Raw genomic sequence first — 57,671 nt, 5'->3', positions numbered from 1 at the left:
ATTGATTTTTCGTCTTTTAAATCATCCAGAAATATATCACGTCTTATTGCTGGAATACGATACTCACGAGCAATGGCCATAGCTTTACTTTGGGCAATCGTACGACTATCCAAAAAGAACAAAGGATAATTTAATAAACTTTCCATTACTTTCCGCATACCTTCCACATTAGTCGTCATCTTACTACCCATATGATTATTTACACCAATGGCATAAGGGACTTTTAAAATAGCTTCGGAAATAATTCTTTGTATTTCTTCTTGGCTCATATCAGGTGTTAACGTATCTTTTTCAAGATATTGTTTACTTATTGGTGCCATAGGCAGGTGTATCATAACATCATTGCCTTGCTCATGTGCATAAAAAGCTATTTTTTCAGCATTCGGTGAATTAGGTAAAATAGAAACCGTAATCTCTGTTGATAATAAAATAATTTGCTCTTCAATAGATTTTCGATATCCAAAATCATCAATTACAATTGCCAATTTACCAGCCTGAGCTGAAGGTAAACACAGTAATATCAAACAAAAAATAGTGGAAATTAAAGAAGATATTCTAATCATTTTATTTCTTTAGCCATACACTTGGATCAAGTGCCTTACCATCACGACGAACTTCAAAATATAGAGCAGCACTACCTTGCCCACCACTTGTTCCAACTAAGGCTATCTCTTGTCCGGATTCAATTTTATCACCTACATTAACCAATACACGCTGATTATAACCATATAATGTCATATCACCCTTACCATGCTCTAATGCGACAATAAATCCATATCCTTGTAACCAATTCGCTAAAATAACCCTTCCATCAGCAATTGCCCTTACTTTGCTTCCTTCCATTGCCTTGATCACTAATCCTTTCCATTTGAGTTCCCCTTGTTGCGGTTCACCAAATCGGTGTAATAATGTCCCAGTTACTGGCCAATTAAAACGATGATTGGGTTTACCAATACCGCTCACTCTAGCCATTAATGATCTTTCATCTTTAGTTGGATTGTAATTGTAATCTTGCTGTTTGGCTCGAATTTTTGCAGCTTGTTTTGCTTCATCTTCGGCAATTCTTTTATTTTCAGCTTCAGCTTTGGTTATTTGAGCTTGTAATTTCGCTTCATTTTCTCTTAGTACAGCAAGTTTTAGTTGATTAAGTTGCATAGACTTATCTAATTCTAAAATCGTTTCATGGCGATCTTTTTGATTCGTGATTAACGCATCACGTTTCAATTTTTGTTTATTTTTTAGGTCGTTTTGCTGTTTTTGCTTTTCTTCTAATGAAGATTTTTTTTGATTTAATTCATCATGAATCTGTTTAAGCTCATTCATCCGATCCTGACGTTCTTGGTTAATATAACCATAATAAGTAATAATTCTTTCATTACGTTGACTTTCATTTGCTGAAAATATCAACTCCATATTACTTGTTTTTCCCAATTTAAAAGCACTCTCAAGCTGTTTAGCTAATATTTGTTGTTGTTTTGCTTGCTTCTGCTTTAACTTGCCAATATCAACATTAAGTTTTGCAATTTCATTACCTAATGATAAAAGCACCTTCTCACTTTTTTCTAGCGAGGTTAGTAAATTGGCTATAGATGTTTCTTGTTTTTCAAGTACAGAAATTAACTTACTCCGTTGCTGTTTTTGTTCTGCAAGTTTTTGTTCCTGTTGTTGAATTGTTTGGCGAATGGTTTGTAAATCTTGCCTATTATCAGCATAACTAAAATTGGAAGTAACAAAACCTCCAAATATAATGACCAACAAACAAAAAGCATTATATTGCATCATGAACCATTTATCGAATATTTGATAACAAAAAAATATCATTTTTAACTAAGCATAAAAAACAAACAACAATATCGTATAATATTTAGCCAAAACATCTATATTCTTTTATTACATATAGTTAAACATATATTTAATTTAAAACTAAACCAAAAATAAGTATTCAATTGTTATTATAAAACATAAAGTGGGTCATAAAGACCCACTTTATGTTTTATATAATAGCATGAGAATACACTCAATGTGTAATTGCAATTATTAATTAATAAAAAGTGTTTTACCAGTCATTTCTTTTGGTATTGGCATATCAATCAATGCTAACATGGTCGGGGCTAAATCCGATAACTTACCGCCCTTAATAGCTTGAAGTTTTTTCGGTCCAACATAAATCAAAGGTACAGGAAGATTAGTATGCGCAGTATGTGCTTGACCGGTTTTTTCGTCACGCATTTTTTCCGCATTACCATGATCCGCTGTAATTAATAATTGACCCGATACTTTATTAACCGACTCAACTACGCGACCAATGCAGCTATCTAAAGCTTCAACTGCTTTAACCGCAGCATCAAATACACCTGTATGACCAACCATATCACCATTTGGATAGTTACAAATAATAACATCATACTTTTGACTTTCAATTGCAGAAGTTAATTTATCCGTTAATTCACTAGAACTCATTTCAGGTTGTAAATCATAAGTTGCTACTTGAGGAGAATTAATAAGAATTCGGTCTTCATTATCAAAAGGCTGCTCAATTCCACCGTTAAAAAAGAAGGTCACATGAGCATATTTTTCAGTTTCTGAAATACGTAATTGCGTTTTATTATGTTTAGCTAACCATTCACCTAAAGTATTAGTTAAAGCTTCCGGAGCGTAGGCTACTTCAGATTGAATATCCGTTGCATACTCTGTTAAAGAGACGTAATGAGCAAAATTAATCACTCGCTCACGTTGAAAACCATCAAAATCTTTGCTAATAAACGCACGTGAAATTTCACGAGCCCGATCAGCACGGAAATTCATAAAAATCAAACTATCACCATCCTGCATTTTTACAGTTTCTTCATCAGCAGCACATATTACCGTTGGTTTAACAAACTCATCATTTTCATCACGAGTATAAGCTGCTTGTAATCCTTCAATTGCAGTCGCATAGGTAAATTCACCTTTCGCATCAGCTAATAAACGATAAGCTTGTTCGACTCGATCCCAACGGTTATCCCGATCCATCGCATAATAGCGTCCAACTATAGAAGCTATACGTCCTTTACCTAAATGTTTAAATTTATCAGCAAACACTTTTAAACTCTGCTCAGCACTCCTTGGTGGAGTATCACGTCCATCTAAAAATGCATGTAAGTAGATTTTATCTGCTTTACGCGCAGCAGCTAGCTCTACCATAGCCATAATATGCTCCTCATGGCTATGTACGCCTCCGGCAGAAAGTAACCCCATAATATGCACAGCCTTACCTTTCACCACTGCATCATCAATCGCTTGTATTAATACCGGATTATTAGCAAATTCACCATCCATGATATCCTTTGACACTCTCGTTAAATCTTGATACACAATGCGACCAGCACCAATATTAGTATGACCAACCTCTGAGTTCCCCATTTGCCCTAATGGTAATCCGACTTCCATACTTGATGCATCAATTAAAGTGTTTGGATAGGTTTTAATCAATTTATCCATATTAGGTTTATGTGCTACCGCAATAGCATTATCTTGCTGATCTTCGCGATGACCATATCCATCTAAAATAACAAGAACGATGGGTTGTTTATTTGTATTGTTCACATATGCTCCTACATTATCATTATTAATCTTCTAAAAGGAGACTATTTTACTATATAAGTTCAAATTGGGTATAACATTTGCTTTCATAGAAATACATCGACGTTAATATTACCTAGTTGCTAAAACTGAATCTAATTTTACTGGATGAAATACAACATTATCTCCCCATAGCAAAAATCACAATAATTTATAGATAGCGATGATTTTTATGTTATTGTTAAATATAAAATGATGAACCAATCATCTATATTTTTTGGAAATATGTATATTTTGGATTATTTATGGAATCATTTTGATTATTATTGCTGCAATAAATACAAAAACTGCCAGCAAAATCAATACATTAATATTCTTATACAACATAGCCACACATCAACAATTAATAACAGTTGAGCTACATCAAAACAAACGACTCGAAAAAGTGGATAATACAATTGATTATCAATAGTGTTCATTTATAGTAGCTAATGCTACCCCATATATGTTTAGTATTGTTAATCATAAAAATGAGAAAACTTTGATTGGAATTCTTATAGTTTTGGTCAAAATAAAACTCTCTTGCTCAGAAGAATTCTATTTTTTACTTGTTAAAAATAAATTAACTTTAACAAGTATAACGTTATTATTGCTAAATATTTACCCTCAGTATAATTCCGGATTACTTCAATCAATATAACAACAACTCGACATTCAGTGGGTCTGGTTTCCCCATATATTAACCAACGACGGCCAAAAAATTTATCATTATTTATTACAAGTTATAACTTTGAGATAAACAGGTTAACTGTTTGCGATTGGTTAATTACATTTATGGCACTGAATGGATAAAAATGAAATGAGACTGTATTGTAGAAATAATAGCGTCTACTAAAAGACAATTAACAACAATAAAAAACCTAGCATCAAGCTAGGTTTTTTATAACAAAAACATATTATTTGATTTTAGCTTCTTTATAAATCACATGCTGACGAACAACGGGATCATATTTCTTGATTTCCATTTTTTCAGGCATAGTTCTCTTATTTTTACTGGTAGTATAAAAATGACCTGTACCAGCTGAAGAAACTAATCTAATTTTTTCACGTACACCTTTAGCCATGATAATTTTCCTTTATATAGTTTCTTAGTAAGATTCACCACGGGCACGGATTTCAGCTAATACTGCATCAATACCCTTTTTATCGATAGTACGCATACCTTTAGCAGATACACGTAATTTTACAAAACGTTTTTCACTCTCAACCCAAAAACGATGAGTTTGAAGATTTGGCAGAAAACGACGTTTAGTAGCATTCAGCGCATGTGAACGATTGTTACCTACTAGTGGTTTTTTGCCTGTTACTTGGCATACTCGTGACATGTCAATAATTCTCCGAAATTTCTATACTATTTTAGTATACTTAGGCCTTAGACATAATGTGTTTAATGGAACATTTACCTCGTCAGGCTTTAGTTATTCTATGAGGCGATTGAGATGAGTTTCGATAACCAAATAGACTAACTTCTCACATTACACCTACAATATTAAGGTAGCGCAGTATACGCTGTTATGCAAAGATTCTCAAGCACTATTATAGCTTTGGTGATAAAAAATATACTTCTTCTGTGTTAATAAGCAACATTATAAATCCATCATATGAATATCATTATCAAATTCATTATAACAAAAATTATTCAAGATATTACTTATCATATAAATCAATATCTTTACATTATTATTCTTAAGTATTTAAACATTGATTCGATGCTTTTTAAGTTGAATTTTGATATGATTAGTTAATTGTTATTGTTATGTTTAGAGTCAAATAAATTATGTTACAGTGGATAACATCTTGGTGGAATAAGCTATCTTTTGCCTTTATTCGCCTACCGGTTGAATTTTTTGTCCAGAGCAAATCAATTCCTACGGACCCAATTAAAGAATTAAATATTAACCGTTTGGCGCCTATTTTGTATGTTTTACCATATAATTCGAAAATAGATTTAATGGTCGTACAAACGTTAAGCAAGAAATATCAGTTACCTGATCCTTTAGATGGTATAAAAACCGATAACGGTTTGTTACCGGCTTATTTATATATTGATAAAGGCCCTGGCATTTTTGTGTCTAAACAACAAAAAAATAAATCAATTGAGATTCTTCACCAATACATTACTGCTCATAAACAAGATTCTCAGCTTGATGTACAAATGTTGCCTGTTTCAGTGATGTTTAGCCGTGCCCCGGACAAAGAAGGTAAGAAAAAACTTTCTTTACAAGTCTTAGGAGGTACACGTAAATTTTTCAAAATGCTTTTTACTGGTCGCGATTGTTATACCCGTTTTTCACATACAGTTTCCTTAAAAAATATTGCCTTATCAACTGAAACTGAACAAGTATCAGAATTAGCACATAAACTATCACGGGTTGCTCGCATTCATTTTGCCAAACAACGTACTGCATCCGTCGGACCAACCTTACCGATAAGACAACAGATGCTAAAAAAATTATTAAATAATCAAGAAATCAGTGAGGCAATCAAGGAAGAAGCAAAAAGTAAAAATATCTCCCTTGAAAAAGCGAAAAAAAATGCCTTATTTATGCTTAATGAAATTGCCGCAAATTTTACCTATCGTGCACTGAAAATTACCGATTATATATTAACTTGGGCATGGAATCGCTTATATCAAGGCTTAAAAGTTACTAATGCCGACCCAATAAGAGAATTAGCGCAAAATGGTCATGAAATTGTGTATGCGCCATGTCATCGTAGCCACATGGATTACTTACTTTTATCTTATGTTCTTTACCGACAAGGGCTCGTACCACCTCATATTGCAGCTGGGATTAACCTGAATTTTTGGCCTGCTGGACCAATTTTCCGTCGGTTAGGTGCTTTTTTCATCCGCCGGTCATTTAGGGGCAATAAATTATATACCGCAGTTTTCCGAGAATATTTAGCCGAATTATTTATTCGTGGTTATTCAGTAGAATATTTTATCGAAGGTGGACGTTCACGTACAGGTCGTCTACTCGACCCCAAAACCGGTATGTTAATGATGACTATACAAACACTGTTACGTGGAGATCCAAGACCTATAACAATTGTACCGGTTTATATAGGTTATGAGCATGTTTTAGAGGTCGCGACTTACGCTAATGAACTACGTGGTGCTGCGAAGAAAAAAGAAAATTTGTGGCAAACAGTAAAAGCTTTTTTCAAACTAAAAAAATTAGGTTTAGGTTATGTTAATTTTGGTCAACCCATTTTATTAAATCAATTTCTTAACCAACATGTTCCTGATTGGCGAAATGCAATTGAAAAAACAGGTACAGTTAGGCCACAATGGTTAACGCCAACATCTAATCTCTTAGCAAAAAATATTATGGAAAGTATCAATTCATCGGCAGCCGTTAATGCGATGAATTTATGTAGTACATTTTTATTAGCTTCTCAACAAAATGCGTTAACCAAAAAACAATTAATCGAACATATTCATTATGCTGTCATTTTATTAAAAACGGTCCCTTATTCAGACTTAGTGACTATTCCTGAGCAAAATGCTGAACAATTGTTCGAACACGCCAAGCAGATGGGTAAATTTATCATAACTACAGATGAAGCTGGTGAAATTGTCAGCTTAACACAAGAACAAGCTGTATTAATGACATATTATCGTAATAATATTCAACATCTGTTAATCATTCCTGCTATTATTGCGCGCATCATACTTAAGCATAATCGTATATCACTTGATGAATTAACCAAGCAAATTGAGTTAATTTACCCATTAATTAAAGCCGAACTATTCATTAATTATAATGAGCAAGAGCTCTTGAACTATATTGAAAAATTATTACAATGTTTTGCCGATATCAATTTTATCAGTTATTCTTCCGAACGAATAACTATTAATTATTTGAAGCTAACATCATTACAGTTATTAGCATCAATTTCCAAAGATACGCTACAACGTTACGTAATTACTTTTTCACTATTACAAAAAGATCCATCCATAAGTCGAGCAAACCTTGAAAAAGAAAGTAGACTGATTGCTGAAAGGCTATCTGTATTACATGGTATTAATGCCCCTGAATTTTTCGATAAAGGAGTATTTTCAACTCTAGTATCTACGTTGCGAGATTTAGGTTACCTTGATGATACTAAAATAGAGAGTTTTGAAAAAATTAAATTAATGAATGATACGCTTAAACCATTAATTACTAACCAAGTCATGCAAACCATTGAAGAAATTTATTGAATAATATGCAATAAAATACCAATAAATATCACTAACCCAACATATTGATTATTTATGAATGCGCGAAAACAGCGTTCTCTTTTTCTATCAACAAGAATCACTTGTTGATAGATAAATAATAAAGATGCTATAACCAAGCTAACATAAAAATAACCCGACAATTGGTTCAATATCCCAATAACCATTAAAATCAAAACGGTACTAATCTGTAAAATACCAATTATAAGTTTATCGTATTTCCCAAATAAAATTGCCGTCGATTTGATACCTATTTTTATATCATCTTCACGATCTACCATCGCATATTCGGTATCATAAGCGATCGTCCAACAAATATTAGCTATAAATAATAACCAACATGTTAAAGGAAATTTGGCAAGGGTGGCAGCATAAACCATCGGAATGGACCAACTAAATGCAATACCTAGTATTATCTGTGGAAGATGAGTATACCGTTTCATAAAAGGGTATAACAAAGTTGTTCCAAATGCGAAAATCGCAATTAACCATGTAAGGGGCGGTAAAGTTAACAATAAAGCAAATGAAATCGCAATTAAAACAACAAACATAATTAATGCATTTTTGTTATTCAATTTACCACTAGCCAATGGACGATTTTTAGTACGCATTACATGGCCATCTAATTTGCGATCAGCAAAATCATTTATTACACAGCCAGCGGCTCTCATTATAATAACACCCAACGTAAAAACAATAAACAAATGCGGTGTAGGTATTCCCGTTAACCACAATGCCCACATAGTTGGCCACAATAATAACATTGTACCTACAGGTTTATCCAATCTTGTAAGTTGACAATAAGCTTGAATTTTTGACTTCATTTAGATAAGTGTTGTTATCGATTCATAAAAATGATTATAAAGGAATAACAAATGATTGTTAATTCTGTTCTAAAAACTCTCCTTTTATATTTATAGTTAACCAAAATTTGATTCTTGTAACTAACTCTCCAAAAATAATCGTAGTTAATATATTTAGTTGTTTTATTTATTAATAAAAATAGAATACTTTAATCGATTTTTCATATAAAATTCCAACATCTTTTCTCGCTAACAATCGGAGATCAAATGAAAATAGCAAAAGATTCAGTAGTAAGTTTAGCATATCAAGTTCGCACTAAAGATGGTGTATTAGTTGACGAAACAACCGTTGTTGCACCATTAGAATATTTACATGGTGCCGGTAATTTAATTAAAGGTTTAGAAGATGCTTTAGAAGGTCGCCAAAAAGGCGATAAATTTGATGTTGAAATTGAAGCAGACAATGCTTATGGCGAATATAATGACAACCTTGTACAAACTGTACCGCGTGATGTTTTTGTTGGTGTCGATGAACTTGAAGTAGGTATGCGCTTTCTGGCTGATACTGATCATGGACCTGTTCCAGTAGAAATTACGGCGATTGATGGCGATAATGTGACTATTGATGGTAACCACATGTTAGCCGGTCAAGATCTAAAATTTAATGTTGAAGTTGTGGATATTAGAGAAGCAACTGAAGAAGAACTTGCTCATGGACATGTACATGGAGCACATGGTCATCACCATCATGATCATGGTAGCTGTGGTTGTGGCGGACACGACCACGAAGAAGATGACCAAGATGACGGCTGTTGTGGTGGCCATGGTTGTGGTTGTAAACACTAGCCTTTTAATTTGTTCATTTACAAGGTGCTTTCCTAATGCACCTTGATAACCATTTTTCCGCTGTAATGGCATCTTCAATTTTGTGATTTATCTAGCAATTTAGAATAAATTTTTATCCATTTCTTAGTTTTTATTTATAGTATTTAATAAAAATCATCAAATACGTATGAGGCATAATAATATGATGCCAAGAGAAAAGTTACTAAAATTCGGTGCGCAATCACTTGCCGATCATGAATTATTAGCTATTTTTTTACGGACAGGAATCAAAGGAATACCGGTATTAACACTATCACAAATGTTGTTGAATGATTTTGGTTCACTTTATCATATGATAAATGCTAGTCACCAAGTATTTTGTCAAAAAAAAGGATTAGGTACGACCAAATATACACAATTACAAGCCGTAATCGAATTATCGAAACGTTATTTAAAATTCAAAATGACTGAAAATAATGTATTGACATCACCAACTCTTACCCATCATTATTTAGCGAGTCAATTAGCGAATAAAGACCGCGAAGTATTTTTAGTTATATTTCTTGATAATCAAAATCATGTAATATGTAGTGAAGAAATGTTTGTAGGTACATATAATTGTGTAGAAGTCCATCCTCGGGAAATAGTTCGCAAAGCATTAAAATGTAATGCCGCTGCAATTATTCTAGCGCATAATCACCCGTCAGGAGTAGCAGAACCAAGTCAGGCAGATCGCAAAGTTACTCAACAAATAGAAGAAGCATGTAATTTATTGGATATTCGTATTCTTGATCACTTTGTAATAGGTAAAGGTGAATACGTGTCTTTTGCTGAACGTGGATGGATATAACATATTATCAATCTTATAAAATACATCATACTTAATAACAGATTACTATCATACTATAAATATTAAATCATTTATTGCGATTGCTTATTTATTTTAATATTCATTACCGTCGATTATACCATTATTTAAACTTGCTATTTACAGTATTGACCAGATAACATTATTATTAGTATCCATTGTCTATTTAATTTATAATATCTATTATTTATAATATAACTTACTGAAAAAAAATGAAAAATCGAATTGAAGAACTCGAAACAAAAGTCAGTTTTCAAGATATTACTATCGAAGAATTAAATCAAATAGTTATTCAATTGCAAAGTGAAGTTACTAAGCTAAAAGAGCAATTAAAACTATTATCGAAAAAATTACAAGCTACGCATCAATCTAACATTGCTTCTTTAACTGAGGAGACCCCTCCACCACATTATTAATTAACAGCTATTCCAAATCTTAAATATAATAACTTTAACCCATAATAGCAAAACGTGATTAACACAGTTAACTGTAATAAACTAATTAGGGTTGGATATATTTAGATAATTAGATAGTTAAGGAATTGTTCTAAATTAAAAAATAATATTTCTTAAACTATATCTGGACATAAAAAAACCGATAATCTCTTATCGGTTTTTCTATAAAAAATATTACTTACTCAGTTACAGCTTCAACTGCTTCACTTGTCGCTGGACGATCAACTAATTCTATAAATGCCATAGGTGCATTATCACCAGCACGGAAACCACATTTCATGATGCGAATATAACCACCAGGGCGATTTGCAAAACGTGGACCAAGATCTGAGAATAGTTTTTTTACTGCATCCGCATTACGGATTCGAGCAAAAGCCAAACGGCGATTAGCTACACTATCAGTTTTAGCTAATGTAATTAAAGGTTCAACTACACGACGCAGCTCTTTAGCCTTAGGTAAAGTTGTCTTGATAATTTCGTGTTCAACAAGTGAACTTGTCATATTACGAAACATCGCCTGACGATGGCTGCTATTACGATTAAGCTGACGACCACTTTTACGATGGCGCATAACTTTATCCTTCTTATATAAACTTTATATTAGTCTTCAACAATACTCGCCGGTGGCCAATTCTCTAAGCGCATACCAAGAGATAAACCACGTGAAGCGAGCACATCCTTAATCTCAGTAAGAGATTTCTTACCTAAATTAGGTGTTTTTAACAACTCAACTTCAGTACGTTGGACTAAATCACCAATGTAATGAACTGCTTCTGCTTTTAAACAGTTAGCAGATCGAACAGTTAATTCCAAATCATCTACTGGACGCAGAAGAATTGGATCAAATTCAGGTTTGTCTTCTTTCACTTCTGGTTGACGCACATCACGTAAATCAACAAAAGCTTCAAGTTGTTCAGCCAAAATTGTAGATGCTCGCCTAATTGACTCTTCCGGATCGATAGTTCCATTAGTTTCCATATCAATAACTAATTTATCTAAATCGGTACGTTGTTCAACACGAGCCGCTTCTACAGAATACGAAATTCTATCTATTGGGCTGAAACATGCATCAACTAATAAATGTCCTATTGGACGATCTTCATCTTCTGATCGAACACGAGCAGAAGCAGGAACGTATCCACGCCCTCTCTGTACACGGATACGCATACTAATTGAAGCATTTGCGTCTGTAAGATGACAAATCACAAGATCTGGATTAACAATTTCAACATCACCATCATGAATAATGTCATCAGCTGTAACAACACCAGCCCCAGATTTGTTCAATGTAAGCATTACATCATCTTTGCTGTGAACTTTAACTGCTAATTTTTTCAAATTTAGTAGAATGTCAAGCACATCTTCTTGGACGCCTTCTTTAGTACTGTATTCATGCAATACACCATCGATCTCAACTTCCGTTACAGCACATCCCGGCATTGATGATAATAAAATACGGCGCAGTGCATTACCTAGTGTATGACCAAACCCACGCTCAAGTGGTTCTAAAATCACTTTTGCATGTGTTTGATTATATTGAACAACTTCAACTAGGTGAGGTTTTAAAAACTCTGTTACAGAACCCTGCATTGTGTCCTCTCTTAAGTACTAAACTTTATTTAGAATAAAGTTCGACGATCAAATGTTCATTGATGTCAGCTGATAAATCAGAACGTTCAGGAATGCGTTTAAAAACACCTTCCATCTTGCTAGCATCAACTTCTAACCAAGTTGGTTTTTCACGCTGTTCAGCTAGCTCTAAAGCTGCTTTAACACGTGCTTGTTTCTTTGCTTTTTCGCGAACACTGATTACATCTTCAGGAGAAACCTGATAAGAAGCAATATTCACTACACGACCATTAACTAATACCGCTTTATGGCTTACTAATTGACGAGCTTCAGAACGAGTCGCACCAAATCCCATACGATAAACGACGTTATCTAAACGACGTTCTAAAAGGTTTAATAGGTTTTCACCTGTATTACCTTTGATTCTAGCAGCCTCTTTATAATAGTTACGGAATTGTCTTTCTAAAATCCCATAAATACGACGAACTTTTTGTTTTTCACGTAATTGAACACCATAATCAGATAATCGCGGTTTACGCGCACCATGCTGACCTGGAGCTTGTTCTAATTTACATTTACTATCTATTGCGCGAACGCCTGATTTAAGAAATAAATCAGTTCCTTCACGACGACTTAATTTGAGTTTTGGTCCCAAATATCTTGCCATTTTCTTTCTCCAATAAACCTAAAACGTCTAAGGGTTTAATTTAAAATTAAACACGACGTTTCTTTGGTGGACGACAACCGTTATGAGGAATCGGAGTAACATCAGTAATATTAGTGATGCGATAACCCGCAGCATTTAATGCACGAATTGTAGACTCACGACCAGGACCAGGTCCCTTAACCATAACTTCCAGATTCTTAATTCCATATTCTTTAACAGCTTCAGCGCAACGCTCTGCTGCTACTTGAGCTGCAAACGGAGTTGACTTACGAGAGCCACGGAATCCAGAACCACCAGCAGTTGCCCAACCTAATGCATTACCTTGGCGATCGGTAATTGTAACGATTGTATTGTTAAAAGATGCATGAATATGAGCGATACCATCAGAAACTTGTTTTTTTACACGCTTACGTGCGCGTACAGGTGTCTTTGCCATTCTTAATTACCCCGATTATTTCTTGATAGGCTTACGCGGCCCTTTACGGGTACGTGCGTTAGTCTTAGTACGTTGACCACGAACTGGAAGTCCACGGCGATGACGTATACCACGATAACAACCAAGGTCTAATAAACGCTTGATACTCATTGTTACTTCACGACGCAAATCACCTTCAACAGTGAATTTTGCAACTTGTTCACGTAACTTTTCAATCTGATCTTCAGATAGTTCTCTGATCTTAACATGTTCAGGAATACCTGCTTCAGCACAAATTGTCTTAGCGCGGGTATTACCGATACCATAAATTGCTTGTAACGCAATTACAGCATGTTGTTGATCAGGAATGTTAATGCCTGCGATACGGGCCACTATGCACTCCTATTGTTAATAAAAATATATCATTTCCTTTATGCTGAAAAGCCCGTTTTCAGGATACTCAAATAAAGGAAACTCAAATAATAAATTTGTAGGCTGGCTATTCTAGCCAGCTTTACTATACTTTGGCAAGTAAAATATGCAAAAGTTAGACAACTAAAAGTTAAAAATTAACCTTGACGTTGTTTATGCTTACCTTCAACGCAAATAACACGAACAATGCCATTACGTTTAATGATTTTACAATTTCTGCATAATCTCTTGACTGAAGCACGAACTTTCATGTTTTTCTCCGTAACTTCTGGCTAACTTATCGGCCATAACCTTTAAGGTTAGCTTTCTTTAAAACTGACTCATAACGATTTGGCATCATTAAAGTCTGTACTTGTGCCATAAAATCCATGATTACTACAACAACGATTAACAATGATGTCCCACCAAATTGAACGGGAACTCTTAACGTAGATGTAATAAACATTGGAACCAAACAAACTAAAGTAATATATAGAGATCCGACAAGCGTTAGACGTGTCATGATTTTATCAATATATTTTGCTGTTTGTTCCCCTGGACGAATACCAGGAATAAACGCACCCGATTTTTTAAGCTGATCTGCTGTCTCACGTGGATTGAATACTAAAGCTGTATAGAAGAAACAGAAAAATATAATCGCCGCTGCATATAAAATCATATAAAGCGGTTGATCATGTGATAAATACTGTCTCATTAATACAAAAATATAACGCCACCCCTCACCATCACCTTGTAACCATGATGCAGCCATAACTGGTAACATAATTATTGTTGAAGCAAATATAGCAGGAATTACACCTGACATATTAATTTTCAAAGGTAAATGAGTACTTTGCGCAGCATAAACACGACGACCTTGTTGGCGTTGCGCATAATTAACGACGATACGACGTTGACCACGCTCAACAAACACAACAAAATAAGTTATACCGACAAGAAGCGCGGCAACAACTAATAAAACTAGTCGATTCAATTCACCTGAACGAGCTTGTTCAATTGTTTCATAGATTGCTGGAGGAAGAGCAGCCACGATACCAGCGAAAATAATGATTGAGATACCATTACCAACACCACGTTCTGTAATTTGCTCCCCTAACCACATAAGAAACATTGTTCCTGTCACTAAACTTACTGAGGCAATGAAATAGAAAGAAAAACCAGGATTGATTACAGCATCTTTAAATTCTTCCATCCTTGGTAAAGAAGTCGCTACACCAACAGCCTGTATAATTGCAAGTACTAACGTACCATAACGCGTATACTGACTGATTTTCTTACGACCAGACTCACCTTCTTTCTTCAACTCAGCAAGCTTAGGGCTAATTGCCGTTAATAGCTGCACAATAATCGATGCAGAAATATACGGCATAATACCTAAAGTAAAAATTGAAGCTCGGCTTAATGCTCCACCAGAGAACATATTGAACATGCCAATGAGACCATTGTCACCTAACATTTTCGAAAGTGATCTTGTTAATACCTCAGTATTAATACCAGGAACGGGAATATAAGAACCGATACGAAAAACAATAAGCGCCAAAAGAACAAACATTAATCTTCTGGTTAGCTCACTACTACCGCCTCTTGTGCTTTTAAAATCAAATCCTGGTTGCTTTGCCATCTTTCTAATTATTCCTCAATTTTTCCGCCAGCAGCTTCAATTGCAGCTTTTGCACCTTTAGTAACATTAATTCCACGAACTGTTACAGATTTTGTAATTTCACCTGATAACATAATTTTCGCAAATTCAATATGGCTACCAATAACATTTGCGGCTTTCAGAGAATTTAGATCAACAACATCAGCCTCTACTTTCATTAATTCAGAAAGACGAACTTCTGCAGTTACTAAAGACTTACGAGATGTAAAGCCAAATTTTGGTAAACGACGATATAATGGCATTTGACCACCCTCAAATCCACGGCGAACACCACCGCCAGAACGAGAATTTTGTCCTTTAATACCACGACCACCTGTTTTACCTAAACCTGAACCGATACCCCGACCCAAACGCTTAGATGCATGCTTTGAACCTTCAGCAGGAGATAAAGTATTTAAACGCATTACTTATTACTCCTCTACTTTAACCATGTAGTAAACTTGGTTAACCATACCGCGCATCGCAGGAGTATCCTCACGCTCAACAGTATGACCAATGCCTCGTAATCCTAGTCCACGCAACGTCGCTTTATGCTTCGGTAAACGTCCAATAGAACTACGTGTTTGTGTGATTTTAATCGTTTTAGCCATGGTTCATTACCCCAAAATATCTTCGACGGTTTTACCACGTTTCGCAGCCACCATTTCTGGTGATTTCATATTTGCTAAACCATCAATTGTTGCACGCACCACGTTAATTGGATTTGTAGAACCATATGCTTTAGCTAGAACGTTACGAACTCCGGCAACTTCAAGAACGGCACGCATTGCACCGCCAGCAATAATACCTGTACCTTCAGATGCAGGTTGCATATAAACACGAGAACCCGTATGAGCACCTTTTACTGGATGCTGTAAAGTTTCGTTATTCAATGCTACGTTAATCATATTGCGACGTGCTTTTTCCATAGCTTTTTGGATAGCGGCTGGAACTTCACGCGCTTTACCATAACCAAAACCGACGCGACCATTACCGTCACCAACCACTGTTAGTGCAGAAAAACTAAAAATACGGCCACCTTTTACGGTTTTTGAAACGCGGTTAACTGCGATTAGTTTTTCCTGCAGTTCACCAGCTTGTTTTTCGATGTTTGACATCTTTAACTCCTACCTTAGAACTGTAGGCCAGCTTCGCGAGCAGCTTCTGCTAGCGCCTGAACTCGACCATGATATTGGAAACCAGAACGATCAAAAGCAACATCTTTAATATCTTTTGCCAATGCACGTTCAGCAATAGCTTTACCTACAGCTGCCGCAGCTTCTTTGTTTCCGGTATATTTTAAATTTTCACTGATAGCTTTTTCTAAAGTAGAAGCAGCTGCCAGAACTTCAGATCCGTTTGGTGCAATGATTTGCGCATAAATGTGACGCGGAGTACGGTGAACAACAAGACGTGTTGCCAATAACTCACGCATCTTACTACGTGCTTTCGTCGCACGACGGATACGAGATGATTTCTTATCCATAGTGTTACCTTACTTCTTCTTAGCTTCTTTAGTACGCACGACTTCGTCTGCGTAACGAACACCTTTACCTTTATAAGGTTCAGGACGACGATAAGCACGGATATCTGCAGCGACTTGCCCAATTAACTGTTTATCAGCACTTTTCAGGATAATTTCAGTTTGAGATGGACATTCAGCGGTTACACCTGCAGGTAATACATGTTCAATTGGATGTGAATATCCTAGTGATAATCCGATTGAATTACCTTTTAGTTGTGCACGATAACCGACACCAACTAGCTGAAGTTTTTTTGTGAATCCGGTAGTAACACCAATCACCATTGCATTAACTAATGCTCTTGCAGTACCTGCTTGAGCCCAAGCATCTGCTGCACCTTTACGTGGAGCAAATTTAATTTCGCTTGCTTCTTGGCTAATAACAACAGCATTATTAATAGAACGAGATAACTCGCCATTTTTACCTTTAATCGTAATTTCCTGACCATTGAGTTTTACCTCTACGCCAGCAGGAACAACGACAGGTGCTTTTGCAACACGAGACATTTTTTTCTCCCTTACGCTACGTAGCAGATAATTTCACCACCAAGACCTGCTTGGCGTGCTGCACGATCAGTCATAACACCTTTAGAAGTAGAAATAACTGCAATACCAAGTCCAGCCATCACTTTCGGCAATTCATCTTTACGTTTATAAATACGTAAACCTGGACGGCTAACACGTTGAATACTTTCTACAACAGCCTTACCTTGGAAATATTTTAATGCGATTTCCAATTCAGGTTTAGTGTCACCTGTAATTTTATAGTCTTCAATATAACCTTCTTCTTTTAGCACGTTGGCAATTGCCACTTTTAACTTAGAGGAAGGCATGGTGACCGCAACTTTGTTCGCAGCTTGACCATTACGAATTCGGGTCAACATATCTGCGATAGGATCTTGCATGCTCATCTATAACACTCCTCTGATTACCAACTTGCCTTTTTAAGACCCGGAATTTCGCCGCGCATAGCAGCTTCACGAACCTTAATTCGGCTTAGACCAAACTTACGAAGGACGCCGTGTGGACGACCCGTTTGACGACAACGGTTACGTTGACGTGATGGACTAGAATCTCGAGGAAGCGTTTGCAATTTGAGCACCGCATTCCAACGATCTTCATCTGTTGCATTCACATCAGAGATGATCGCTTTTAATTCTTGACGCTTTGCAAAGTATCTATTTGCTAGCTTAACACGCTTTTTATCGCGTTCAATCATTGATTGTTTAGCCATTAGTTTACCCTACCTTTACTTACGAAATGGAAAGTTAAAGGCTGACAATAATGCGCGGCCTTCTTCATCTGATTGTGCGGTAGTGGTAATAGTAATATCTAAACCACGAACACGATCAACTTTATCGTAATCGATTTCAGGGAAAACGATTTGCTCACGGATACCCATACTATAGTTACCACGACCATCGAAAGATTTTGCGCTTAAACCACGAAAATCTCGAGTACGAGGTAAAGCAATATAAACTAAACGTTCAAAAAATTCCCACATACGTTCACCACGTAGTGTGACTTTACAACCAATAGGATACCCTTGACGGATTTTAAAACCAGCAACTGATTTGCGTGCTTTAGTGACAAGTGGTTTTTGACCACTGATTGCAGTAAGATCTGCAACTGCATTATCTAATAATTTCTTATCAGTAATAGCTTCACCCACACCCATATTCAAGGTGATCTTTTCGATCCGAGGGACTTGCATGACAGATTTGTAGCCAAACTGTTCTTGCAGTTTATTTACTACCTGTGCATTGTAGTAATCATGCAGTTTCGCCATCGTACACTCCAAATTACTTAATTATTTCATTAGTAGACTTATAAAAACGGACTTTTTTACCGTCTTCAAAACGAAAGCCTACGCGATCTGCTTTGCCTGTAGCACTATTGTAGATTGCTACGTTAGAAACATTAATAGCTGCTTCTTTCTCAACAATCCCACCTTCTTGGTTTAGTTGCGGTACTGGTTTTTGATGTTTTTTCACCAAATTTATACCTTCAACAATCACTTTGCCTGTAGACAAAACGCTTTTAACTTTACCGCGTTTACCTTTATCTTTACCGGTTAACACGATAACTTCATCTTCTCGACGGATTTTCGCTGCCATTACCCGCTCCTTACAGTACTTCTGGTGCTAATGAAATGATCTTCATAAACTTCTCAGAACGAAGTTCACGAGTGACCGGTCCAAAAATACGCGTACCAATCGGTTGCTCACTGTTATTATTTAATATAACACAAGCGTTACGATCGAAACGAATGACAGATCCATCAGGACGACGAACACCTTTTTTAGTACGTACTACTACAGCTTTAAATACATCACCTTTTTTTACTTTTCCACGTGGAATTGCTTCCTTAATGGAAACTTTGATGATATCACCCACTGCAGCATAACGACGGTGTGATCCACCGAGAACCTTGATACACATTACGCTACGTGCGCCAGAATTATCAGCGACATCGAGCCTAGTCTGTTCTTGGATCATTTTAATGCTCCGTATAATAAATTATTGTCTAATCTACCTTCATCCACCTCAACTACCATGGATAAGAATAGACAACCAAAAAATCCCACTTACATGAGGGCGCCTAGTATAACACCACTCAAATAAAATGGGTAGTATAAAATAAACGGCTAATATTAGCCGTTTATGATATTGTGTGCAATTTTTAATCGATTAGATTAAATAACTGCCTTTTCAACAACTCGAACAAGAGTCCAAGACTTAGTCTTAGATAGTGGACGGCATTCCTTAATTTCTACAGTATCACCAATTCCACACTCGTTATTCTCATCATGTACATGCAATTTAGTCGTACGTTTAATGAACTTACCATATAATGGATGTTTCACTTTACGTTCGATAGCAACCACGATAGATTTATCCATTTTGTCACTGATCACACGACCTTGCTGAGTACGAACATTAGTAGTCATTACGCACCCGCCTTTTCAGTTAATAACGTTTTGATTCGTGCGATATCACGACGCACTTGTTTAACTAAATGAGTTTGTTGTAACTGACCGCTTGCTAACTGCATACGTAAGTTAAATTGCTCACGTAATTTGTCTAGAAGTTCAGTATTTAACTCTTCAACGCTTTTTTCGCGTAGCTCTTTTGCTTTCATTTACATCACCGTCTTAATTACAAAGGTGGTTTTAATCGGCAGTTTTGCTGCTGCCAACGCAAATGCTTCACGAGCAACTTCTTCCGGTACACCATCCATTTCATAAAGGACTTTACCTGGTTGAATCAGTGCAACCCAGTATTCAACGTTACCCTTACCTTTACCCATACGCACTGCAAGTGGTTTTTCAGTAATTGGTTTGTCAGGGAAAACTCGAATCCAGATTTTACCTTGACGCTTAACTGCACGAGTCATTGCACGACGTGCTGCTTCGATCTGGCGCGCAGTCAAACGACCACGACCAACAGCCTTAAGACCGAAAGTACCGAAGCTAATATCGGCACCTGCAGCAAGACCGCGATTGCGACCCTTATGCATTTTACGGAATTTTGTACGCTTTGGTTGTAACATCAGCGACGCTCCTTATTGTTTTCGGCCTTTACGCTGCTTTTTCGGTTGAGCAGCAGGTTTTTCTACTTGTTCAACGGCAGCCATACCACCAAGGATCTCACCTTTGAAGATCCACACTTTAACACCAATAATACCATAAGTAGTTAGTGCTTCTGAAAGTCCATAGTCAATGTCTGCACGAAGTGTATGTAATGGTACACGACCTTCACGATACCATTCGCTACGAGCAATTTCTGCTCCGCCTAAACGGCCACTAACTTCAACTTTGATACCTTTAGCACCAGCTTTCATAGCATTTTGTACTGCACGTTTCATTGCACGACGGAACATAACACGACGTTCTAATTGAGCAGTGATACTGTCAGCAACTAATTTTGCATCAAGCTCAGGCTTACGAACTTCGGCAATGTTAATCTGTGCAGGTACACCAGCAATGCTCGCTACGGTATTACGCAATTTTTCTACGTCTTCACCTTTTTTACCGATTACGATACCAGGGCGAGCAGTATGAATAGTCACACGGATGCTCTTAGCTGGACGCTCGATCACGATCTTCGAGATTGACGCTTGTGCTAATTCTTTATTTAGAAATTGGCGTACTTTAAAATCGCCTTCTAAATTATCAGCGAATTCTTTTGTATCTGCATACCAGGTAGATGTCCAAGGTTTGACAATACCTAATCGGATACCATTTGGATTTACTTTTTGACCCATTGCTATTCTCCAGACCTAGCGATCAGACACGATCACAGTAATGTGACTCGTACGCTTCAAAATTCGATCCGCACGACCTTTAGCACGAGGCATAATACGCTTCATGGTTGGCCCTTCATCTACGAATATTTTCGCAACTTTCAGATCATCAATATCAGCACCGTCGTTATGCTCTGCATTAGCAATCGCAGATTCTAATACTTTTTTAACTAGTACAGCCGCTTTTTTATTGGTGTAAGTTAAAATATCAAGTGCCTGTGACACACTCTTACCGCGCACTAAATCAGCAACTAAGCGAACTTTCTGTGCAGAAGAACGAGCGTGGCGATATTTTGCAATTGTTTCCATCTCTTTCTCCTACTTATTTCTTCTTAGCTTTCTTATCTGCTGCATGACCGCGATAAGTACGAGTCGGCGCAAATTCACCGAGTTTATGACCAACCATTTCATCGGTAACATAAACTGGTACGTGCTGACGACCATTATGGACAGCGATGGTCAATCCGATCATATTAGGAAAGATCGTTGAACGACGGGACCAAGTACGTAATGGTTTCTTGTCCCCGCTTTCCACCGCTTTCTCTACCTTCTTCAGCAAGTGTAGGTCAATGAAAGGACCCTTCTTGAGAGAACGTGGCATAGCTAATCCTCTATTTAATTATTTCTTATTGCGATGGCGAACAATATACTTATCAGTACGTTTGTTGCTACGCGTTTTCAATCCTTTGGCTTTTTGACCCCATGGAGACACAGGATGTTTACCAAAGTTACGACCTTCACCACCACCATGTGGGTGATCTACTGGGTTCATCGCCGTACCACGAACAGTAGGACGAACGCCACGCCAACGTGTTGCACCAGCTTTACCCAATACGCGAAGCATATGTTCTGAATTGCCAACTTCACCAATAGTAGCACGACAATCAGATAATACTTTACGCATTTCGCCAGAACGAAGACGAAGTGTTACATATGAACCTTCACGTGCAATGATTTGAACATAGCTACCAGCAGAACGAGCAAGCTGTCCGCCTTTACCAGGTTTCATTTCAATATTGTGCACGGTAGAACCAACAGGGATATTACGCATTGGTAAACAGTTACCTGTTTTAATCGATGCATCAACACCAGATTGGATCTGATCTCCGGCTTTTAAGCCTTTTGGAGCTAGAATATAACGACGTTCACCGTCTTTATATAAAACTAACGCAATATTCGCACTACGATTTGGATCATATTCCAAACGCTCAACTGTAGCAGGAATACCATCTTTATTACGTTTAAAATCAACAATACGATAATGTTGTTTATGACCACCACCGATATGGCGAGTAGTAATACGTCCATTATTATTGCGACCACCAGTTTTGCTCTTTGCATCGAGCAAAGGTGCATAAGGTTTACCTTTATGCAACTCTGGGTTAACCACTTTAACAACGTGGCGACGACCCGGAGATGTAGGTTTACACTTAACAACTGCCATTGTTCTTACTCCTCCGAATTACTCAGCGACGCCTGCAAGGTCTAAATTTTGACCTTCAGCTAAAGTGACGTAAGCTTTTTTCCAGTCGCTACGACGACCAATTTGTTGACCACGACGTTTTACTTTACCTTTTACAACTAAAGTATTAACATCGTTTACCTTAACTTCAAATAGTTGTTCAACTGCGGCTTTGATCTCTTTCTTAGTAGCATCTTTAGCAACTTTTAACACTAATGTGTTATTTTTCTCCATTGAAAGAGATGCTTTTTCAGAAACATGAGGTGCACGCAGGACTTTAAGCAGACGCTCTTCTAGAATCATGCTACTTTCTCCTCTAACATTGCCTCAACTTGTTTCACTGCATCAACAGTCATGAGAACTTTTTCAAATGCAATTAAGCTAACTGGATCAATACCAGCAACATCACGCACATCAACTTTATAGATATTACGTGAAGCTAAGAAAAGATTTTCATCAATTTCAGAAGAAATAATCAATACATCATTAAGATCCATTGCTTTTAATTTCTGAATTAATAATTTAGTCTTAGGAGCTTCTACAGTGAATTTCTCAACTACCACTAAACGATCTTGACGCACTAACTCAGAGAAAATACTCTTTAGTGCACCACGATACATTTTACGGTTAACTTTTTGGCTATGATCTTGTGGTTTTGCTGCAAATGTTACACCTCCACTACGCCAGATAGGGCTCTTTACAGAACCTGAACGAGCGCGACCAGTACCTTTTTGACGCCATGGTTTTTTGCCAGAACCAGCTACTTCTGCACGAGTTTTTTGACCACGAGTTCCTTGACGAGCTCCTGATGCATATGCAACAACAACTTGGTGAACTAATGCTTCATTAAAATCACGTCCGAAGGTAGTTTCTGAAACAGAAAGCGCTTGCGCGTCTTTAACTACTAATTCCATTTCTATCTCCTCGACGTTAAGCTTTAATCGCTGGTTTAACAATTACGTCACTATTGATTGCACCTGGAACAGCACCTTTAATTAATAAAAGGTTACGCTCTGCATCAACACGTACAATATCTAAGTTTTGAACAGTTACTCGTTCATTACCTAGGTGACCTGCCATTTTACGACCTTTGAACACTTTACCTGGAGTTTGGTTTTGACCGATAGAACCATGTCCACGGTGTGCCAAAGAGTTACCATGTGTAGCATCCTGAGTACGGAAATTCCAACGTTTTGTAACGCCAGCGAATCCTTTACCTTTAGATGTACCAGTAACATCAACTTTTTTAACGTCAGTAAAAATATCGACATTAATGCTTTGACCTACAGTGAATTCGCCTTCTTCAAAACGGAATTCCCATAAACCACGACCAGCTTCAACACCAGCCTTAGCAAAATGACCTGCTTCAGGTTTATTTACACGGCTAGCTTTTTTGCTACCAGTAGTAACCTGAATCGCTTGATAACCATCCTTCTCAATATTTTTCACTTGAGTAACACGGTTAGCTTCAACTTCAATTACGGTTACAGGAATTGAAACACCCTCTTCTGTGAAGATTCGTGTCATTCCCACTTTTCGACCGACTAAACCAATCATTGTTTCGACCTCTTAATCCTTTTCAGCCCAGAATTAACCCAAACTGATCTGCACGTCAACACCGGCAGCAAGATCTAGACGCATCAGAGCATCAACTGTTTTTGGAGTTGGTTCAACGATATCGACTAGACGTTTATGAGTACGAATCTCGTATTGATCTCGTGCGTCTTTATTAACGTGTGGTGAAATCAATACAGTGAAACGCTCTTTGCGCGTCGGTAATGGAATAGGACCACGAACTTGCGCACCAGTACGCTTCGCAGTTTCAACGATTTCCGCAGTAGATTGATCAATCAAACGATGATCGAATGCTTTTAGACGGATTCGGATTCTTTGGTTCTGCATGAGACCAGAGCTCCACTATAAAAAAGTTATAACAAAAGACTACCCCTCATTCCCTGTTTCGATTGACAGGAGAGTGTAATCCGTTCTTTACGTAACCCCCAAATCGAGAGTATTGTGCGGATGTAACCAAGACTGGCATCCAATAAACCTCGCCCTTATTGAGCGAAGTCCGAGTATTATACTGAAAAAGCGAATCAATGCAACTGTTTAATTGTGCAAAATTGATTCTATTTGGCTAATCAATAATTTATTAAAATCAACATGAATTATACTTTAAATTAACAAACTGAATATTATCGATTTTTATATAATTTATCAGTAATAATAAATATCTGTTTCTCTCTTCTTAAACATTAATGAATCAAAAATCCATGCCGTATCGTGGTTATTTCATTTTATTAGCATCAAATGTTGATAATAAAGCAGCGATAAAAGATATGTTAGTTTATTTTTTATACTAATATTGTTTAGCTTGCTCAAGAATATTTAGTTACGGTATGATATGGTAAAAATCACATAATAAAATGATCTCATTTTGAAACTATCTTCTATTACCCAAGAATTGCTTTCTCTGTTACCTCCCGCATTAGCAGAGCACTACCAATTACTGACAACTTGTAGCTTATTATTCGTCGTTATTATCCTATTTTCTTTTACCAAGTTACGTATGGATATTATTGCACTACTTGCTATAACCGCTATTATAATGACCGGTGTTTTAACACCTAGCGAAGCATTGTCTGGCTTTAGTGACCCTAATATTGTCTTGATCGCTTTATTATTTATTATTGGTGAGAGTCTTGTTAGAACCGGTATCTCTTATCAGATGAGTGAATACATCTTAAAAGTAGCCGGTAAGAATGATATTCGGATTATTATCCTCATTATGTTAGCTGTCGCTTTATTAGGATCGGTAATGAGTTCCACCGGTGTTGTAGCGATTTTTATTCCCGTTGTTATCAGTATTGCCACTCATTCAGGTATACATGTAAAAAAATTAATGATGCCATTATGTATTGCTGCATTAATTAGTGGCATGATGACATTAGTAGCTACGCCACCAAATTTAGTTGTTAACAGTGAGTTAGAACGAGCGACACTTGAAGAGTTCAAATTTTTTTCTATTACACCAATTGGTCTGGGAGTATTAGCGGTTGGCATTATCTACTGTATTATTAGTCGCAATTGGCTCATATCGAAAAAAACCGCTAATGAATTACAACAATCGCCAGCGCGTAGACAGATAACCGATTTAATTCGAGAATATAAATTGTCTGGTAGAGCCCACCGAGCTCAAATATTACCTGGTTCATCTTTTATAGGTAAAACGCTCGATAGTCTCCATCTTAGGAGTCAACAAGATGTTAACGTAATTGGGATAGAACGTTGGCGTAAATTTAGAAAAGTCTTAATACCGGTCAATAGTATGACTGAATTTCGTGAAGGGGATGTGCTGCTATTGGATTTCTGTCATTCTGATGCCGATTATCGTAATTTCCTAGCGGCTTATTCTTTAGAACCTAAAGTGCTACGTGGCGAATATTTTTCTGATCAAGTAAAAGAAGTTGGTATGGCGGAAGTAGCACTATTACCAGAATCATCATTATATGGAAAAACATTGAATGAAATCGATTTTCGCAGCAAATATTTCCTCACGGTAATCGGTATTCGTCGTAACCATGCTCCAATTGAAGCGAATAACTTATTTGAAGAAAAATTACAAATTAGTGATACATTATTAGTCTGTGGCGATTGGGGATCCATTCGCAAATTACAAACGAAAACAAATGATTTCGTCGTGTTAGATTTTCCCGCAGATATGGATGATGTAGCGCCGGCAAGTTCACAAGCCATTGCGGCATTAATTAATCTTACCATCATGATTGTATTAATGGTAAGCGGTATTGTGCCAAATGTCGTAGCAGCATTGATAACTTGTTTATTAATGGGACTTACGCGCTGTATTGATATGACAAGCGCTTATAAGTCGATTCACTGGCCTAGTTTAATTTTAATTATCGGTATGATGCCTTTCGCTCTAGCACTAAATAAAACAGGTGGTATTAATTTATTCTCAGATTTACTCAAACAACATCTTTCTGGTTATGGACCATATGTCGCATTAACTTTCATTTTTTTACTCTGTTCTGTGGTGGGATTATTTATTACTAACACCGCGACAGCAATTTTAATTGCACCAATTGCCATCAATATTGCACTTGGGTTTGGATATTCTCCATATCCATTTGCTATGACAGTAGCCATTGCCACTTCAGCATCATTTATTACACCGGTTTCGTCACCGGTAAAAACCATGATTGTTGCTCCAGGTGGTTATAGTTTTGGTGATTTTGTTAAAGTTGGCGTACCATTGACCTTTCTAGTTCTTATTGTTGATATTCTCTTAGTCCCACTCTTTTTTCCATTTTAAGTAATTTTATGGGTTATCCTCAGTTAACAACTATGTTTAATTAGCTCAATGGGTAACATTGAGCTAAAAAATACCAATCTTTGGCCTCATAAATGTTGTTCTAACTTAAACTGATAACTGCAAATCAATAACATTTAAGTATATACTAGTTAACGACAAAATAGAGAAGAGTTATACATTCTTCAAAGAATAACAGGTAATTATCATGATAGAACATAACATAAAACAACCTCTAAAAATTATTTTTGCTGGTACACCCGATTTTGCAGCAAAACATTTACAAGCACTTCTTGATTCTTCACATCAAGTCATAGCGGTATTTACTCAACCAGACAAACCGGCAGGTCGAGGAAATAAAATCACAGCAAGTCCGGTAAAACAACTAGCCCTACAACATCATATACCAGTTTACCAACCCGCAACGCTAAAAGAACTAACAAATCAACAAATGATTGCTGAACTTAATGCCGATATTATGATTGTGGTCGCTTACGGATTGATTTTACCGCAAGCTGTACTAGATATGCCAAAACTTGGTTGTATCAATGTTCATGGATCACTATTACCAAAATGGCGTGGCGCTGCACCAATTCAACGAGCATGCTGGGCAGGCGATAAAGAAACAGGCGTAACCATTATGCAAATGGATGCCGGGCTTGATAGTGGGGACATGTTATATAAACAAAAATGTATGATTGAAGAGCATGATACCAGTGCTTCATTGTATGATAAATTAGCTCAACTAGGTCCAGAGGCTTTACTTAAAGCCTTAACGCTAATCATCGAAAAAAAAATACATCCAGAAAAACAAGATCAATCACAAGTTACTTATGCGGCAAAACTCTCAAAACAAGAAGCTAAATTAGATTGGCATTTACCTGCAGAACAACTTGAACGTTGCATTCGTGCTTTTAATCCATGGCCAATAAGTTACTTTGAAATCAATGGAGCACCAGTAAAAGTTTGGCAAGCCAATGTAATACTTAAAGCTTGTAAGCAGGAACCTGGCACGATCATACAAGCGGATAAGCATGGTATTCAAGTTGCCACCTCTGCAGGAATTTTAAATATTACTCAATTACAACCATCCGGAAAAAAAGTCATGTCTGCACAAGATATTCTTAATTCACGTAAAGCGTGGTTCACTGTTGGTAATAGCATTTAAATAATATATAAATGATAAAGTTTTTTATATCAATTCCCGTAATATCAAAATAATATGTTGAAAACTTTATCATTTTTTACAGGTTAAAAAATCCATTTATAATGTCATGACTAACACAAATTATTCATTTGCTTTTATAAAAAAAAACACAGTAAAATATCAAAAATTTCAAAAAAAATAATGGCATACGTCTAAATATCCTCCTATAATGCTCAACGAATTAATATAATATTGAGAATATGAAAAGTGATAGCAAACCTAGTCAATTATAAAACTTTTCCCATTTGGTACATAAATACCATTCCAGAAATATTTAGAGAATCAAACCGCACAGATGAGGAAACTTGGATAAAACTAGCCATTTTTAAGGGTGAAATGGAATTTGCAACTTTGGATAACACTGGAAATATTACTGGCATGCATTATTTTTCTGTGGATAATCAACCTCCGTTTATCATACCTCAACATCGCCATAAAATTGTCACTGTATCAGACGACATCGAATGCCAACTATCTTTCTATTGTGATAAAAAAGATTATTGTCGTAAGAAATATGGCTTACCCCAAACACATAGCAATGTGATCAAAGCGACTAAAATTATAGCTGGAGGTAAGGCATTAGACTTAGGATGTGGATCAGGACGCAACGCATTATATTTAAACTTATTTGAGTTTGATGTTGATGCTGTCGATAAAAATGAAAATTGTATTAAAAATCTCAATCAAATCATTAAACAGGACTTTCTCACAAAAATAAAAGCCAAAGTTTATGACATCAATCAAGCAAATCTAACTGGACAATATGACTTAATTATATCAACTTCAGTAATGATGTTCTTACAACCAGATCGAATTTCAGATATCATTAACAATATGCAGAATATAACCAATTCAAAAGGTTACAATCTTATTGTGAACGCAATGTCTACTGCCGATTACCCTTGTTCCATACCATTTCCATTTACCTTTAAAAAAGAAGAATTACGTCAATATTATCAAAACTGGAATATCATTGAGTATAACGAAAATGTTGAACAATTACATAAAACAGACCACAATGGTAATCACATACGATTACGGTTTGCAACGTTATTAGCTCAAAAGAAATAAAGAAATGCTTCACACCGTTAAAATATCAATAAAAAACCAATATGAACGGCTAGTTCATCAGAGAGCTCCTATTCAAAAGCTAACTTCGTCTCAAAGCAACATCGTGATATTGATTAATGATCTTCTTTTGCATGATTCAAGCTGTAACGAGGAATTTCAACCGTCAAATCTTCATCGTCAACTATGGCTTGACAACTTAAACGACTGTGAGGCTCAACTCCCCAAGCTTTATCAAGCATATCATCTTCTTGTTCATCGCTAGGTTCTAATGAATCAAAACCTTTTCGTACTATACAGTGACATGTAGAACACGCACATGACATTTCACATGCATGATCAATTTCAATATCATTACGTAATGCTACTTCTAAAATTGATTCACCCTTCTCAGCTTCAACTGTGATACCTTCTGGGCAAAGATCAGCATTCGGTAAAAAAGTAATCTTTGGCATAATTCGCTCTCTTTTTAAAATTCAAGGCTTAAATATCATCAACTCGCTGACCGGCCAATGCATGTTTAATGGAACGATCCATTCTTCTGGCAGCAAATTCTTGGGTTAAGTGATCCATTTTCTTAATTTGCCTCTCGATTTCACTACTATCTTGTTCTTCTGCTAATGTAGCTAAGCGTTGCTTTTCAATTAGAATCACATCAAGTTCCGAACGAGATAATAAATCAGCGTCTTGTGCCAAGGCCGTTTGTAAACTTTCTAATACTCGTGCAGCTTCAACTCTCTGTTCAGCAAGGCGCCGTGCTTGTTTATCAAATTCAGCATGACTTAACGAGTCTTGAATCATCTGTGCAATTTCTTTATCCGTTAATCCATAAGATGGTTTGATTTGTATTGCGGCTTGCACACCGGTAGATTTTTCGATAGCTGTAACACTTAATAAACCATCAGCATCAACTTGAAATGTTACCCGAATATGGGCTCCTCCAGCGGGCATCGGTGGAATACCATGTAATGTAAAACGCGCTAACGAGCGACAACCGGCAACCGTTTCACGTTCGCCTTGTAAAACATGGATCATCATCGCAGTTTGACCGTCTTTAAACGTTGTAAACTCTTGGGCATAAGCACATGGAATGGTCGTATTACGTGGAATGATTTTTTCCACTAACTCCCCCATGGTTTCAACTCCTAATGATAGCGGAATAACATCAAGTAATAACATGTCGGCATCGGGTTTATTCCCCACTAAGATATCGGCTTGAATCGCGGCACCAATCGCGACTACCCGATCAGGATCAATTGAGGTTAACGGCGTTTGATTGAAGAATTCGCCAACTCTGTCACGCACATAGGGAATACGTGTGGATCCGCCAACCATAACAACTTCAACAACATCAGTGATATCCACATTAGCATCTTTCAATGCGCGTCGGCATGAAAATAATGTTTTTTTAATTAAAGGTTCAATTAAATGATTAAATTCTTGGCGGGAAAGGTATCCGTGCCAACCATTAAAATCAATATTTACTTGTTCATAAATAGATAACTGCTGTTTGATCTGATTTGCCAGGTCGAGTAATTGCCGTCGTAAATACGGATCATAACGATTGCTCACTTTAGCTTTATCGGCAATCCATAAGGCTAATTGTTGATCAAAATCATCGCCACCTAATGCTGAATCACCGCCTGTAGCTAAAACTTCAAATACTCCTTTACTTAACCGGAGTATCGAAATGTCAAATGTGCCGCCCCCCAAATCATAAACAGCTATAACCCCTTCCTGCCCAGAATCCAACCCATAGGCAATTGCGGCAGCAGTAGGTTCGTTTAATAAACGCAATACATGTAATCCGGCTAAGTTTGCTGCATCTCTGGTTGCCTGACGTTGCCCATCATCAAAATACGCTGGAACAGTTATGACTACTCCATCTGGTGCTTGACCTAATGATTCATTTGCTCTTGTAACTAATGCACGTAAAATATCAGCTGAAACTTGAATCGGATTAACAGTTCGATTAACCAAATTTAAAATCGGTACGCCATTTTCGCCTGCGCTAAGTGAGTAAGGTAAATGATTATTATCTATATCACTAATATGACGACCCATCATCCTTTTAATCGAGCTAACAGTATTGTGTGGATCAAGAACAGCCCCTTGCTTAGCACGATAACCGATCGTAATTAAACTATTCCCATCATGATCAATACCATAATGTACCACAGAAGGAAGCAAATGGTTCCCTTCTAAATCAGGTAACGTTTCAGCTTGCCCACTTCGCACCGTTGCCACAAGTGAATTAGTTGTACCAAGATCTATACCTACCGCGACACGTCGTTGATGTGGTGGTGCCGTCTGCCCTGGCTCACTGATTTGCAATAAAACCATGAAATATTCTCTTTAGACTAATAGATTGATAATAAGATATTATAAATTAAACTGTTTTTCTTGAAGCAGCTCGATCTGTTCAATCAATTTTGCATAATAACGTAGCTTATATAATTGCTGTTTTGCCATTAGCCAATGAGATTGATTAATATACTCTAATAATTGTGCATAAATTTGATTTTTACGCTCAATCATCTCATCATAAAATAATGTTAACTCATCCCAATTTTGCTCATGTTCAAGATCATCCAGTTGCTCTCGCAACATAAATTGTTCCATCAAAAATGGACTATCATGAATAGTTTGCTGCTCTTCATTAATATTTATTCCTTCTAAACTTAGCCGATATTCGGCAGCTTTAATAGGATCTTTTAGGGTTTGATAAGCAGCATTGATGGAAGCTGATTGTTGCAAAATTGCAGCTTTTTCGTTATCTGGCGCTGTCGCATAGTTATCTGGATGAAACTGCCGCTGTAATTGCTGATAGTGTAAACTTAAAAGGGAACCATCAATGGGTAATACAACTGGTAATTGCAATAAATTAAAATAATTTTTTTCCATGTCCCCCCCCTCTTATTTACAAAAGCAATATGCCTGACTAGACATTGAAACTTTCGCCACAACCACACTCATTTTTAACATTTGGATTGCTGAATTTGAAACCTTCATTCAAGCCTTCTTTAACAAAATCTAATTCGGTACCATCTAAATAGACAAGGCTTTTTTTATCAACAATAATTTTGACTGATTTGTCTTCAAAAATTGTATCATCGTCATATATCTCATCAGCAAACTCAAGAACATAAGCCATACCAGAGCATCCCGATGTTTTGACGCCAAGACGTAACCCGATACCTTTGCCACGGTTAGCTAAAAATGAGTGTATCCGATTAGCTGCACTTTCAGTTAAAGTCACTGACATATCTTTTTCCTTTATTATGTATCCCATACCATTATCCGAATAACCATCTAAATTCATTACTAAATGTATAAAGATTTATACTAAAATCTAATATATTTCGCATAAATAGTGCAACGTAATGTCGGAATATCATAATTTATTCAATGTATCTACATGCCATTTTTATAATTTGGCCAATAGATGAGGTGGATGACATATAATAAAAAACATATCACGATTAAAAATGATATTATTTTTTCTTACTTTTATAATCTTCAATGGCTGCTTTTATCGCATCTTCTGCCAAGATCGAACAGTGAATTTTTACCGGTGGTAGCGCCAACTCTTCAGCAATATCAGTATTTTTAATCGCACTCGCCTCATCTAAAGACTTACCTTTAATCCACTCTGTCACTAAAGAGCTTGATGCAATAGCACTACCACAACCATAGGTTTTAAACTTTGCATCTTCAATAATACCATTGTCATTAACCTTAATCTGTAAACGCATCACATCACCACATGCTGGTGCGCCAACCATACCACTACCAACATTTGGATCATTTTTATCAAATGAACCAACATTACGAGGATTTTCGTAATGATCGACAACTTTGTCACTATATGCCATAATTTTTCCTCGTTTAACTGTTTTTAATGGGCTGACCATTTGATTTGCGATAAATCAACACCGTCTTGGAACATCTCCCATAATGGAGATAAATCGCGTAATTTACCAATCGAATCATGTAACAACTTAATCACATAATCGACCTCTTCTTCGGTACTAAATCGACCTAACGAAAAACGAATAGAACTATGTGCTAATTCATCATTTAAACCTAGAGCGCGTAATACATAAGATGGCTCTAAACTTGCAGAAGTACAAGCAGAACCCGATGAAACGGCTAAATCCTTTAATGCCATCATTAAAGATTCACCTTCAACATAAGCGAAACTTACATTTAAAATATTTGCGACACTATGCTCCATAGAACCATTCAAATAGACTTCATCAATATCTTTTAAACCATTCCATAAACGTTGCTTTAATGCCTGTAAGCGGGCCATCTCGCTATCCATTTCTTGCTTAGCGATACGATAGGCTTCACCCATACCAACAATTTGATGTACCGGTAAAGTTCCCGAGCGCATGCCTCTTTCATGTCCGCCACCATGCATCTGTGCTTCAATACGAATACGTGGTTTACGTCTTACATATAAGCCGCCAATACCTTTAGGACCATATAATTTGTGACTAGAAAAGGACATTAAATCAACTTTCAACTTCGTTAAATCGATCGGTAATTTACCAACACTTTGTGTCGCATCGACATGAAAAACAATACCACGACTACGACATAATTCACCGATTTTTTCGATATCCTGAATAATACCGATTTCATTATTTACATGCATAATAGAAACCACAATGGTATCATCACGTATTGCTTGCTCTAGCTTCTTCAGGTCAATTAAACCATTTGTTTCTGGTGATAGATAAGTAACTTCATAGCCTTCACGTTCTAATTGACGACAAGTGTCTAATACTGCTTTATGTTCAGTTTTACAAGTAATAATATGCTTACCTTTGGCTTTGTAAAAGTGAGCCGCACCTTTAATTGCTAAGTTATCTGCTTCAGTCGCACCAGAAGTAAAGACGATCTCACGAGCATCGGCACCAATTAAATCAGCAATTTGATTACGGGCAATATCAACTGCCTCTTCAGCTTGCCAACCAAAACGATGTGAACGGGACGCTGGGTTTCCAAATATGCCATCCAGCGTTAAATATTGCATCATTTTCTCTGCTACCCGAGGATCAACGGGAGTTGTTGCAGCATAATCCATATAAATTGGAAGTTTCATTTAGCGCTCCAATAATCAATATCTCATAATCAGTTAAGGTGATTGACTCGAATGACATTATCTTGTCTATCGGCGATAGTTTTAACATCTTCACTTTTGACGAGCTCACTCAATGTAATACCCGTTAAAAAACTATCAATTCGTTCACTTAACTCATTCCATAATGAATGGGTTAAACATTTAACACCACCCTGACAACCTTCCTCGCCATGACACTTAGTCGCAGTGACAGTTTCATCCACCGCTTTCACAATCGAACTGATGGCAATTTCATTCATTTTACGACCAAGTACATAGCCTCCACCAGGACCTCTGACACTGATGACTAAGCCATTTTTTCTAAGACGCGAGAATAATTGCTCAAGATAAGACAACGAAATCGCTTGCCTTACTGATATATCCGCCAACGACACAGGACCTTTTTTTGAATGAAGTGCAACATCAAGCATTGCAGTTACTGCATAGCGACCTTTTGATGTTAATTTCATAAGTTATTTCCTTTTTGATTTTAATCGCGTATTGTATATATCCTTTTTTTTTAGTCAAGTATTTAGTTGAGTATTTTAGTCGGATATTAACAATAGCTAAAATCAATCGTATAAAAAAGGGGCACCATTAGGTGCCCCAATATACATATAGAAAATTTATCTAGTTAGCTTAAGTATTATTTATTAATACTAAATTTAGTAATTATAGTACAAATAATATAAAAAAGAATAAATACAATTAAAGCATAATAAACAGAATTAAATAATAACAATGATAAACTAAATATCTGCGGTATAAAAAAACCACCAATTGCACCAATTGCTGATATAAACCCTAAAGCTGCCGCAGTTTCTGTCATAGCATTTCTCGTGGCTAATGTTTGATTAACACCTTTTAGTGTTAATCGATCAATGACATGTTGGCGGAATATAGTTGCAATCATTTGAAATGTTGAGCCACTACCTAATCCAGCTATAAAAAACATCAATAGAAAAGCGCTATAAAAACCGACGAATGAGCCCTCAATTGATAATATATTTGGTAGAGATAAAAATACCGATATGACTAAAATAATCATTAAAATATAATTAATTAAAGTCATATAAATACCATTAAATTTATCGGCGAACACTCCACCGATTGGTCGCGCCAGCACTCCAATCAAAGGTCCCCAAAAAGCCAAATAGGTTATATTGATTTCGGGAAAGAGTGTGTTAGATAACATCGCAAAGGCGGCGGAAAAACCGATAAAAGATCCAAATGTAGCTAAATATGGCAAACTTAATACCCACATCATTTTATCTTTCAATACCACCGATTGCAATTTAAACGATGCTTTTATGCTAGGTAAGTCATTCATTTTCCATAATGCTATTGCCGAAAAAACAATCAGTATCGGTACCCAAATTAACGCCGCATTCTGCAACCAAATTTTTTGACCATTTGCCAATAATATCCATTTTTCATCAAACATAGGTAAAAAGATAATAAAAGATGTGACTAATTGAATGACGCTAACTCCTAAACTACCCAATCCACCATTTAAACCAAGTGCCGCGCCTAAGTGTGCTTTAGGGTAAAAGAAACTGATATTTGCCATACTTGAAGCATAATTAGCACCACCCAAACCACATAACAGCGCAATTAACACAAACTCGCTGTAAGACGTAGTCGGATTTTTAATCGCATATCCGAGCCATAGACAAGGAATAATCAAAATAAAGGTACTAAATGCGGTCCAAAATCGGCCACCAAAAATTGGAATAACAAATGAATAAGGTACCCGAAGAATTGCCCCAGAAATAGATGGAATAGCCGTTAATAAAAATAATTGCGTATTAGAAAAATGGAATCCAATTGCGTTTAAATGAATAGTAATAATACTAAATAGCATCCAAACACAAAAACTGAGTAATAAGCAACAAATTGAAATTTTTAAATTACGATTTGCAATTTTTTTACCCGTTCTTTCCCAAAACCAATCATCTTCTGGATACCATTGTTGTATTGTATGCAAAGTATAACTCATCATCTATCCCTCTACCATTTCGCTAAAAGATTAATCACCAACACCTTGATTGGAATTAAAAATAGTATAAAGGATTTGCAATAAATGTAAATTATATCAATGGGTTACAATTTTTTAACTGGGGATTTAATCGCATATTAAGAAATTACTTTCTTATTTTTTCTAATAATCGATACAAACTTTATTTATTAGATTTTTCGCTGAAAAATCATTTTTTTATAGGACTTAGTCGGATAAAGAAAACATTAACCCATTACTTTAAATCATTTAATAACAAACCATATGATGGTTAAGTACTCTATTTGCCTACAAATTTGATAATGATTTTAATAACCTATTTTAAAAATTAATATCAAAAAAATTTCAAGAAACTTTTATTAATTAATTTATAACCTATTAATTTTATTGTTGATAATTATCGATATGTTTAAATTATTTACTTTGTCTACAGCTTGACTGATTGCTCATATTTTACGCTATAAGCAATTATGGGATAACAAAACTACAGCGAGTTTATAACCATAAAACACGTTTAAATATGTTCTATCGAAAAGGAATACTGACATTACTTAATAGTGAAAATTCTTTTTTACCTGTGAATATTTTAAAAGCACTTTTATTAAGTAAAAAAGAATGTCTACCACCAAATAAAAAAGGCTCAATTCACTTGAGCCATATAAAATTATTATTCTATGATTAAAAACTGTAAGAAATATACTCTCTTGCCGTTACTATATAATAATAACATTTCTTAAACTAACTAAAATTTATGCTTCGTTATTACTTTTCTTTGGTTTCACGGTATAGTTATATATTACAAGCAAAGCAAAAATTGCCACAATAATCCCCATAATGATATCTTTATTGAACCATTCAGCCATATAACCGATAATAATACCAACACCGCAGAAATCAACATCAGAAAATGTAGTCGTATTGCCAAAACCGATAGAACCTAATACGGGTAATAGCAAAACAGGTAAAAATGTGACCAATAAACCATTAACAAATCCACCAAGCATTGCCCCTCGACGCCCGCCCATCGCATTCCCAAATACGCCAGCCGTTGCACCACAAAAGAAATGCGGAACTACCCCAGGTAAAATAAGTGATAATTTTAGTTGCCCTAAGACAAATAATCCAACCAAACCACCGAGAAAACTAAACATAAAACCAATCAATACGGCATTTGGCGCATAAGGAAATACAACCGGGCAATCCAAAGCAGGTTTAGCATTTGGCACTAATTTTTCAGAAAATCCAGTGAAAGCCGGCACAATTTCCGCAAGAATTAAACGTACGCCTTGTAGAATGATAAAGACACCCGCAGCAAAAGTAATTGCCTGAATAATAGAATAAACTAAATAGTTATCGCCGTGACTGAGTTTAGTATTTATATATTCAGGTCCAGCGCAAATTGCCAAAATCAAGTAGATGACCATCATGGTTAATGATATCGAAATCGAGCTATCACGTAAAAAACTCAAGTTTTTAGGGAGATTCATTTCTTCTGTCGAACGCGATCCTTTACCGACTAATTGTCCTAACCACCCAGCTATGACATAACCTAATGTACCGAAATGACCAAAAGCAACATCATCATTACCCGTAATTTTACGCATTTGAGATTGTGCTAGCGCTGGAAAGAAAGCCATTATTAAACCAAGTACTAAAGCTCCAGTAAAGACTAACTGCCAATCTGTAAAACCGGCTACGGTCAAAATAATACTAATCATACAAGCCATATAAAAAGTATGATGACCAGTTAGAAAAATGAATTTTAAACGAGTGAAGCGGGCTACCACAATATTGGCTACCATTCCAAATGCCATGATCAATGCAGTTGTCACACCATATTCTTTCATAGCCATTGATACTATCGCTTCATTATTCGGAACAAAACCTTTTAAATTAAAAGCATGTTCAAACATTTCACCTAGCGGTGTAATTGAGTTAACGACGACACCAGCACCACCTCCTAACACCAAAAAACCGAGAATCGTTTTAACTGTTCCTTTAACTGTATCGGCAAATGATTTACGTTGCGCTATTAGTCCGATCATCGCAATAATCCCAACTAATACCGCGGGTACTTTTAAAATATCAACGATAAATTTCACGACTTCTTGAATCATAGCAACACCTCATAAATTTGATTATTGCTTAGCAAAATGTTCAACAAGCTTAGCTTCCAACTCGTTGATATCAATAATATTGTTCAAAACGACTAATTTATCTGCGGGAATACCCGAACTTGCAGCTAAATCTTTAGTCATGATAAATAAATCAGCCTGATCAGGTGTTGCCGATGCAAGATCTGCATGAGTAACTTCAGCATCAATCGCTAACTTTTTCAAAACTTTTTTAGTATTCATTTCAACCATAAAACTACTACCAAGACCAGAACCACAAACTGCCATAATTTTCATAGTGTTTATCCTTTTACCTATAACTATAAGTGTTAATAACGATTAATTACTGCCAAGACTTGCTCTCGGTCTTGTGCCTTAAATATTGTTTCGATGTCCTTGGATTCAGCGAATAATGCGGCTAATTGAGTTAACATATCAACATGACTAGAACTATCATTCGCTGCTAATAAAGTGATTAAGTAAACAGGATCATTCTCCGACGAATTAAATTTTACCCCTTTTTTCACTAACAACATGGATAACCCAAGTCGATTAACGCCTTGTTCTGGTCTAGCATGTGGCATTGCAATACCGGGTGCTAATACATAATACGGACCAATTGTTTCGTGCAATTGAAAAATTGCTTCGATATAAGCTGGTGTAATAGCATTATTTTCTAATAATGGTGATGCACAAAGCCTAATGGCTTGTTTCCAATCATCTACTGACTCAACAACATTTACCGTTTGTTGCGTTAACCATTTTGCTAGCATTTTTCCTCCAATAAAGCCATTATTGTGATTTTCTATTAAAAAGTTAGCATACTATGTAACAATAAAAATTAAAGAATATAAAAATTGTGATAGCGCTATCAAAAAATAATTAAATTTTTAACAATTCTGTGATACAGATAACATCTTTATATATTGAAAAGAAAATAAGAATGGTTACAGTCTAAGATAACATTATTGATTATTATTTCAAAAATTGACTTACCATATGTCAAAGCATTAATTTATATTCATGTCATTTAGCAATGAGTTATAGTCAAAATATATTATTAGTTTTGCTGCAATAGGAAAAAAAATGCAAGATACGAAGAAACGTCGCAACACTGGACAAATTACATTATTTGATGTGGCCAAATATGCTGGCGTGGGCACCATGACCGTATCAAGGGCATTACGTACACCAGAGCGAGTTTCTGATAAATTGCGCAAGAAAATACAAACAGCTATAGATGATTTAGGTTATAAACCGAACGTTGTGGCAAGCTTATTAGCGTCGGCATCTGCCAATCGATTAATTGCAGTCGTCACCACTAAAATTTGTGACCATTCAACGAAAATTTTACTTAATTCGTTACAAACAAGTTTAGCTAAAGATGGTTACACCACCTTAATTATTGAAACATATCACTATCATAAAAACGAAGCACAATTAATCAATGCACTGTACAGTCAGAATCTTGCCGCTATTGTATTATTCTATGTAGAAAACCCAACTATAATTGAAAAAATTGTTCACCGTAAAACATTACCGATAATAAACATCGGTATTCAATCTTACTCTTGTATCAATATCAATATTCAACCTGATGATAGTTTAGCAATGTTAATGTTAACAGAATACGTTATCAAACAAGGTTATCGACATATTGGATTATTGTGTGCTAATCAACAGTATCATCTTTTTCAACAACGATTGCATGGTTGGCATCGAGCAATGTTAGCTCATCATCTACCTACGCATAGAATTATCAATGCAGCTAAACCAGCTAGCTTTGCCACTGGAAGTGAATTGCTACCAGAAATGCTTTTAAATTGGCCCGAACTTGACGCTTTAATTTGTACTACTGACGAATTAGCAGGTGGAGTACTTAACGAATGCCATCGCCGCCATATTCGAGTCCCTTATCAATTGGCTGTATGTGGGTTTGGTGACAGTGAATTTAGTCAAGTCTGTGTCCCTCCATTAACAACTGTAGCGTTACCTGCTGAGCTAATGGGTCAACACACAGCAACACTTTTATTAAAACAGATTTGCCCTGATATTGATGATACTGAAACAGACTTATCATTTTTAATCCCCATTATCAAAACTAGAGCTAGCTTATAATATTGGCTCATTTCCTAAAATTAAGCACGATTGTCATTTGCTAATTTTAATAAAGATTGGCTTTCTTTTATAAATCGTTGAGCATAATCACCGAACCATTCGGTAACCTGATTAAAATGCTTGATAAACTGCTGCTTATCACCCTGATCAATTAATTGTACCATTTCACCAAATCGTTGATAGTAATGTTTAATTAACTCAATATTTTGCTCAGATGACATTATGATATCCGCATAAAGCTGTGGATCTTGTGCAAATAACCGCCCAACCATCATCAACTCTAAACGATAAATCGGTGAAGATAATGCAATAAGTTGCTCCAAATTAGCCTGTTCTTGCTGTAAATTTACACCATATGTAAATGAAGTAAAATGACGTAATGCTTGAATAAATGACATGCATTTATCATGTTCGCTAGCAGTAATAGGATAAAGAATTGCCCCCCAAATTTTCATCTGTTCAATCAGCCATTGATATTTTTCAACCTGCCGTCCGTCACAATAGACAATAACTTGCTTTGCTAAATTAGGCACATCAGGACCGAACATAGGGTGCAACCCGACAACAGGACCGCGATGTTTATTTAACATAGTTTGTAATGGGATTTGTTTTATTGAAGTAAAATCCGTTAAGATACAATCATGTGGTAGTTCCGGTAATTGATTAATTATTTCAACTGTTTTATTAATTGGTACAGTAATAATCACTACTGCTGCATCAGCGACCATTTCTGTAGCTTGATGCATATTTTTTGAACCCAATATTTTTACATAATAACCTGACAGTGTGAATAAACGAGTAAAAAGCCTGCCCATTTGCCCATTACCACCAACGATTACTACAGATCCCTGACCACTATAAACCTTCTTAAAACCTTTATCATTTTCACTAATGTACGATTCCCGCATAAGACGTCGAAGAATATCCTCAATTAAATTAGGCGGAATACCTGCCTGTTCAGCTTCATAACGTCGTTTTGCTAGCATTGTAGATTCGCGTTTGGGATCATAAATCGGTAGACCATGCAAGCTTTTTACTTCCCCGACTTGTGCAACTAATTCCAGTCGCTTGGCAATTAAAGATAAAATTGCTTGATCGATTTCATCAATCTTATCACGTAAACTGTTTAATTCTACCGACATAAAAACCCCAAATACGTTTTAATAATATGTTATTGTATTAAGAATACTGCAAAATGCATTAACGTTAACTCCATTCCTTTACCAATTTATCAAAATAAGATATTCTTTTTTTACCATAACTATATAAATATTTATTAAGCAATTAAGATAAAAGATTGCGTAACTACCTAGCATAAATTCGAAACCAAAGACCATTAAGAATCCCACAATCCAAGTCTCTACATTCAATCTTAGTTAGTCTTCGTGGGTTACTATCTTAATTTTTTAGTCAAACCAATAAATACAGTCATAACCTATTAGATTAAACCTAGTACATAAATAACCTAATGTGAAATAAAACTTTAATTTCTCATCTGCCTAAAACTCTAATATTAATTTAATCCACTTAACAGTATAACGGATTTTTGCTAGCATGATGAATAACTTTAGTCATTCATTTTTTTATCTATGAAATTTATTTCGTTTAACATTAACAGCCTAAGAGCAAGAATTCATCAACTTGAAGCTATTATCAATAAATATCAACCCGACGTAATCGGCTTACAAGAAACCAAAGTTCATAATGAGCTGTTTCCAATTGCAGAGCTAGAACATTTAGGCTATCACATGTATTACCATGGTCAAAAAAGTCATTATGGTGTTGCGTTATTAACCAAACAAGTAGCAAATACCGTACGTTATGGATTACCGACCGATACCGACGATGCACAATGCCGCTTAATTGAAATCAAAATACCCAGTAAGCTCGGTGAAATTACAATTATTAATGGTTACTTTCCTCAAGGAGATAACCGAGAACACCCGATTAAATTTCCTGCTAAACAGAAATTTTACCAAGATTTATTTGATTATTTGCAGACGGCTGCCCTTAATCAACAATTAACCATTATCATGGGTGATATGAATATTAGTCCGACCGATTTAGATATAGGCTTGTCAGAAGAGAGTAAAAAACGTTGGTTAAAAACGGGTAAATGTTCATTTTTACCAGAGGAACGCCAATGGATGGCGCAAATTTTTCAACTTGGCTTTGTCGATACTTTCCGCTCGCAAAATCCACTGAATAAACAATATTCATGGTTCGATTACCGCTCTCGTGGCTTTGATACTAATACGGGACTAAGAATTGATTTGATATTAGCCAGTCAGCAGTTAACACAATACTGTATCAATACAGGCATTGATCTTGAAATTCGGGGTATGGATAAACCCTCTGACCACGCACCAATTTGGGCTGAGTTTGACTGTTGATTTGTATTTATAAAGTGATTATAACCAATGTTTTATAGAACTAAAAACTAAGTTAACAAACGTCTATAAACGTATCACTTATCAAGATATGAGTTAATGAGATTGTATAAAAAAAGCAATGTATAAAATTAATGACTGCGTTCCCAAAACCGTAATAGCATTAATTTATAAAATATTTTAATTAATCAAACAAAAAGGTTTGCTGATAAAGGGTATTTATGTTAGGTAATAGTGCAATTTTGTCTGTTAAAGACCTCAATCAAATGGTCAAAGATTTACTAACCGATAGTATCGGTCAAATTTGGTTAATCGGCGAAATATCTAACTTTTCTAAACCGACATCAGGTCATTGGTATTTTACATTAAAAGATGAGGCAGCACAGGTTCGATGTGCTATGTTTCGAAATAGCAACTTTCGAACTGGATTCACCCCACACAATGGTCAACAAGTTTTGGTCAGTGCATCAGTAACACTTTATGAAGCAAGAGGTGAATATCAGTTAGTCATCGATAAATTACAACTAGCTGGAGCTGGTTTACTCCAACAGCGATTTGAACAGCTCAAACAGAAATTACAACAAGAAGGGTTATTTGAAATCTCTCACAAGCAACCGATTCCTAAAAATATTCAAACTGTGGGTATAGTAACCTCTTCAACCGGTGCAGCTTTACATGATATTTGCCAAATTCTTAACCGTCGTGATCCAAGTTTAGCGATTATAATTTACCCATCTCTAGTACAAGGCGACGGTGCTGCGGCTCAAATTGCAAGAATGATTGAAATAGCCAATCAACGACATGAATGTGATGTGTTAATAGTTGGTCGTGGAGGAGGATCATTGGAAGATTTATGGCCATTTAATGAAGAGGTTGTTGCCAGAGCCATTTTTAATAGTCAATTACCCATTATTAGCGCTGTTGGTCATGAAATCGATTTCACTATTGCCGATTTTGTTGCCGATTTACGAGCAGCTACGCCATCTGCTGCTGCAGAATTGATTAGTCGTGATAAACATGATCAAATGAAAGATTTGAAAGTGCTAGAGCAACATCTTGCCATGGCAATTGATCATGTACTGCTAATAAAAAATCAACACTTACAAACCATACGTCACCGATTACAAACCCAACATCCACAAGTTAAGCTTGTAAAACAACAGACACTATTGCTGGCTCAACGTCAAGCGCTACATCTAGCTATAAAGCAAACGTTGCTAAGTCATAGTAATAAACTAAATCATTTAACTCAAAATATACAACGATTAACACCCAAGTATCATATTGAACGTTATCAGCAAACAATTTCTCAAAAAAAACAGCAATTACTTACCAATATTAACTTACAGCTACAAAATGCTAAACATCAATTTGTTATTCAAACCTCACAATTGAATATGGTTAGTCCATTAGCAACATTAGAACGTGGTTATTCTATTACCACTGACTATCAGCAACATGTTATTACGAGTACCAATAATATTAAAGTAGGTGAAACAATCACTACAAAGCTATTGTCAGGAAAAATTATCAGCACTGTGACTAACATCAAAGACAGCTAATACAAAAATAGACCTAACGCCAGAAGATATTTTATCTGACTATTATTATTGATTTAATTTAGTCGTTGAATGACGAATGATTAGTTCACATTCAATCATTTTTGCCAGACGAATCGGTTGATCACAATTCAGCATTGAAACTAATAACAGCATAGCTTGTTCTCCCATTTCAAATAGTGGTTTATAAATCGCGGTAATATGGTTCAATGGTTGATAAGGTTTATGGGAATTATCATGTACAAACTGTAACAAAGATAATCGTTCCGGAATATTAATTTTCATTGCTCGACATTGATCAATGACACCACAAATAGCACTTTCTGTACTAATGCTATAACCAGATGAACTATTAGATTGTTGCTCTCGATCGAGAAAATTTAAACTTAAGCAATCAGTACATATGATTGCTGATGGTGGTTGTGTGCTGCTCATCATTGTTCTTAAAGCAGTTTTACATGATGAATAACTAACTGATTGATAAGCAATTAATTTATCATTTACCATTATATTCGCCCGAGCTAAGGCTTGTTGATAGCCGTTGAACAGTTGATAAACCTCATTACGTTCTTCCTCCGCCAATAATATCGCAATATTCCTGTGACCTAAGCTCAGCAAATATTCAGTTGCTTGATAACCAATGGATAAATGATCGAAATAAATACAAGGTAAATTCATTGAAAATTGGTTAATTAATACTATCGGTGGTAATGCATGTTGAAATTGTAATAGGCGCTTTAAATAAGGCGAATCATTGATGATTAAAATACCATCTAAATGATGATTGATGGTATAACTAATAATTTGTTGAATCTCGTTTTCGTTAAAATAAATAAATCGTAAATAAAGCAATTTATACCCTTCCATTTTTGCTTTATATTCAATACCATGATTAATCAAACTATTCGGAATAAGTTGATTATCAATGACCAAAATTGTATTACTTTGGTTAACAGCGTGATAATTTTTGAACAATTCTTTTGCATCAAAATTGAGTTCTGAAATAGCTTGATTAACCCGACTCTGGGTATCCCGATGCGTTAAATGTGGTGTGTGTATCACTCTGGAAACCGAAGCTATTGATAATCCAGCACGCTGAGCAATTGCCTTTAAAGTAATTTTTCGTTTCGACATAATATATTTGGGCTATAACTATTATTTATTTAAATTACCAATAATTAGTCAAAAGATCAGAAAATTAGCTAATTTTTACGATACAATTCGCAATATTTTAGAAATACAGTTAAAAATTACTACGTCAAAATAACAATATCGCACAATAATTCTTCGTGATATAAATTAACTTATGATTATCAACGATTAATCTAATACTGCTATTATGTACTTAATCAAAGCATGGATAAAATCATATATAATATTTCTCAGATTGTCTTAACGAATTCTTTTATCTCGATAATTACACGATTTTATATTCGCAATGACTAAGGTTTTATTGCATAATATTAAGGTTATATTTGAGGAATAATTATTTATGGAACTCTTATGTCCTGCTGGTTCTTTACCAGCACTAAAAACTGCAATTGATAATGGCGCTGATGCTGTTTATATTGGTTTAAAAGATGATACCAATGCTCGCCATTTCGCTGGACTAAATTTTAATGAAAAACGACTATTCGAAGCATCAGATTATGTTCACAGGAAAGGTAAAAAATTGCATATTGCGATAAATACTTTTGCTCATCCTGATAATTTCTCTCGCTGGCAAAATGCCGTTGATATGGCAGCAAATATTGGCGCTGATGCCCTAATCTTAGCTGATTTAGCAATACTTGATTATGCGGCTGAAAAATATCCCGATATTGAACGTCATGTATCTGTTCAAGCTTCATCAACAAACATTGAATCAATCAAGTTTTACCATAATAATTTTAAACCACATCGTATTGTGCTACCTCGAGTATTATCAATCCATCAAGTTAAGCAATTAGCCCAAGTATCGCCAATTCCACTGGAAGTGTTCGCTTTTGGAAGTCTATGTATTATGGCGGAAGGTCGTTGTTACCTTTCCTCTTATTTAACAGGAGAATCACCGAATACTGTTGGTGCTTGTTCGCCTGCAAAATTTGTCCGCTGGGAGGAAACCGAACGCGGATTAGAATCGCGTTTAAACAATGTGTTAATAGATTGCCATAAGAAAGGTGAAAATGCGGGTTACCCAACTTTATGTAAAGGTCGTTATTTTGTTGAAAATACCTTATACCACCCGATTGAAGAACCAACAAGTTTAAATACGATTGAACTATTACCAGATTTATTTTCTGCCAATATTGCATCAGTAAAAATTGAGGGTCGTCAGCGTAGCCCCGCCTACGTCGAGCAAGTGACTAGAGTCTGGCGTCAGGCAATTGATCGCTATTTGATGAATCCTCATGCTTATCAAGCTGAAAAACAATGGATGGATATACTAGGCTCAGTGTCAGAAGGTAGTCAAACAACTTTAGGGGCCTATCATCGTAAATGGCAATAAGATACCTATTGAGCAACATTAGTCTTTATTCTTAAGGGAAGTTTTATGAAATATGCCTTAGGTCCAATTTTATATTATTGGCCTAAAATCGAAACAGAAAAATTTTATCACGCGGCGATGCAAAGTGAGGCCGATATTATTTATATGGGTGAGACGGTTTGCACTAAACGTCGTGAAATGAAAGTTGCCGACTGGATCGCTTTAGCAAAAGAAGTATCTAATTCGGGTAAACAAGTTATATTATCAACATTAGCGCTATTGGAAGCGGCATCGGAAATTAATGAAATGCGCCAATTAGTCAATAATGGTGAATTCCTTATTGAAGCAAATGACTTAGCCGCTATCAATTTAGCGCAAGAACACCGATTACCTTTTGTCGCCGGCCCGGCAATTAACTGTTATAACGCATTGACACTTAAGTTATTACAAAAACAGGGGATGATTCGATGGTGCATGCCTGTCGAATTATCACGCGATTGGTTACTCAATGTATTACATCAATTTGAATCACTTAAAATTCAACGTCAATTTGAAATAGAAGTATTTAGTTATGGTTACCTTCCATTAGCTTATTCTGCACGCTGTTTTACTGCGCGCTCTGAAGATAGACCAAAAGATAAATGTGAAACATGTTGTATCAAATATCCTACTGGTCGTGAGGTTTTTTCTCAAGAGCAACAGAAAGTTTTTGTACTTAACGGTATCCAAACTCAAAGTGGTTATTGTTACAATTTAGGTAATAATCTAAAAGATATGCAAGGTTTAGTCGATATTGTCCGTTTATCGCCACAGGGAATTGAAACCTTAGCAATGTTGCAACAGTTTAAAGCTAACGAAACGGGTCAAGTTCCAATCAAAATTATATCTAAACACGATTGTAATGGTTATTGGAATGGTATTGCCGGACTTGAGTTAACGAAATGAATTTTGATCCTATCTTTTTTCGTTCACAATTTCCTTCTCTACAATCTGAAGGGATTTATCTTGATTCTGCAGCTACAGCTTTAAAACCGTTAGTCATGATTGAAGCTACTAATCGTTACTATCTTAATGCCACTACAGTATTAAGAAGTAAACATTCCCAAGCACTAGCCTTAGATGCACAATATGAATTAGCGAGAGTACTGGCTGCTGATTTAATTAATGCACCATTTAATCATGAAATTATCTGGACTAAAGGGGCGACTGAGTCAATTAACCTTGTGGCCCAGAGTTATGCACGAAATCGTTTACAATCAGGTGATGAAATTATTGTCAGTGAACTAGAACATCATAGTAATCTCATTCCTTGGTTACAAGTGGCCGAACAAACAGGCGCAAAAGTAATTAAATGGGAAATTGAAGCAGACGGTACATTATCCACCCAACATCTACAATTATTGATGACAAATAAAACTCGCATTATTGCTGTTACACAAATGTCAAATGTTACTGGATATCAACCTAATATAGCTAAAATTAGCCAACTAGCTCATCAATACAACGCAATCATTGTCGTCGATGGTGCACAAGGTGTCATTCATGATGCCATGGATGTTCAACGATATGACATCGATTTTTATACTTTTTCTGCCCATAAATTATATGGACCAACAGGTTTGGGCGTGCTATACGGTAAATCAGAATTATTACAACAAATGAATTGTTGGCAAGGCGGGGGGAAAATGCTCAAAACTACCTCCTTTACTGATTTTAAACCGGCTAATCTTCCGTATAAATTTGAAGCTGGCACGCCAAATATTGCTGCAGTAATTGGCTTTTATGCGGTATTAGATTGGTTAAAAACCCTAGATAGTAATACTGCCGAGCGATACACAATTGATTTAGTGAGATATACCTATAAAAAATTATGTGCATTGCCAAATATCAAAATACATAGTAGAGCAAATAGTCCTCTGTTAAGTTTCTCTTTTACTGATATTCATCATGATGATATTGCCATTTTACTTACGGAACAAAATATTGCCATTCGAAATGGCGAATTGTGTGCACAACCTTTGATAAAAGCCCTAAATTGTAAAGGTGTGATTCGAGCATCCTTTATGCCATATAATTCACAAACTGATGCAGATAAATTTCTTTTTGCGGTTGAAAATGCATTATCAATATTAAAATGATAGACTTATTTAACAGCCTCATTTTATCTTTTTGAAAAATTTTATTAATTGAAACGTTATGCCTTGTCATTAATTGTAGCATATTTAATTTTACTGATTATTTTTCAACTATGTTACAATCATAGTACTACATTGATTATAATTTAAATATTATGCCCTTAGTCACCCAAGATCAGTTATATGCTTTGTTTTCAACCCTCAATACTTGGCAAGATCGCTACCGAGAAATAATAAAACTAGCTAAACTGATGCCAATCTTACCCGAAGAAGCTCGATCAATTGAAAATCAAATATATGGCTGTGAAAATCATGTTTGGTTAATAGTAGAAAAAAATAGTCAACACCAACTCAATTTTTATGGTGATAGTGAAGGTCGTATTGTTAAAGGCTTGATGACTATTTTACTAATTTTAGCTAACGGTAAAACCGCGGTCGAAATAGCAGAATTTGATTTTGCCGCAGTATTGAAGCGATTAAAAATTATTGATGAATTAAGTGAATCCCGTCAGTTAGGGGTGCAAAATATCATAAATAAAATAAAAAATTTAGCATCAATGAACTAATTGAATAAAAACTCACCTATAACACATTTTTATGCATAAAATAATTGAACGCTAGTTAAAACAATCATTTTAAAGCCCCTAACTATGGGGCTATCTCGTTTGTAATTTATTTTCAAGTTAATCCACATAAGTGAAAATTTTTGTGACCAATTTAACCTTTGCCGTTTTACTTGCTATTTCAGCAGCAATATCGCCTTCATTGTGGTTAACAATACCCAATAAGAAAACTTCACCATCTTCTGTAATAACTTTTATATCACGAGCTTTAGTCTCTTTATTTGCGATTAAATTAGCTTTCACATGCGTTGTGATCCATGCATCATTTGCCATGGTTCCAGCTCCCACAATATTTCCAACTCGTATTTGATTATAAATTTTAGCCACACCGTCAACACTATGTGCCAATTCTAGTGCTCGATTAATAACAGCTTGTGATTTCGCCTGACCGATAAGAAGAACATTACCATTATAAGAGGAAGCTACAATACGCGAACCTTTAAAATACTCTTCTTCATTTTTTAACTTCAAGCTGATTTTTGAATCAATTGATGTATCATCAACCTGCTTACCTGTTGTTCTAGGATCAGAGGCGATTTTCGCTACCCCAGCTCCCGCACCAATAAATGCTGCAACACACCCTTGTAACATCAATGCGCCAGTAACTATTGAAATAAGTAATACTATTTTTTTCACAAATCAATCCCCTATTTTTGTAATTAGTTAGGCAATCTTGATACAATTTAGTATTTAAGCTCACCCATATAATCGACCATGCTTTTTTATTTTCTTTGCAGTAGTAATCAACACGATTTAACGTAAAAAAAGCATATTCTCAATAAGTTGACAAAGGCAATTTAATACCAACAACTGCATTTCACATATTGTTCTTTCTTTATGAGAAGGAATTCTAATTTCAATATCATTCTGACCCAATAATCCTACCACGGTACCACCATCACAACCAGTAATGGCGATAACAGGTAGATCTTTAATAACAGCTTCCTGTACTGCCCTAATAATTGATTTATCATTACCGTCAGTGGTAAGAATAATTAATACATCATCTTGCATTGCTAATGCTTGAATCTGTTTAGCGTAAATATCATTTACTTGATGGTAATGATTTGCTACCGTACTAATCAAAATATTATCACTAACTAATGCAATCGCAGGGATACTAGGACGTTCAATATCAATACCACTCACTAATTGAGCAGTAAAATTTTGTACATTCGCCGCAGATATACTATTACCACAACTCAACACTTTATTACCATTAAGTAAGGCATTAATAATAATGTTAGCAGCTTGCTCAATTGGTTGACTTAATGCTTCCGCCATCACAATTTGAGTTTGAATACTTTCAGTAAAATAATTTTTAATTGTACTTAACATTACCGCTATTTCTCATAATATCACACAGATTGTGATCGCTTGTATTTCTATAAAGAAAAGGCATTTTTTATCCATTGCCAATCTTTTCCTGTAAACGTAAAGATATCAAAGCGAAATTCACATAACTCACTGTTAATATCCTGCTGAAACATCCAATGATAAGCAGCATGGATAATTTTAATTTGTTTCGCGCGCGTTATCGTTGAAGTAGCATTACCAAATAAATCATTTTTGCGATAACGAACTTCAACAAAAACCAAACACCCTTGATCCTGCATCACCAGATCAATTTCACCTAATCTAGATTGACTATTTTTTGCGATTAACTTTAAACCATTAGAGCATAATGTACGGCATGCTAATGCTTCATAATATTGCCCTAATTGACGTTTATCTAACATTAATCAACCGCAATTTCACTACCATCTTGATAACGGATCCATGATAATTTACGAGAGATATCACATTGATTGGCAACGGATAATTTTCCTGTTTTTCCATCAATACTTTTGCTCTTATAAGGTACTAAATTATCAAATTGGCTTGATAGCGCCCAGGCATCAAATCCCATTGCATATAAACGAGCCAAAGAATAATCATTTTTAATATAATCAGGTAATTGCGAATAATATTCATCGTGCTTGATAATTAGAGGTATATCACTTAGTTGTAATTGATCCATATCATAACGAAAATCAGTTGTAGTATTAGCAATATTACTTCTAGAACTCGCGTAAAGCGCAGGAATATTTTTTTTACTTGTTTTGACACTACTGGTATTTTTAGAGTTATTACCTGCACTTGATTTCATCTCAAGCATCGATTTAATTAAGGTCAGCTCTTCATGCGAAGCATAAATATAAATAGCATCAAATTCAACTTGTTTTTTAGGCATAACTTGTCCATTCTGATCAACATCTGCTGTGATTAATGGCACACCCTCTAATTCAATACCCACGCCAGAATTCATTTTCTTACTCAATTCTTCAGCTGAATCAAAATATTGAACATAAACGGGACTTGATGTCGGATGAGCGATATTCCATTGCTGAGCAAAACTTTTAGCAACACGTTCACCAAGATTATTATGAGGAATAATCAATAATGGTTGTTTTTTCTTTTCATTATAAATATGTTGCGCAGCATCTTTAGCTTCATCTTCTGGGGATAAAGCAAAAAAGCAGATTTTTGTAGCTGAATCAGACGATAAAGAAATATCTTCAATTTTATTTAATGCTAGCACTGGAATATCACTGGCAGACTGCAATAGCGTTTGTACATTTTGTTTTAATAATGGTCCTACAATTAATTGTGCGCCTTGTTGCTTCGCTCGTATGATTAAATTCTCAATAGAATCACTATTGGTATCGTAAAAATTTATATCTTGTTGCAAGTCTGGCGAAGATGCTTTAGCAGCATCTTGATAACCTAACCGAATTGTCTCACCAAATATTTTAGACTTACCACTTAATGGTAGAAATAATGCAATTTTTCTATTTTCAGCAGCATCTGGTAGATGATATTTTTCACCGTAAATATCTCTCGGTAGATAAGTTGCCGCAGGATGACCTGAATATTGTATTTGCCATTCACTAACAGCATTTTTGAGAGCTTGATATTGCTCCTCTTCCAATTTAGCTATCGCATCGGCATCAATATCATCTTGGTTATTAAAAGCGTACATTTTTATATTGCTTTTATAAATATAGAGTAAATCAATCCACCCTTGTAATACATAATCATCAGCATAAATTAAAATTTGATTAATTTTTTTATCAGATAAATTAGTTAAAAAATTCCACGTATTATTGATAGTATCATGACGTTGGTTAACCGAGCCATATTTTTCAAGTTCAATATAATCATGAAGTTGGGCATTATAATCTTTTTTGAGACCATCTAAGTCAATCTTTATCTTATAGTAACGAATTGTTTGTTCTTCACTTAAACTTGTCGGCGATATGGATTTAAAATCAAATTTTTGTTTAGTTTTTACTGCAATTTCACCTTCTAATAAGGTCTTCTCTTTTAGTTGCTCAGCATCTAAATTTTGTGGAAGCTGATTAAATAATTGGACTGCTTGTTTAACATTATTTTCAAGCAACAACGCCCGAATAGCGAGCAACTGCCAATTAATTTTCTCACTACCTGAAACGTTTTCAGCTTGAGATAGATAATACTGCGCATTTTTAGTTTGATCATAACTTATTTGCTTAGGAATATAACTAGGACATCCTGTTAAAAAACTAATCAATATTGCAATCAAACTTACTTTAATAAAATTTAACCATGCAGAAGGAAAACCTGACAATCTTTGCAACTTAATCATTATAAAATCTCTTTCGTTTATTGAATTGTGTAGGCAATAATTAACAACTGATACAGTAAAAAAGTTTTAATTTAGATAATATTTACTATGAAAATTAATAGTATTAATTAAATCATTGTTATACCTTAAGGTAACTTATCCCCAAATACGTTGAACATGTATCGTAATTTCTTCTCGATCATGATAAAGCTGTTTCGCTTGAATCTGGGCATTAACTCGATGTTCTTTTAATTGTTGTTCCAGAAATAACATATTTTGTTTTACTTCTTCATAACGTTTTTTCATGGGTAATTTTAAATTGAAAATAGTTTCACGACATAAACCGTTAACTAACCAATCAACCATTAATGCGGTCACTTTTGTCGGCTTTTCTACCATATCACAAACTAACCAATAGATACTATTCTTTTTTGGTCGAAATTTAAAACCATCTTCTTGATAATGTTTAACTTGTCCTGATTCCATTAGCAATTTATCCATTGGACCATTGTCAACAGCACTAACCATCATACTCCGTTTGACAAGTTGATAAGTCCAACCACCAGGACTAGCTCCTAAATCAACGGCATTCATGCCACCTTTTAAACGTTCATCCCATTCTTCATATGGAATAAAAACATGAAAAGCTTCTTCTAATTTCAAAGTAGAACGACTAGGTGCATCTGGCGGGAATTTTAACCTTGGAATTCCCATATAAAATGGCGAATTATTATTACTATATGAGTAACCAATAAAACAGCTAGTGCTGTTAATAAATAAAATATGAATAACCGGTTTTGACGGGTTTTCAACTTTCAATAAAATTTGATTTGCACGTAAAGCTTGCCTTAAAGGTACGGTAAACTTTCGACAAAAATTTGCTAATTCTTTAGCCTCATTAGTATCTGGAATTTCAACACGCAAGGATCCGGCACGAGAAATATTACCTTGAATGGCCTCAATCAACGGCGTAATTCTATCTTGATTAGATAGTTCAGTTAATTGCGCTCCCGCAACAAATATTTGTCTAGCAAAAATAAGCGTTTTAAAATTAATCATTTTGATTAACTTTTCCGCTTCATCTGCTTGATAGCATTCAAATTCAACATAAGCACTTGATGGTAAGGATTTAGTAAAACCATAAATCCCTAATTCAGCAGCCTTATCTGTAATTTCTGCGGCACACTCTTTCTCAAAACCTGAACGACAATATAAAATAACACGGTTTAACTTTTGCATTATAATTTATTAATACTCAATATAATGGCGCTTAGTTTAGCATAGAGTTAAGCTAATTTCATACTTATCCATAAATAGTCTTTGAATGCCCATACAAAAAATTTTATTTCTAGCGGGAAATTTTTATCACATAAAAAGTTTCTATGCGGCTAACATTGCCGCATAAATAATAATACATCATACCGCCACTGGCGCTTTAATTGCTGGATAAGGATCATAGCCCTCAATTGCAAAGTCTTCGAATTCGTAATCAAAAATTGTAGGTGGTTTTCTTTTGATAACTAGTTTTGGTAACACTCTTGGTTCTCTACTTAATTGTAATTGAGTTTGTTCCATATGATTGGAATATAAGTGAGTATCGCCACCTGTCCAAACAAAGTCGCCAACCTCCAAATTACATTGTTGAGCTATCATATGTACTAATAATGCATAACTAGCAATATTAAAAGGTAAACCGAGAAACACATCACAAGAACGTTGATAAAGTTGGCAAGATAATTTACCATTCGCTACATAAAATTGGAAAAATGCATGACAAGGTGCAAGCGCCATTTGCTCTAATTCGCCAACATTCCAAGCTGAAACAATAATTCGACGTGAATCAGGATCGTTTTTTATTTGTTCAATAACTTGACTAATTTGATCAATTTGACGACCATCAGATGCTTGCCACGAACGCCACTGTTTGCCATAAACAGGTCCTAAATTTCCATTTTCATCTGCCCATTCATCCCAAATTGTAACTTTATTATCTTTCAAATATTGAATATTCGTGTCACCTTTTAAAAACCAAAGTAATTCATGGATAATTGAACGTAAATGACATTTCTTTGTGGTGACTAACGGAAAACCTTCTTGCAAATTAAAACGCATTTGATAGCCAAAAATTGACAATGTTCCGGTGCCAGTACGATCTGACTTTGGCGTTCCTTCTTCTAAAATTTTTTGCATAAGTGCTAAATATTGTTTCATTTTTAATCCTATAAATACATTTTAACAATGGGTAATACAAATTTAGGTTTAATATTTTAAACCATTTGGGGATTTATACGCAAAATAGAAAAATATTATTCCAAAAATAATCATTGGTAGGCATAAAATTTGCCCCATACTGATAATATTAAAGAACAGACCTAATTGTTCATCGGGTTGTCTAAAAAATTCAATTACAAATCTGAAAATACCATATAATAATAAAAATAATCCTGATACGCTTCCTGTAGGTCTAGATTTACGAATAAACACATTCAAAAGTATAAAAAGGATTATTCCTTCAAAAACCATTTCATAAAGTTGAGAAGGATGACGAGGCAAAATATAACCGCAATTAACAAATAGTTCAGTCCATTCTGGATGACTTTTGACATAGGCAAGATCAGCAAAATTTGACGTTGGAAATAACATTCCAACAGGAGAAGTTGTAACGCGTCCCCATAATTCACCATTTATAAAATTACCTAAACGGCCAAACATTAAGCCTAGTGGAATTAACGGTGCAACAAAATCAGAAACATCAAAAAAACGTTTATGCGTTTTTACTGCAAAAAGTCCAATAACCACTAATGTCCCAATTAAACCTCCGTGAAATGACATACCACCTTCCCATACACGAAATAGCACTAGTGGATCAGCAAGAAAAACTTTAAAATTGTAAAAGAGTATATACCCAACTCTTCCTCCAATAAACAAACCAAGAAATCCCCAAAATAATAAATTTTCAACTTGCTCTTTAGTCCAACTATTGTGGTCTTTTTTAATTCGGATATTAGCTAATAACCATGCCCCTAATACACCAAATAAATACATAGCACCATACCAATGTAAGGAAACAGGGCCAATTGAAAATATAATGGGGTCAAAATTAGGAAAAGATAAATAATGTTTCATTTTTTTACATACTTCTTCTTTTTACGTTTATGTGCAAAGAAACTAAAACGCTTCTTATGTACAGAATTATTGACTTTAGGAACTTCAGTCGTGTTTTGAATAGGCATTTCTTTTTTTTCGCTTTGTATCGAAAAAACTGATGAAGAAAATTCTTTCATCGCTTTACGATAAACATCACGTTTAAAAGAAATGACTTGCCTGACTGGATACCAATAGCTGACCCAACACCAATCATCAAATTCAGGCATCTGTGTTGCAGCCAAATTAATCGCTGAAACATCAGATACTAATTCCAGAAGAAACCATTTTTGTTTCTGACCAATACAAATGGGTTCATTCTCCCAACGTATCATCCGTTTGGGTAATTTATACCTTAACCATCCATTAGTCACTGATAGAATTTTTACATCTTTAGGCAATAAGCCAACTTCTTCATTTAATTCCCTAAACATAGCTTGTTCAGGAGTTTCATTATTATTAATTCCGCCCTGAGGAAACTGCCAAGAATTTTGACCAAAACGACGAGCCCATAATACCTGACCCTGTCGATTACAAATAATAATTCCTACATTTGGACGGTAGCCATCATGATCAATCACCGACTACCTCAAAATAAACCTTTACTTAGGTTAGATTGTTACATATATCAGAATTAAGGTAAACCATTGGTATAGAAAAAACATCATTGAAAGGTATAACATTAAATATGATATAAAATTGTCGCTAACTAAAGGGAAAATTATAAATATTTTATAAAATAAGGGAGCATTGAAAATTTATAATAAGATATAGCAGAATTAATGAAAAAATATTGAATTGATAGTCTGGCGGTGACCTACTCTCACATGGGGAAATCCCCACACTACCATCGGCTCCACGGCGTTTCACTTCTGAGTTCGGCATGGGTCAGGTGGGACCACCGCAACATCGC

At 35.5% G+C, this 57,671-nt stretch carries 69 protein-coding genes and 1 rRNA gene (1 of these 70 running past the window's edge); 14 read left to right on the top strand and 56 right to left on the bottom strand.

The window, feature by feature from the left end:
* The 5 genes from JMI89_RS04070 to rpmB form a co-directional block, all read right to left on the bottom strand.
* Positions 1 to 563, bottom strand: the 5' portion of a protein-coding gene (locus tag JMI89_RS04070; RefSeq protein WP_187754276.1) for a divergent polysaccharide deacetylase family protein. The gene continues 172 nt to the left of window position 1, outside the view; only the first 563 of its 735 coding nucleotides appear in the window; the start codon lies at positions 561 to 563; its stop codon lies beyond the left edge, outside the window.
* Between the two features lies 1 nt (position 564).
* Complete coding sequence (envC, locus tag JMI89_RS04065; protein ID WP_220679388.1) at positions 565 to 1,782, bottom strand: murein hydrolase activator EnvC; 1,218 nt, start codon at positions 1,780 to 1,782, stop codon at positions 565 to 567.
* Between the two features lie 255 nt (positions 1,783 to 2,037).
* Positions 2,038 to 3,585: a 2,3-bisphosphoglycerate-independent phosphoglycerate mutase gene (gene gpmM / locus JMI89_RS04060; protein WP_187754274.1), complete on the bottom strand. Its 1,548-nt coding sequence runs from the start codon at positions 3,583 to 3,585 to the stop codon at positions 2,038 to 2,040.
* Between the two features lie 932 nt (positions 3,586 to 4,517).
* On the bottom strand, positions 4,518 to 4,685 hold the full coding sequence (gene rpmG / locus JMI89_RS04055; protein ID WP_025314526.1) for a 50S ribosomal protein L33: 168 nt from the start codon (positions 4,683 to 4,685) through the stop codon (positions 4,518 to 4,520).
* Between the two features lie 24 nt (positions 4,686 to 4,709).
* Positions 4,710 to 4,946 carry a 50S ribosomal protein L28 gene (gene rpmB / locus JMI89_RS04050; protein WP_187754273.1) on the bottom strand — a complete coding sequence of 79 codons (237 nt, stop codon included), beginning with the start codon at positions 4,944 to 4,946 and terminating at the stop codon, positions 4,710 to 4,712.
* Positions 4,947 to 5,398: 452 nt separating this feature from the next.
* Here rpmB and plsB point away from each other — a divergent pair, with 452 nt between their 5' ends.
* Positions 5,399 to 7,828, top strand: coding sequence for a glycerol-3-phosphate 1-O-acyltransferase PlsB (gene plsB / locus JMI89_RS04045; RefSeq protein ID WP_187754272.1), 2,430 nt, complete (start codon positions 5,399 to 5,401; stop codon positions 7,826 to 7,828).
* Here the strand turns inward: plsB and ubiA are convergent.
* Positions 7,822 to 8,670, bottom strand: a complete 849-nt coding sequence (gene ubiA / locus JMI89_RS04040; protein ID WP_220679387.1) for a 4-hydroxybenzoate octaprenyltransferase — start codon at positions 8,668 to 8,670, stop codon at positions 7,822 to 7,824. The two genes, plsB and ubiA, sit on opposite strands and share 7 nt — an antisense overlap.
* A 246-nt stretch (positions 8,671 to 8,916) precedes the next feature.
* Between ubiA and slyD the strand changes: the two genes are divergently transcribed.
* The 3 genes from slyD to JMI89_RS04025 all read left to right on the top strand — a co-directional run bounded on the left by slyD (position 8,917) and on the right by JMI89_RS04025 (position 10,758).
* Entirely contained in the window at positions 8,917 to 9,495 is a 579-nt protein-coding gene (slyD, locus tag JMI89_RS04035; RefSeq protein ID WP_187754270.1) for a peptidylprolyl isomerase, read from the top strand.
* 181 nt (positions 9,496 to 9,676) lie between these two features.
* Complete coding sequence (gene radC / locus JMI89_RS04030) at positions 9,677 to 10,324, top strand: DNA repair protein RadC (protein WP_246415068.1); 648 nt, start codon at positions 9,677 to 9,679, stop codon at positions 10,322 to 10,324.
* A 230-nt stretch (positions 10,325 to 10,554) separates the two neighbouring features.
* Positions 10,555 to 10,758 (top strand): SlyX family protein, encoded by a 204-nt coding sequence (locus tag JMI89_RS04025; protein ID WP_187754268.1) that lies wholly within the window; start codon positions 10,555 to 10,557, stop codon positions 10,756 to 10,758.
* Positions 10,759 to 10,975: 217 nt separating this feature from the next.
* On the opposite strand, the gene rplQ is transcribed toward JMI89_RS04025, so the two are convergent.
* The 28 genes from rplQ to rpsJ form a co-directional block, all read right to left on the bottom strand.
* Entirely contained in the window at positions 10,976 to 11,368 is a 393-nt protein-coding gene (gene rplQ / locus JMI89_RS04020) for a 50S ribosomal protein L17 (RefSeq protein WP_187754267.1), read from the bottom strand.
* Between the two features lie 29 nt (positions 11,369 to 11,397).
* On the bottom strand, positions 11,398 to 12,387 hold the full coding sequence (rpoA, locus tag JMI89_RS04015; protein WP_187754266.1) for a DNA-directed RNA polymerase subunit alpha: 990 nt from the start codon (positions 12,385 to 12,387) through the stop codon (positions 11,398 to 11,400).
* A gap of 25 nt (positions 12,388 to 12,412) precedes the next feature.
* On the bottom strand, positions 12,413 to 13,033 hold the full coding sequence (rpsD, locus tag JMI89_RS04010; protein WP_187754265.1) for a 30S ribosomal protein S4: 621 nt from the start codon (positions 13,031 to 13,033) through the stop codon (positions 12,413 to 12,415).
* Between the two features lie 46 nt (positions 13,034 to 13,079).
* The gene (gene rpsK / locus JMI89_RS04005) at positions 13,080 to 13,469 is read right to left on the bottom strand and encodes a 30S ribosomal protein S11 (protein WP_039103346.1); all 390 of its coding nucleotides are present in this window, start codon (positions 13,467 to 13,469) and stop codon (positions 13,080 to 13,082) included.
* A gap of 15 nt (positions 13,470 to 13,484) precedes the next feature.
* On the bottom strand, positions 13,485 to 13,841 hold the full coding sequence (gene rpsM, locus JMI89_RS04000; protein ID WP_065558590.1) for a 30S ribosomal protein S13: 357 nt from the start codon (positions 13,839 to 13,841) through the stop codon (positions 13,485 to 13,487).
* Between the two features lie 176 nt (positions 13,842 to 14,017).
* Positions 14,018 to 14,131, bottom strand: a complete 114-nt coding sequence (gene rpmJ, locus JMI89_RS03995; RefSeq protein WP_187754264.1) for a 50S ribosomal protein L36 — start codon at positions 14,129 to 14,131, stop codon at positions 14,018 to 14,020.
* Between the two features lie 26 nt (positions 14,132 to 14,157).
* On the bottom strand, positions 14,158 to 15,501 hold the full coding sequence (gene secY / locus JMI89_RS03990) for a preprotein translocase subunit SecY (protein WP_187754263.1): 1,344 nt from the start codon (positions 15,499 to 15,501) through the stop codon (positions 14,158 to 14,160).
* Positions 15,502 to 15,509: 8 nt separating this feature from the next.
* Positions 15,510 to 15,944, bottom strand: a complete 435-nt coding sequence (rplO, locus tag JMI89_RS03985) for a 50S ribosomal protein L15 (protein WP_187754262.1) — start codon at positions 15,942 to 15,944, stop codon at positions 15,510 to 15,512.
* Between the two features lie 6 nt (positions 15,945 to 15,950).
* Positions 15,951 to 16,130, bottom strand: coding sequence for a 50S ribosomal protein L30 (rpmD, locus tag JMI89_RS03980; protein ID WP_039103338.1), 180 nt, complete (start codon positions 16,128 to 16,130; stop codon positions 15,951 to 15,953).
* 6 nt (positions 16,131 to 16,136) lie between these two features.
* Complete coding sequence (gene rpsE / locus JMI89_RS03975) at positions 16,137 to 16,637, bottom strand: 30S ribosomal protein S5 (RefSeq protein ID WP_187754261.1); 501 nt, start codon at positions 16,635 to 16,637, stop codon at positions 16,137 to 16,139.
* Between the two features lie 14 nt (positions 16,638 to 16,651).
* Positions 16,652 to 17,005 carry a 50S ribosomal protein L18 gene (gene rplR, locus JMI89_RS03970; RefSeq protein WP_039103335.1) on the bottom strand — a complete coding sequence of 118 codons (354 nt, stop codon included), beginning with the start codon at positions 17,003 to 17,005 and terminating at the stop codon, positions 16,652 to 16,654.
* 9 nt (positions 17,006 to 17,014) lie between these two features.
* Entirely contained in the window at positions 17,015 to 17,548 is a 534-nt protein-coding gene (gene rplF / locus JMI89_RS03965; protein WP_187754260.1) for a 50S ribosomal protein L6, read from the bottom strand.
* Positions 17,549 to 17,559: 11 nt separating this feature from the next.
* The gene (gene rpsH / locus JMI89_RS03960) at positions 17,560 to 17,952 is read right to left on the bottom strand and encodes a 30S ribosomal protein S8 (protein ID WP_187754259.1); all 393 of its coding nucleotides are present in this window, start codon (positions 17,950 to 17,952) and stop codon (positions 17,560 to 17,562) included.
* Positions 17,953 to 17,969: 17 nt separating this feature from the next.
* Positions 17,970 to 18,275: a 30S ribosomal protein S14 gene (gene rpsN / locus JMI89_RS03955; protein WP_039103329.1), complete on the bottom strand. Its 306-nt coding sequence runs from the start codon at positions 18,273 to 18,275 to the stop codon at positions 17,970 to 17,972.
* A gap of 15 nt (positions 18,276 to 18,290) precedes the next feature.
* A complete protein-coding gene (gene rplE / locus JMI89_RS03950) occupies positions 18,291 to 18,830 on the bottom strand; it encodes a 50S ribosomal protein L5 (RefSeq protein ID WP_187754258.1) in 540 nt (179 codons plus the stop codon).
* Positions 18,831 to 18,843: 13 nt separating this feature from the next.
* The gene (gene rplX, locus JMI89_RS03945) at positions 18,844 to 19,158 is read right to left on the bottom strand and encodes a 50S ribosomal protein L24 (protein WP_187754257.1); all 315 of its coding nucleotides are present in this window, start codon (positions 19,156 to 19,158) and stop codon (positions 18,844 to 18,846) included.
* A 10-nt stretch (positions 19,159 to 19,168) separates the two neighbouring features.
* Positions 19,169 to 19,540: a 50S ribosomal protein L14 gene (gene rplN, locus JMI89_RS03940; protein ID WP_187754256.1), complete on the bottom strand. Its 372-nt coding sequence runs from the start codon at positions 19,538 to 19,540 to the stop codon at positions 19,169 to 19,171.
* Between the two features lie 197 nt (positions 19,541 to 19,737).
* Positions 19,738 to 19,992: a 30S ribosomal protein S17 gene (gene rpsQ, locus JMI89_RS03935; protein WP_039103324.1), complete on the bottom strand. Its 255-nt coding sequence runs from the start codon at positions 19,990 to 19,992 to the stop codon at positions 19,738 to 19,740.
* Complete coding sequence (gene rpmC, locus JMI89_RS03930; RefSeq protein ID WP_187754255.1) at positions 19,992 to 20,183, bottom strand: 50S ribosomal protein L29; 192 nt, start codon at positions 20,181 to 20,183, stop codon at positions 19,992 to 19,994. The genes rpsQ and rpmC overlap by 1 nt, the downstream gene beginning before the upstream one ends.
* Positions 20,184 to 20,594, bottom strand: a complete 411-nt coding sequence (gene rplP, locus JMI89_RS03925; protein WP_187754254.1) for a 50S ribosomal protein L16 — start codon at positions 20,592 to 20,594, stop codon at positions 20,184 to 20,186.
* A 12-nt stretch (positions 20,595 to 20,606) separates the two neighbouring features.
* Positions 20,607 to 21,308 (bottom strand): 30S ribosomal protein S3, encoded by a 702-nt coding sequence (gene rpsC / locus JMI89_RS03920; protein ID WP_187754253.1) that lies wholly within the window; start codon positions 21,306 to 21,308, stop codon positions 20,607 to 20,609.
* A gap of 15 nt (positions 21,309 to 21,323) precedes the next feature.
* Complete coding sequence (gene rplV / locus JMI89_RS03915) at positions 21,324 to 21,656, bottom strand: 50S ribosomal protein L22 (protein WP_187754252.1); 333 nt, start codon at positions 21,654 to 21,656, stop codon at positions 21,324 to 21,326.
* Between the two features lie 13 nt (positions 21,657 to 21,669).
* On the bottom strand, positions 21,670 to 21,948 hold the full coding sequence (gene rpsS, locus JMI89_RS03910) for a 30S ribosomal protein S19 (RefSeq protein WP_039103318.1): 279 nt from the start codon (positions 21,946 to 21,948) through the stop codon (positions 21,670 to 21,672).
* 18 nt (positions 21,949 to 21,966) lie between these two features.
* Positions 21,967 to 22,791, bottom strand: coding sequence for a 50S ribosomal protein L2 (gene rplB, locus JMI89_RS03905; protein ID WP_187754251.1), 825 nt, complete (start codon positions 22,789 to 22,791; stop codon positions 21,967 to 21,969).
* Between the two features lie 18 nt (positions 22,792 to 22,809).
* Complete coding sequence (gene rplW, locus JMI89_RS03900; protein ID WP_187754250.1) at positions 22,810 to 23,112, bottom strand: 50S ribosomal protein L23; 303 nt, start codon at positions 23,110 to 23,112, stop codon at positions 22,810 to 22,812.
* Positions 23,109 to 23,723, bottom strand: a complete 615-nt coding sequence (gene rplD, locus JMI89_RS03895; protein WP_187754249.1) for a 50S ribosomal protein L4 — start codon at positions 23,721 to 23,723, stop codon at positions 23,109 to 23,111. Before rplD ends, rplW begins: the two co-directional genes overlap by 4 nt.
* 16 nt (positions 23,724 to 23,739) lie before the next feature.
* Positions 23,740 to 24,366, bottom strand: coding sequence for a 50S ribosomal protein L3 (gene rplC / locus JMI89_RS03890; protein ID WP_187754248.1), 627 nt, complete (start codon positions 24,364 to 24,366; stop codon positions 23,740 to 23,742).
* Between the two features lie 33 nt (positions 24,367 to 24,399).
* On the bottom strand, positions 24,400 to 24,711 hold the full coding sequence (rpsJ, locus tag JMI89_RS03885) for a 30S ribosomal protein S10 (RefSeq protein ID WP_187754247.1): 312 nt from the start codon (positions 24,709 to 24,711) through the stop codon (positions 24,400 to 24,402).
* A gap of 571 nt (positions 24,712 to 25,282) precedes the next feature.
* On the opposite strand from rpsJ, the gene JMI89_RS03880 reads away from it, so the two are divergent.
* The 3 genes from JMI89_RS03880 (at position 25,283) to tehB (ending at position 29,417) form a co-directional block, all read left to right on the top strand.
* On the top strand, positions 25,283 to 27,142 hold the full coding sequence (locus JMI89_RS03880; RefSeq protein WP_370633712.1) for an SLC13 family permease: 1,860 nt from the start codon (positions 25,283 to 25,285) through the stop codon (positions 27,140 to 27,142).
* A 220-nt stretch (positions 27,143 to 27,362) separates the two neighbouring features.
* Entirely contained in the window at positions 27,363 to 28,307 is a 945-nt protein-coding gene (gene fmt, locus JMI89_RS03875; RefSeq protein ID WP_370633711.1) for a methionyl-tRNA formyltransferase, read from the top strand.
* Between the two features lie 249 nt (positions 28,308 to 28,556).
* Complete coding sequence (tehB, locus tag JMI89_RS03870; protein ID WP_370633710.1) at positions 28,557 to 29,417, top strand: SAM-dependent methyltransferase TehB; 861 nt, start codon at positions 28,557 to 28,559, stop codon at positions 29,415 to 29,417.
* A gap of 113 nt (positions 29,418 to 29,530) precedes the next feature.
* Here tehB and fdx read toward each other — a convergent pair whose 3' ends face one another.
* The 11 genes from fdx to JMI89_RS03815 form a co-directional block, all read right to left on the bottom strand.
* Positions 29,531 to 29,869, bottom strand: coding sequence for an ISC system 2Fe-2S type ferredoxin (gene fdx / locus JMI89_RS03865; protein ID WP_220679383.1), 339 nt, complete (start codon positions 29,867 to 29,869; stop codon positions 29,531 to 29,533).
* Between the two features lie 28 nt (positions 29,870 to 29,897).
* The gene (hscA, locus tag JMI89_RS03860) at positions 29,898 to 31,757 is read right to left on the bottom strand and encodes a Fe-S protein assembly chaperone HscA (protein ID WP_220679382.1); all 1,860 of its coding nucleotides are present in this window, start codon (positions 31,755 to 31,757) and stop codon (positions 29,898 to 29,900) included.
* Between the two features lie 39 nt (positions 31,758 to 31,796).
* Positions 31,797 to 32,318, bottom strand: a complete 522-nt coding sequence (gene hscB, locus JMI89_RS03855; RefSeq protein WP_220679381.1) for a Fe-S protein assembly co-chaperone HscB — start codon at positions 32,316 to 32,318, stop codon at positions 31,797 to 31,799.
* 37 nt (positions 32,319 to 32,355) lie between these two features.
* Positions 32,356 to 32,679, bottom strand: a complete 324-nt coding sequence (gene iscA, locus JMI89_RS03850) for an iron-sulfur cluster assembly protein IscA (protein WP_187754243.1) — start codon at positions 32,677 to 32,679, stop codon at positions 32,356 to 32,358.
* A 229-nt stretch (positions 32,680 to 32,908) separates the two neighbouring features.
* Positions 32,909 to 33,289, bottom strand: a complete 381-nt coding sequence (iscU, locus tag JMI89_RS03845) for a Fe-S cluster assembly scaffold IscU (protein ID WP_187754242.1) — start codon at positions 33,287 to 33,289, stop codon at positions 32,909 to 32,911.
* A gap of 23 nt (positions 33,290 to 33,312) precedes the next feature.
* Positions 33,313 to 34,527 (bottom strand): IscS subfamily cysteine desulfurase, encoded by a 1,215-nt coding sequence (locus JMI89_RS03840; protein WP_187754241.1) that lies wholly within the window; start codon positions 34,525 to 34,527, stop codon positions 33,313 to 33,315.
* A gap of 29 nt (positions 34,528 to 34,556) precedes the next feature.
* A complete protein-coding gene (gene iscR / locus JMI89_RS03835) occupies positions 34,557 to 35,015 on the bottom strand; it encodes a Fe-S cluster assembly transcriptional regulator IscR (protein ID WP_187754240.1) in 459 nt (152 codons plus the stop codon).
* A gap of 176 nt (positions 35,016 to 35,191) precedes the next feature.
* Positions 35,192 to 36,544, bottom strand: a complete 1,353-nt coding sequence (locus JMI89_RS03830) for an MFS transporter (protein WP_255562848.1) — start codon at positions 36,542 to 36,544, stop codon at positions 35,192 to 35,194.
* 767 nt (positions 36,545 to 37,311) lie between these two features.
* A complete protein-coding gene (locus tag JMI89_RS03825) occupies positions 37,312 to 38,679 on the bottom strand; it encodes a PTS ascorbate transporter subunit IIC (RefSeq protein WP_220679379.1) in 1,368 nt (455 codons plus the stop codon).
* A 21-nt stretch (positions 38,680 to 38,700) separates the two neighbouring features.
* Complete coding sequence (locus tag JMI89_RS03820) at positions 38,701 to 38,973, bottom strand: PTS sugar transporter subunit IIB (protein WP_187754237.1); 273 nt, start codon at positions 38,971 to 38,973, stop codon at positions 38,701 to 38,703.
* 32 nt (positions 38,974 to 39,005) lie between these two features.
* Positions 39,006 to 39,449, bottom strand: coding sequence for a PTS sugar transporter subunit IIA (locus tag JMI89_RS03815; RefSeq protein ID WP_187754236.1), 444 nt, complete (start codon positions 39,447 to 39,449; stop codon positions 39,006 to 39,008).
* 313 nt (positions 39,450 to 39,762) lie between these two features.
* On the opposite strand from JMI89_RS03815, the gene JMI89_RS03810 reads away from it, so the two are divergent.
* Complete coding sequence (locus JMI89_RS03810; protein WP_220679378.1) at positions 39,763 to 40,794, top strand: LacI family DNA-binding transcriptional regulator; 1,032 nt, start codon at positions 39,763 to 39,765, stop codon at positions 40,792 to 40,794.
* A 20-nt stretch (positions 40,795 to 40,814) separates the two neighbouring features.
* Here JMI89_RS03810 and tyrA read toward each other — a convergent pair whose 3' ends face one another.
* Positions 40,815 to 41,936 carry a bifunctional chorismate mutase/prephenate dehydrogenase gene (gene tyrA, locus JMI89_RS03805; RefSeq protein WP_187754234.1) on the bottom strand — a complete coding sequence of 374 codons (1,122 nt, stop codon included), beginning with the start codon at positions 41,934 to 41,936 and terminating at the stop codon, positions 40,815 to 40,817.
* A gap of 447 nt (positions 41,937 to 42,383) precedes the next feature.
* Here tyrA and xthA point away from each other — a divergent pair, with 447 nt between their 5' ends.
* Both xthA and xseA read left to right on the top strand, forming a co-directional pair.
* Positions 42,384 to 43,187, top strand: a complete 804-nt coding sequence (xthA, locus tag JMI89_RS03800) for an exodeoxyribonuclease III (protein ID WP_220679377.1) — start codon at positions 42,384 to 42,386, stop codon at positions 43,185 to 43,187.
* A 218-nt stretch (positions 43,188 to 43,405) separates the two neighbouring features.
* Positions 43,406 to 44,746 carry an exodeoxyribonuclease VII large subunit gene (gene xseA, locus JMI89_RS03795; RefSeq protein ID WP_220679376.1) on the top strand — a complete coding sequence of 447 codons (1,341 nt, stop codon included), beginning with the start codon at positions 43,406 to 43,408 and terminating at the stop codon, positions 44,744 to 44,746.
* A 45-nt stretch (positions 44,747 to 44,791) separates the two neighbouring features.
* On the opposite strand, the gene JMI89_RS03790 is transcribed toward xseA, so the two are convergent.
* Complete coding sequence (locus JMI89_RS03790; protein ID WP_220679375.1) at positions 44,792 to 45,877, bottom strand: LacI family DNA-binding transcriptional regulator; 1,086 nt, start codon at positions 45,875 to 45,877, stop codon at positions 44,792 to 44,794.
* 358 nt (positions 45,878 to 46,235) lie between these two features.
* Between JMI89_RS03790 and JMI89_RS03785 the strand changes: the two genes are divergently transcribed.
* The 4 genes from JMI89_RS03785 to JMI89_RS03770 all read left to right on the top strand — a co-directional run bounded on the left by JMI89_RS03785 (position 46,236) and on the right by JMI89_RS03770 (position 49,911).
* The gene (locus tag JMI89_RS03785) at positions 46,236 to 47,231 is read left to right on the top strand and encodes a peptidase U32 family protein (protein WP_187754230.1); all 996 of its coding nucleotides are present in this window, start codon (positions 46,236 to 46,238) and stop codon (positions 47,229 to 47,231) included.
* A gap of 45 nt (positions 47,232 to 47,276) precedes the next feature.
* Positions 47,277 to 48,155 carry a U32 family peptidase gene (locus JMI89_RS03780; RefSeq protein WP_187754229.1) on the top strand — a complete coding sequence of 293 codons (879 nt, stop codon included), beginning with the start codon at positions 47,277 to 47,279 and terminating at the stop codon, positions 48,153 to 48,155.
* A complete protein-coding gene (csdA, locus tag JMI89_RS03775) occupies positions 48,152 to 49,348 on the top strand; it encodes a cysteine desulfurase CsdA (protein ID WP_187754228.1) in 1,197 nt (398 codons plus the stop codon). Before JMI89_RS03780 ends, csdA begins: the two co-directional genes overlap by 4 nt.
* A gap of 152 nt (positions 49,349 to 49,500) precedes the next feature.
* Complete coding sequence (locus JMI89_RS03770; RefSeq protein WP_187754227.1) at positions 49,501 to 49,911, top strand: SufE family protein; 411 nt, start codon at positions 49,501 to 49,503, stop codon at positions 49,909 to 49,911.
* Positions 49,912 to 50,028: 117 nt separating this feature from the next.
* Here the strand turns inward: JMI89_RS03770 and dolP are convergent, their stop codons facing one another.
* The 9 genes from dolP to rrf form a co-directional block, all read right to left on the bottom strand.
* Complete coding sequence (gene dolP, locus JMI89_RS03765) at positions 50,029 to 50,604, bottom strand: division/outer membrane stress-associated lipid-binding lipoprotein (protein WP_187754226.1); 576 nt, start codon at positions 50,602 to 50,604, stop codon at positions 50,029 to 50,031.
* Between the two features lie 117 nt (positions 50,605 to 50,721).
* Positions 50,722 to 51,306, bottom strand: coding sequence for an SIS domain-containing protein (locus tag JMI89_RS03760; RefSeq protein ID WP_187754225.1), 585 nt, complete (start codon positions 51,304 to 51,306; stop codon positions 50,722 to 50,724).
* Positions 51,307 to 51,353: 47 nt separating this feature from the next.
* The gene (locus tag JMI89_RS03755; RefSeq protein WP_187754224.1) at positions 51,354 to 51,707 is read right to left on the bottom strand and encodes a YraN family protein; all 354 of its coding nucleotides are present in this window, start codon (positions 51,705 to 51,707) and stop codon (positions 51,354 to 51,356) included.
* Positions 51,707 to 53,635, bottom strand: a complete 1,929-nt coding sequence (locus JMI89_RS03750; protein WP_220679374.1) for a penicillin-binding protein activator — start codon at positions 53,633 to 53,635, stop codon at positions 51,707 to 51,709. Before JMI89_RS03750 ends, JMI89_RS03755 begins: the two co-directional genes overlap by 1 nt.
* Before the next feature lie 135 nt (positions 53,636 to 53,770).
* Positions 53,771 to 54,853: a 23S rRNA (cytidine(2498)-2'-O)-methyltransferase RlmM gene (gene rlmM / locus JMI89_RS03745; protein WP_187754222.1), complete on the bottom strand. Its 1,083-nt coding sequence runs from the start codon at positions 54,851 to 54,853 to the stop codon at positions 53,771 to 53,773.
* A gap of 177 nt (positions 54,854 to 55,030) precedes the next feature.
* Complete coding sequence (gene thyA, locus JMI89_RS03740) at positions 55,031 to 55,825, bottom strand: thymidylate synthase (RefSeq protein ID WP_187754221.1); 795 nt, start codon at positions 55,823 to 55,825, stop codon at positions 55,031 to 55,033.
* 48 nt (positions 55,826 to 55,873) lie between these two features.
* Positions 55,874 to 56,740, bottom strand: coding sequence for a prolipoprotein diacylglyceryl transferase (gene lgt / locus JMI89_RS03735; RefSeq protein WP_187754220.1), 867 nt, complete (start codon positions 56,738 to 56,740; stop codon positions 55,874 to 55,876).
* Positions 56,737 to 57,339, bottom strand: coding sequence for an RNA pyrophosphohydrolase (gene rppH / locus JMI89_RS03730; RefSeq protein ID WP_187754219.1), 603 nt, complete (start codon positions 57,337 to 57,339; stop codon positions 56,737 to 56,739). The genes lgt and rppH overlap by 4 nt, the downstream gene beginning before the upstream one ends.
* A 223-nt stretch (positions 57,340 to 57,562) precedes the next feature.
* A 5S ribosomal RNA gene (rrf, locus tag JMI89_RS03725) occupies positions 57,563 to 57,671 on the bottom strand; the annotation flags it as partial.

Source organism: Frischella sp. Ac48, from assembly GCF_019641635.1.
Classification (GTDB): Bacteria; Pseudomonadota; Gammaproteobacteria; order Enterobacterales; family Orbaceae; genus Frischella; species Frischella japonica.
The sequence above is the reverse complement of the archived record's forward strand: the minus strand, read 5'-3'. Positions and strand labels throughout refer to the sequence as shown.

Bases quoted from the DNA above. Each gene is read 5' to 3' on its own strand.
- rpmD (WP_039103338.1), bottom strand. From the start codon at position 16,130: ATGGCTAAAACGATTAAAATCACACAAACACGTAGTTCTATTGGACGT.
- JMI89_RS03825 (WP_220679379.1), bottom strand. From the start codon at position 38,679: ATGATTCAAGAAGTCGTGAAATTTATCGTTGATATTTTAAAAGTACCC.
- lgt (WP_187754220.1), bottom strand. From the start codon at position 56,740: ATGAAACATTATTTATCTTTTCCTAATTTTGACCCCATTATATTTTCA.
- rplN (WP_187754256.1), bottom strand. From the start codon at position 19,540: ATGATCCAAGAACAGACTAGGCTCGATGTCGCTGATAATTCTGGCGCA.
- rplF (WP_187754260.1), bottom strand. From the start codon at position 17,548: ATGTCTCGTGTTGCAAAAGCACCTGTCGTTGTTCCTGCTGGCGTAGAG.
- fdx (WP_220679383.1), bottom strand. From the start codon at position 29,869: ATGCCAAAGATTACTTTTTTACCGAATGCTGATCTTTGCCCAGAAGGT.
- rplE (WP_187754258.1), bottom strand. From the start codon at position 18,830: ATGGCGAAACTGCATGATTACTACAATGCACAGGTAGTAAATAAACTG.
- rplD (WP_187754249.1), bottom strand. From the start codon at position 23,723: ATGGAATTAGTAGTTAAAGACGCGCAAGCGCTTTCTGTTTCAGAAACT.
- rpsE (WP_187754261.1), bottom strand. From the start codon at position 16,637: ATGTCAAACATCGAAAAACAAGCTGGTGAACTGCAGGAAAAACTAATC.
- ubiA (WP_220679387.1), bottom strand. From the start codon at position 8,670: ATGAAGTCAAAAATTCAAGCTTATTGTCAACTTACAAGATTGGATAAA.
- rplV (WP_187754252.1), bottom strand. From the start codon at position 21,656: ATGGAAACAATTGCAAAATATCGCCACGCTCGTTCTTCTGCACAGAAA.
- rpsD (WP_187754265.1), bottom strand. From the start codon at position 13,033: ATGGCAAGATATTTGGGACCAAAACTCAAATTAAGTCGTCGTGAAGGA.
- rplR (WP_039103335.1), bottom strand. From the start codon at position 17,005: ATGGATAAGAAATCATCTCGTATCCGTCGTGCGACGAAAGCACGTAGT.
- csdA (WP_187754228.1), top strand. From the start codon at position 48,152: ATGAATTTTGATCCTATCTTTTTTCGTTCACAATTTCCTTCTCTACAA.
- xseA (WP_220679376.1), top strand. From the start codon at position 43,406: ATGTTAGGTAATAGTGCAATTTTGTCTGTTAAAGACCTCAATCAAATG.
- rpmB (WP_187754273.1), bottom strand. From the start codon at position 4,946: ATGTCACGAGTATGCCAAGTAACAGGCAAAAAACCACTAGTAGGTAAC.
- xthA (WP_220679377.1), top strand. From the start codon at position 42,384: ATGAAATTTATTTCGTTTAACATTAACAGCCTAAGAGCAAGAATTCAT.
- rplW (WP_187754250.1), bottom strand. From the start codon at position 23,112: ATGATTCTAGAAGAGCGTCTGCTTAAAGTCCTGCGTGCACCTCATGTT.
- slyD (WP_187754270.1), top strand. From the start codon at position 8,917: ATGAAAATAGCAAAAGATTCAGTAGTAAGTTTAGCATATCAAGTTCGC.
- iscA (WP_187754243.1), bottom strand. From the start codon at position 32,679: ATGTCAGTGACTTTAACTGAAAGTGCAGCTAATCGGATACACTCATTT.
- radC (WP_246415068.1), top strand. From the start codon at position 9,677: ATGATGCCAAGAGAAAAGTTACTAAAATTCGGTGCGCAATCACTTGCC.
- rplB (WP_187754251.1), bottom strand. From the start codon at position 22,791: ATGGCAGTTGTTAAGTGTAAACCTACATCTCCGGGTCGTCGCCACGTT.
- JMI89_RS03785 (WP_187754230.1), top strand. From the start codon at position 46,236: ATGGAACTCTTATGTCCTGCTGGTTCTTTACCAGCACTAAAAACTGCA.
- JMI89_RS03820 (WP_187754237.1), bottom strand. From the start codon at position 38,973: ATGAAAATTATGGCAGTTTGTGGTTCTGGTCTTGGTAGTAGTTTTATG.
- rpsQ (WP_039103324.1), bottom strand. From the start codon at position 19,992: ATGACTACTAATGTTCGTACTCAGCAAGGTCGTGTGATCAGTGACAAA.
- rplX (WP_187754257.1), bottom strand. From the start codon at position 19,158: ATGGCAGCGAAAATCCGTCGAGAAGATGAAGTTATCGTGTTAACCGGT.
- JMI89_RS04025 (WP_187754268.1), top strand. From the start codon at position 10,555: ATGAAAAATCGAATTGAAGAACTCGAAACAAAAGTCAGTTTTCAAGAT.
- iscU (WP_187754242.1), bottom strand. From the start codon at position 33,289: ATGGCATATAGTGACAAAGTTGTCGATCATTACGAAAATCCTCGTAAT.
- tyrA (WP_187754234.1), bottom strand. From the start codon at position 41,936: ATGTCGGTAGAATTAAACAGTTTACGTGATAAGATTGATGAAATCGAT.
- JMI89_RS03770 (WP_187754227.1), top strand. From the start codon at position 49,501: ATGCCCTTAGTCACCCAAGATCAGTTATATGCTTTGTTTTCAACCCTC.
- JMI89_RS03815 (WP_187754236.1), bottom strand. From the start codon at position 39,449: ATGCTAGCAAAATGGTTAACGCAACAAACGGTAAATGTTGTTGAGTCA.
- rplP (WP_187754254.1), bottom strand. From the start codon at position 20,594: ATGTTACAACCAAAGCGTACAAAATTCCGTAAAATGCATAAGGGTCGC.
- JMI89_RS03755 (WP_187754224.1), bottom strand. From the start codon at position 51,707: ATGTTAGATAAACGTCAATTAGGGCAATATTATGAAGCATTAGCATGC.
- envC (WP_220679388.1), bottom strand. From the start codon at position 1,782: ATGATGCAATATAATGCTTTTTGTTTGTTGGTCATTATATTTGGAGGT.
- thyA (WP_187754221.1), bottom strand. From the start codon at position 55,825: ATGAAACAATATTTAGCACTTATGCAAAAAATTTTAGAAGAAGGAACG.
- rpsJ (WP_187754247.1), bottom strand. From the start codon at position 24,711: ATGCAGAACCAAAGAATCCGAATCCGTCTAAAAGCATTCGATCATCGT.
- JMI89_RS03790 (WP_220679375.1), bottom strand. From the start codon at position 45,877: ATGTCGAAACGAAAAATTACTTTAAAGGCAATTGCTCAGCGTGCTGGA.
- JMI89_RS03830 (WP_255562848.1), bottom strand. From the start codon at position 36,544: ATGAGTTATACTTTGCATACAATACAACAATGGTATCCAGAAGATGAT.
- rlmM (WP_187754222.1), bottom strand. From the start codon at position 54,853: ATGCAAAAGTTAAACCGTGTTATTTTATATTGTCGTTCAGGTTTTGAG.
- hscA (WP_220679382.1), bottom strand. From the start codon at position 31,757: ATGGTTTTATTGCAAATCAGTGAGCCAGGGCAGACGGCACCACCACAT.
- rplO (WP_187754262.1), bottom strand. From the start codon at position 15,944: ATGCGTTTAAATACTTTATCTCCTGCTGAAGGTTCAAAGCATGCATCT.
- rpmC (WP_187754255.1), bottom strand. From the start codon at position 20,183: ATGAAAGCAAAAGAGCTACGCGAAAAAAGCGTTGAAGAGTTAAATACT.
- rpmJ (WP_187754264.1), bottom strand. From the start codon at position 14,131: ATGAAAGTTCGTGCTTCAGTCAAGAGATTATGCAGAAATTGTAAAATC.
- rplQ (WP_187754267.1), bottom strand. From the start codon at position 11,368: ATGCGCCATCGTAAAAGTGGTCGTCAGCTTAATCGTAATAGCAGCCAT.
- iscR (WP_187754240.1), bottom strand. From the start codon at position 35,015: ATGAAATTAACATCAAAAGGTCGCTATGCAGTAACTGCAATGCTTGAT.
- JMI89_RS03780 (WP_187754229.1), top strand. From the start codon at position 47,277: ATGAAATATGCCTTAGGTCCAATTTTATATTATTGGCCTAAAATCGAA.
- hscB (WP_220679381.1), bottom strand. From the start codon at position 32,318: ATGGAAAAAAATTATTTTAATTTATTGCAATTACCAGTTGTATTACCC.
- rpsS (WP_039103318.1), bottom strand. From the start codon at position 21,948: ATGCCACGTTCTCTCAAGAAGGGTCCTTTCATTGACCTACACTTGCTG.
- rpsN (WP_039103329.1), bottom strand. From the start codon at position 18,275: ATGGCTAAACAATCAATGATTGAACGCGATAAAAAGCGTGTTAAGCTA.
- rpsK (WP_039103346.1), bottom strand. From the start codon at position 13,469: ATGGCAAAGACACCTGTACGCGCACGTAAGCGTGTAAAAAAACAAGTT.
- rplC (WP_187754248.1), bottom strand. From the start codon at position 24,366: ATGATTGGTTTAGTCGGTCGAAAAGTGGGAATGACACGAATCTTCACA.
- rpsC (WP_187754253.1), bottom strand. From the start codon at position 21,308: ATGGGTCAAAAAGTAAATCCAAATGGTATCCGATTAGGTATTGTCAAA.
- JMI89_RS03760 (WP_187754225.1), bottom strand. From the start codon at position 51,306: ATGTTAAGTACAATTAAAAATTATTTTACTGAAAGTATTCAAACTCAA.
- rpsH (WP_187754259.1), bottom strand. From the start codon at position 17,952: ATGAGCATGCAAGATCCTATCGCAGATATGTTGACCCGAATTCGTAAT.
- rpmG (WP_025314526.1), bottom strand. From the start codon at position 4,685: ATGGCTAAAGGTGTACGTGAAAAAATTAGATTAGTTTCTTCAGCTGGT.
- plsB (WP_187754272.1), top strand. From the start codon at position 5,399: ATGTTACAGTGGATAACATCTTGGTGGAATAAGCTATCTTTTGCCTTT.
- JMI89_RS03750 (WP_220679374.1), bottom strand. From the start codon at position 53,635: ATGATTAAGTTGCAAAGATTGTCAGGTTTTCCTTCTGCATGGTTAAAT.
- rpoA (WP_187754266.1), bottom strand. From the start codon at position 12,387: ATGCAGGGTTCTGTAACAGAGTTTTTAAAACCTCACCTAGTTGAAGTT.
- JMI89_RS03840 (WP_187754241.1), bottom strand. From the start codon at position 34,527: ATGAAACTTCCAATTTATATGGATTATGCTGCAACAACTCCCGTTGAT.
- JMI89_RS03810 (WP_220679378.1), top strand. From the start codon at position 39,763: ATGCAAGATACGAAGAAACGTCGCAACACTGGACAAATTACATTATTT.
- secY (WP_187754263.1), bottom strand. From the start codon at position 15,501: ATGGCAAAGCAACCAGGATTTGATTTTAAAAGCACAAGAGGCGGTAGT.